The sequence below is a fragment of the Vibrio sp. LQ2 genome, from assembly GCF_023920125.1.
Taxonomy (GTDB): domain Bacteria; phylum Pseudomonadota; class Gammaproteobacteria; order Enterobacterales; family Vibrionaceae; genus Vibrio; species Vibrio fluvialis.
This window is the reverse complement of record NZ_CP085308.1, coordinates 229,407-285,208: the sequence shown is the minus strand read 5'-3', so window position 1 is coordinate 285,208 and position 55,802 is coordinate 229,407. Positions and strand designations below refer to the sequence as shown.

Here is a 55,802-nt window from a genome sequence, read left to right as displayed (position 1 = left end):
TTATACCTATCCGTGGTAACAATTGAACTAGGACACTGTCATTATGGACCAATTTCTGGCACAGATCTTTGCTGTCATTCACCAAATCCCACACGGGAAAGTTTCGACCTACGGCGAAATCGCACGTATGGCGGGTTATCCCGGTTATGCGCGCCACGTCGGCAAAGCGCTGGGAAATTTACCCAAAGACAGCAAACTGCCGTGGTTTCGGGTCATCAACAGTAAAGGGGAGATTTCGTTAACCGGCCCTGATTGGGACAGGCAGCGGGAACGATTAGTTGCGGAAGGGATAGCCGTGAGCAGTCAGGGAAAGATCTCACTCAGAATATATAAATGGCAGCCTTAGGCTGCCATTGCTTTTTATCGTCACTCTCAAAGCATTAGTTTGCGCTAACGCCAACCAGCTTCAAATCAACCTGGTTAGTGTTATTATCATCAGTAATCACACCGTAATGGGTATCGGTGATAAAGCGCAGTTTGCCGTTTAGCTCGATACGAGCGCTGACACTGTAGGTATGACGCGCGTCGATTTGGGCGCTGTCGTAAGCCAGTTCAAACGCAAACGGAACTTGCTTGCCTTTCGTCTCAAAAGTTTGAGTCGCGATCACTTTCGCTGGCGCATCCATCAGAGAAACGTCTTGCAGCGTTACTGTCACCACCGCATTTTCTGGCAGCGCAATGCGCTCACGATACGCGAGAGTACCCGTTACCGTCTTCATGGCTGCGGGTGTGGTTTGTGTCATGGTCGTTGAGTCCTCAGAAGTCTGGCAACCCACCAGTACCGAACCTAACAGAACCGATGACGCCAGAAGTAGTGCCTTTTTCATAGTGCCTCACTTGAATTAAGGTAATCGCAGCTATTATAAGATCCGTTTCATAAACTGCTATGACCCTCAGTTGGTCTTGACAGTTATTTGACGTAACTCACAAAATAACAACGAACATAACCAATCAGGTGAGGAGCCATGAGCAAACCATTAAAAGAGCTGCTGAGCTTGCTGCAGCTAGAAAAACTGGAAGAGGGTCTCTACCGCGGCGAAAGCGAAAACCTCGGTTTGCCGCAAGTGTATGGCGGCCAAGTGATCGGTCAGGCGCTGTCCGCAGCGCGCTACACGGTTGAATCTGACCGTACCGTGCACTCTTTTCACAGTTACTTCCTCTACCCTGGCGATCCTGAAAAACCGATCATCTACGATGTTGAAAACCTGCGCGATGGCCGCAGTTTCAGCACGCGCCGTGTGAAAGCGATTCAAAACGGCCGCCCTATTTTCTACCTCACCGCGTCTTACCACGGTGAAGCGCCGGGCTTTGAGCATCAGAAAACCATGCCGGATGTTCCGGGGCCGGAAAACTTTGCGTCAGAATCCGAACTGGCGGCGCAAATTGCTCACCTGCTGCCAGAAAAAGTGAAGAAAGTATTCTGCGGCGAAAAGCCGATTGAGATGCGTCCGGTGACCGTTATCAATCCGCTCAAACCACAAAAGGCCGAACCGAAACAGTACCTGTGGATCCGCGCCAACGGCGAGATGCCAGACAATCAGCTCATTCACCAATACCTGCTGGGTTACGCCTCAGACTGGGGATTTCTGGTAACGGCGCTGCACCCGCATGAAGTGACGCTGATGACGCCCAATTTTCAGGTCGCCACCATCGACCATTCGATTTGGTTCCACCGTCCTTTCAAAATGGACGAATGGTTGCTGTATGCGATTGAAAGCCCGACCGCCAGCAACACACGCGGCTTAGTGCGCGGGGAAATCTATAACCGTGAAGGCCACCTGGTCGCCACAGCGGTGCAAGAAGGCGTGATGCGGTTTAAAAACGCCTGAGTTTTTTCGCAGCGACGCTTTACCTTCACCCAAGGTCAGGCTTTACAGTGCTACCGACATTCACTCAGGAGGGGACATTATGGGATGCTGTAATCAACCACCCAATGGCGGCAGCACTGACATCAAACCGCTACTCAAAGCATTCGCGGTACTGCTGGCCGTGGTTTTGCTGCTCGCTTGGCTGTTCGGCTAAACACCAGCCATATCTTCAACGACCTGATATCGCTTAACCGCTGGTATCAGGTCGTTGAGCGTCAAAGCGGTAGCTCGGTGGTGTACTTGAGCGATTCCATCGCAAAGGTCGATGTGACGTTATTCAGCCCGCCAACGCTGTTCACCAGCTTTTTGTAAAACTGGTCAAAGTGCTTCATGTCTTTGACCAGCACTTTCATCATGTAATCGTACTCCCCCGCCATGCGGTAGAACTCCATCACTTCCGGGTATTCATCCACCGTCGCCACAAAACGGCGATACCACTCGTGCGAATGGTCGCTGGTTTTGACCATCACAAAGGCGATAAAGGACAAGTCGAGTTTTTCCGGATCAAGCAGCGCGACCCGTTTGCTGAGAATGCCGGATTCTTCCAGCTTTTTCAGTCGCTTCCAGCAAGGCGTGGTGGTGAGATTGACCGCTTCCGCCAAATCGTTGAGCGACACCGTGCTGTCCTTTTGCAAAATTGCCAAGATCTGACGATCAATTTTGTCGAGTTGCATTTTTTAACCCCATTCGGGAGAAAATTATTCTCCAAACCTACAAAACCACAGGCAAATTAGCAAAGTTTTTCTCTCCTCTTACAGCTAAATTATTCCCATACCGAATTCACTTTTCCCAAACGTTGTGCGACCTTTCGCTGGGTTTGGGATTCACGCTCATGGAGAGACCTATGTGCACCGACCATCAATGGATTAACAGCGCGATTCGCAAAATTGAAGCCGACTTTCAACGCTCTGCCGACACGCACCTGATCAAACTCGACCTGCCGTGCGTGGCTGGCATCGACATCTATCTGAAAGATGAAAGTACCCACCCGACCGGTTCGCTCAAACACCGTTTGGCGCGTTCACTGTTTCTCTACGCCATTTGTAACGGCTGGGTTGGTCCGGACACACCGATCATCGAATCGTCTTCCGGCAGCACCGCAGTGTCTGAAGCGTACTTTGCGCGCCTGCTCGGTCTGCCATTTATTGCCGTGATGCCTAAATGCACCGCGCGTAAGAAGATTGAGCAGATTGAGTTTTACGGCGGCAAAGCCCATTTGGTCGACCGCTCCGATCAGATTTATGACGAGTCGCGCCGTCTGGCCAAAGAGCTGAATGGTCATTACATGGACCAATTCACCTACGCCGAGCGCGCCACCGACTGGCGTGGTAACAGCAATATCGCCGACAGCATTTTTCATCAGATGAAGATGGAAGATCACCCGATCCCGAGCTGGATCGTAATGAGCCCGGGAACGGGCGGCACGTCAGCAACCATTGGCCGCTTTATTCGCTATCAGCAGCACAACACCAAGCTGTGTGTGGTCGATCCGGAGAATTCGGTGTTTTACGATTTTTACCAAACCCGCAATCCGAACCTGACGCTCAAGTGCGGAAGCAAAATTGAAGGCATTGGCCGCCCTCGTGTTGAGCCAAGCTTTATTCCGAATGTGGTGGATGAGATGCGTGTGGTGCCGGATGCAGCAAGCATTGCGACCATTCAATGGCTGGAAAAAATTCTCGGCCGTAAAGCAGGCGCCTCCACGGGCACCAACCTGTATGGCGCGCTGCAACTGGCGAGTGAGATGAAACGCCGCGGAGAAACCGGCTCTATTGTGACGCTGCTGTGCGACAGTGGTGAGCGTTATCTGGATACCTACTACAACCCAGCCTGGCTGGCGGAGAATATCGCCGATCTGTCACCGTATCTGGCCAAGCTGGAAACGTTTCAGGCCACCGGCGAACTGGCGTAAGCTCCCGTTCGCCGCCCCGTTCGAGTCACAATGCGCGCTTACGATGGCGCGCATTGAGGATATCTTCGATCTGCTTCTGCTCTTTGCGCGCGCGCTCAAAAGCCTGCTTTTTGCGCCAGCGCTCCAGCACCTGTTCCAACCCTTTGACCCGCGCGTGTTTGCTCTCCAGCACCTGTTGCACCGAATGACAACGCGCCTCCATCACCGCTTGTTCCTGCTCATGGTGACGCAGCAGTTTTTGCAGCATGTGGTCGACACGATTGAGGTTCATCAGCAGCGCACTGTTGAGCGTTGGCGCGTGCAGCGTTGAATCGCCAGCGCTGGATTTAAGACTCGCCAATTGATTGAGCTGCGCTTGCAGATATTGATGCCGCTGGCGCATCGAATCGAGCTGCTGCCCGATGCGGTCGCGGGTTTTCTCTTCGACCTGTTGCAGTTTGCCGACGGCGCGAATCTTCTCTTTCATGGCTTATCTCACGGCATTTGAAACAGCAGAGCCAGTTGGGTCAGGCTTGCGGTGTAATCGACACGTTCTTTGGCCGACTGTTGCAGAAATGCTTTGAGATGAGGATACATAGCGACGGCGCGATCCAGCTCCGCATCCTGCCCCGGCTGGTAACCGCCGAGCGGCAGCAGCTCTTTGACCTGCAAATAGTTGGCGTAAAGCTGACGAAACTGATTGGCGACCGTGACGTGCGCCTCCGGTGTCACCGCCGACATACAGCGGCTGATCGAGGCATTGACATCAATCGCCGGATAGTGCCCCTGCTCGGCCAACTGACGTGACAGCACCACGTGACCATCGAGAATCGCGCGCGCTGAATCGACGACCGGATCTTGCTGATCGTCGCCTTCGGCCAGTACCGTATAAATCGCGCTCAGGCTGCCATCCGGGTTATCGCTGTTGCCCGCGCGTTCAAGCAGTTGCGGCAACACGCTGAATACCGACGGCGGATACCCGCGCGATGCAGGCGGTTCGCCAAGCGACAAGGCAATTTCACGCTGCGCCATCGCATAGCGGGTCAGCGAGTCCATCAACAGCAAAACGTCTTTACCCTGATCGCGAAAATATTCCGCCACGCGGTGGCAAAGCAGCGTCGCGCGCAGTCGCATCAATGGCGACTCATCCGCCGGAGCGGCAATGATAATCGCTTTGCGGCGTGCTTGTTCAGTCAGGTTGCGCTCGATAAATTCACGCACCTCGCGGCCACGTTCCCCAATCAGCCCGACCACAATCACGTCCGCTTCCGTGTTCTGGGTGATCATCCCCATCAGCACACTTTTACCCACGCCGCTGCCGGCCATCAGGCCGATGCGCTGACCTTTGCCGACCGTCAGCAGGCCATTAATCGTGCGTACGCCGACATCGAGCGGCGTGTCCACCGGGCGGCGTTTGAGCGGGTTAATCGGCTTGGGTTCGAGCGACACGCGGTCGCCACCACGCAGCGGCGCGCCGTCATCAAGTGCTTCGCCTAACCCGTTCACTACCCGGCCGAGCCATTGACTGCTGAGCTGCACCGTGCTGTCGCCTTCCAGCGGCACCACTTTCGCCCCCGCAAACAGACCACCCAAGCGGCGAATGGGCATTAAATAAGCGACATTGTGGTCAAAACCGACCACTTGTGCTTCGATCATGTCGCCTTCAGCTGTTTCGACCAGACAGCGCTGTTCGAGTTTGAAGCGGCAGCCCACTGCTTGCAGCATCAGGCCGTTCACCTTCACCAGTCGCCCGGTCACCCGCGCCACCGGCACAGAATCGAGCGACGCGATGGCATCGTTGAGGCGGTCAGTCAGCATTCCGCCGCTGTGCGGATTACTCATCCGCCACCTCTTGCCCTGCGGTGACTTCATCCAGCAGATGCTGTTTCACATTGTCCATGCACGCTTGCAGGCGTGAGTCACAGCTGGCATCGGCTTCGGCATCGTCCGTGACCAGATGGCAACCACCCACGGGCAGCTCTTTGTTCGCCACCAGTTTCCAGTTCTTCGGCAGATCGGCATTGATGTCGCGAATGCGGTCCAGATCCTGCGGATTCAGATGCACAGTCACACTTTCCGCTTTGCCCGGCATCGCATCGAGAGTTTCACCCACCAGCGACAAAATCTGCTGCGGCATCAGCGTCAGTTCGGCACGAATGACCTGCTGCGCGACTTTCTGCACCAGCTCACAAATGATATGACGCTGCTGCTGCTCGCGTTCCGCCTGCCAGCGCGACAGGGTTTGATACAGTTCGTTGACCGGCTTGGCGGCTTCCAAAAAGTGCTGCTTACCGGACTGTTCGCCGGAGACAAAGCCTTTCTGAAAACCCTCTTTCTGGCCGTCAATAATGCCTTGTTGCTTGCCCTGTTCCAGCCCCTGACGCAAACCTTCGTCATAGCCCTGCTGCAACCCTTGCTGAAAACCTGCTTCGAGCTGCTGCTGAATATCCACCTGCGTGTCCTGCCACTCGTCATCGAGCAACCGGTCGTCCGGTGCCTTCACTGGCTGAGCCAGTGGCGGGAAACGGTGCAGACGATAACTGCCCGTAGGCAGACGCATAATTTTTTCTGCTGACATGGCTTACTCCACCGTCGGTTCCTGATAAAGCAGCAGTTCGATTTCGCCTGCTTCACTCAGTTCACGCACAATCTGCATGATGTCCTGACGCGCGCGCTCAACCCGGCTGAGCGCCACCGCACCACGCACCTGCATATCGTCTTCCAGCGCCTTGACCATACGTTGCGGCATCGAGCGTTTGATCGCCTGTTGCAACGTGATCTCCGCCCCTTTGAGTGCAATGCCCCACAGCTCCATCGGTACCTGTTGTACCAGACGGTCCATGGTCTCTTCGCGCTGACGGCCGAGCACCATAAAGTCAAACATGTTCTGTTCGATTTCGCTCACCACATCTTCATCATGCAGTTTGAGCATTTCCATCAGTGTGGCGCGGTCGCCTTCAAAGCGGTTGATGATATCCGCGACCTGCTTCACACCGGACAGCGGCGCGCTTTGCGTCACCGAGACCTGTTCGATGCAACGTTCAATCAGCTCATTGAGATCGTTGGCGACCTGATGGTCAATATCCTGCAGACGCGCGATACGGTACAGCAGCTCATCGTGATAATCCTGCGGCAGGCATTTCAGCACCGCAGACGAACTGTCAGGCGGCAGATAGGCGAGGAAAATCGCCTGCATCTGCGGGTGTTCGTTGCTGATAAAACGCGCCAGCATTTCCGCGTCCACCCATTGCAGACGCTGCATGTTGTTGCGAATCTCATCGCCATACAGATTGTTAAGCAGGCCTTTGGCCAGATCATTGCCCAGCGCTTTGCGCAGCGTGTTGGACAAGTACTCTTTTGACGCGCCACGAATGCCACTGTGCTGACGAAAATCATCAAAGAACTGCTGAATAATGTTTTTCGCGTTGTCGCTTTTAATACCGCTGAGGCGCGCCATCGCTTTGGTCACGCGCTGCGTTTCATCGCGGCTGAAATGGCGCAGCACTTTCGCCGCGGCATCTTCGCCCATTCCGAGCAGGACCAGTGCGGTCTGTTCGACATGATTAAGCTCTTGGTTCTGCGTTGACTGTGCTGTGTTCATTCACATTTACCCACTGTTTCAAGACTTCTGCGACGCGTTCTGGCTCTTCATTGGCAATCAGCTGCAGATGTTTCAGTTGAATTTCTAACGGCGATCCTGGCGGTGGCAACATGTCGCTGCTCACGTCCAGACCGCTGGATGCTTTGATGCCTTTCTCTTCCAAGCGGCGGTTAAGCGCCTCTTCACGTTCACGCTCTTCGCGGGTTTGAAGATTCTCGTAGTAAGGCTCTTCTGGCGGCAGCGCAAACTCCAGCTCTTGGCTGCGGCGATCCGCACCGGTGAGATGCATGATCAGCGGACGCAACACGAAGAAGATCATCGCCATGCCCAGCATGCCGCCAATCACGTAACGCAGAGGCTGCTGCACGGTCGGATCCTGCCACCATGGAATGCTTGGCGGCGCTTCAATCTCGATCGGCGTAAAGTTAAAGCTCATCAAGCTCAGGCTGTCACCGCGCGCGGCGCTGATGCCAACGGCATCCATCAGCATGGCGGAGATTTCTGTCTTCTCTTGGTCGCTCCACCCGGTGCCATTCGGCGCAGCCGCTGAGTTCAACAGCACAGAAACGTTGAGTTTTTTCACCTGACCTTGCTGGTACTGCGTGCGGCGCACACTGCTGCCCACGGCGTACTGGCGGTTGATTTCAGAACGCGCGTTCGAGTTCTGGCTGTCCTGAGTCGGCTTCTCACCAGTCACTGGCGGTTGGTTGCTCAGCGACCCCGGAATGCCGAGCGCAATCTGGTCAATCGAGTTGTTCTGAACGGTGTGCTCGTTTTGCACCACGGGCGTGTTGTCGAGGATTTCCTGCGTCTCTTCCACACGGCTGAAATCCATGTCGGCTGCCACCTGCACGCGGAAGTTGCTTGGACCGACAATCGGCGTCAGCATGTCTGCCGCGCGCTGAATCACCTGCTTCTCCAGGTTCTTCTGGTAATCAAGGTATTTGGCGTTCACTTTGCCCGAATCGCCCGACGCCACGTCGGCGCTCAGCAAGCGGCCATACTGGTCAATCACCGAGACGAATTCCGGCTTCATGCCCGTCACACTGCCCACCACCAGATTGATGATCGCTTCCACCTGCTCCGGTTTGAGGTCTTCACCCGCTTTGAGTTCCAGCATGACGGACGCCGACGGCGCTTCGCCGTTCTGGCGCACAAACAGCGTTTGACGAGGAATGGCCAAATGCACACGCGCGTTCGATACCGCATTAAGCGCGATGATAGTGCGCACTAACTCACCTTCCAAACCGTGGCGGTAACGGGCGGTTTCCATAAACTGGCTGGTGCCGAGAGAGCTGTCTTCTTGTAGTGAATCAAGCCCGGTCGGCAGCTTGGCTTTGATGCCTTTGGCGGCCAGCAGCATGCGTACGCGCGCCACTTCCCCTTCCGGCACCAGAACCTGGCCATTCTGTTCCTGCAGGCGATAGCTGATGCTTTCAGCTTCCAGCACCGAGACGATGTCGCCCACATCAAACTGCTCTTGCTGACCATACAGCGGACGGAAACTCTGCGAAGAACTCCACAGCGCGACCACAATCAGCGCCGCCACAATCGCCGCCAGCACCGCCGAGAGCACAAGATTGCGCTGACTGCTTGACCACAGCTGTTTCAATTTACGGCTGACATCGTCCATGCCCCTGACCGAAGAGCCATTCGGGCTGATGCCACTGGCACCCGCCACTTGAGTAGTAAGTTCAGACATGATTTACACCGGCATCTTCATAATGTCTTCAAACGACGCAACCACTTTGTTGCGCACCTGCATCAGCGCGTTAAACGACAGGCTGGCCTTCTGGCTAGCGATCATCGCCCCGACCAGATCGTCGCTCTTGCCGGTTTCCACCGCGGTCATTTTGCTGCTGGCGACCGCCTGATGCTGGTTCACCACATCCAGAACCTGCGTCATGGCCGATGAAAACGACAGAGGCGGATTGACCGCTTTGACGTCCAGCGGGTTCGCACTGACGACGAAATCCGGCGTCGCCTGTACGCGCATTGCGTCCATTTTGGTGAGCATTAACTGCTCGGCGGACATTGCATTACCGATAGGTTGATTTGCCATGTTTACCTCTCCTTTAGGCGGCTGAGCCTAGTACTGACTGAAGGTCGATGCCCTGTTCACGCATCGCCGCCAATTTGTAGCGCAGTGCGCGGGTCGATACGCCCAGAGCATTCGCCGTTTTCGTCCGGTTACCACCGAACTGACGAAGTTTGTCCAGAATGTATTGGTATTCCGCCTGTTTCTTCGCTTCGACGTGACCAAAGGCCGCATCAGATACCACAGGCTGTGAAGGTGACTGGAACTCCACCGGCAGCATCAGATCCTGCGCAGTGATGTAGTCGCCGTGACGCATCACCAGAGCACGCTGAATCACGTTCTCCAGCTCACGAATGTTGCCCGGCCAATGGTACTGGCTGAGCGCCACGCGCGCGTCCTGAGACAGATGGCATCTACTGCCATCCTGATATTTGGTGATAAAAAACTGACTGATCGGCAGGATGTCCTCTTTGCGCTCACGCAGCGGTGGCCAGTGCAAAGGCAACACATCCAGACGGTAATAGAGATCTTCACGGAACTGGCCTTTCTGCACCTCTTCGCGCAAGTCTTTGTTGGTGGCGGCAATCACACGAATATCCAGTTGAATCGCTTTGTGACTGCCCACCCGTTCCACTTCCCGCTCCTGCAAAACACGCAGCAACTTGGCCTGTACTGCCGGTGACATTTCGCCGATTTCATCGAGCAGAATGGTGCCGCCGTTGGCCTCTTCAAACTTACCGCTTTGCGACGCCAGTGCGCCGGTAAAGGCGCCTTTGACGTGGCCAAACAGCACCGCTTCCAGCATCGACTCCGGAATGGCGGCGCAGTTGACCGCCACAAACGGACCGTCTGCACGGTTAGATTGTTGGTGCACGTAACGCGCCAGCACTTCTTTACCTGTGCCGGACTCGCCGGTGATGAGTACGCTGGCGCTGGTGCAGGCGGCGCGATGCGCCAGTTGCAGCACCTGCTTACTGCGCCAGGATTCAGCGACGATGTTGGCCATCGGTTTACCAAGCGCTTCCACGCGGCGCAGCAGATTCAATAACTGGTTGGATTCAAACGGACGCAGCAGATAATCGGTCGCGCCCGCTTTCATGGTTTCTGCCGCCAGAATGCCCTGATCCTGATCGACAATCGCAATTGCCACCCCCGCGCCTGCTTGCTTCTGATGACACGCGACCCACTCACGCACGCCCATGTCCGGTAAGTTGGCACTCACCACCGTGATGGCGGCGGCCTCCTGTAATAACGCACTGCGGCCGGTACGTGCATGGCGCACGCGGTAGCCGGCTTCGATCAAAACATCGATGACGGGTTGAGCTAGAAGTTCGTTTGGCTCAACCAACAAAATATCTGACTTCGTCATTACTGAACCTTCATTGAGTCGTTGGTTGGAGGAGTGGCGGCCACCACGCTTTCGTCGTCACGGACTAAGCGGATCTCCACGCGGCGGTTTTGGGCACGGCCGGATTCGGTCTCGTTGCTGGCCACGGGATACCGCGAGCCGTGAGCGCGAATCTGAATTTTGTCAGCCGCGACCCCAAGCTTTTCCAGCACCGCGGCAACCTGATCGGCACGGCTGCGCGATACATTCAGGTTGGCTAAACGCGAACCGACATTGTCGGTGTGGCCGTCAATCAGCAGATGCGTCACCCGTTTGTCACGCTCAACATAAGAAATCAGGTCACGCAGTGTGCGTTGCTGAGCAGCGCTCAGCGACTGCTGACCCGAAGCAAAATGGAGAGAAGTATCGCGCGCCTCGGTAAAGGTGATCGCCGGCAGCTGTTGCTGACAAGCTTTGAACTGAGTGATGACGTTGTGCACGCGAATGGAAGGCAGCGTGACCCGCTGCGACTCGGAAGGGGTGCTTCCGCTCAGCGACAGTTGTAGCCACTGCCCTTGGTCTATCGCGTGCAGTAACGCATCAATATTGGTCGAAAAAGAGAAGCGGTTGCCTTGGTGGCGAATCCCCTCACTAATCGGGGTCGCCTGCTGCGGCACAATCCACGGCGGAGTAAGCAAAGACAGGTCTGCCTGCTGCCAAGTTACCGGGCTATTATTAAAGCGAAATTCAAAGGATATTTTATTATTTGTGACTGAGCGGAAATAAAACTTCCCATGCGGAACTTCCGTATGCATCAAATTGCAATTAAATACATCACCTTTATATATCCAAGATGACAAATCCATAGGAACTTTTATCTCTTGCTCAGCAAAAGATGGCATAGTTAGAAATAAACCTAAAGCGCAAGAAGTAATTGAACATATTTTTAACACTTGGTGATAGAAATATTTTTTACCTTCTATTGACACTTTCCTGTCATTTAAATATGCCACCGAATTATCATAACTGGCATACATTTTCATATTGATGTCCCAATCTGATTCAATGTCCACCACGTTACAAGCCTTTGTAAATCAAGCAGTAATCGCGCTGAGACTGATGAATAAACAACCAACTAATACAAAAAGTTATCTTCCGTGACGTCTTCTGCAGCGATTCATTCGCCGTCTTAAACACGAAAAAACAGCCTATAAATTAGGCTGATCATTTTTTATTCATTTATATCTATAATTATTTAGCGACCAACCTAACCGCTTTCGTATTTTTATTGAAGAACTAAATTGGCGGTTCAAATCAACATATGAACTAACGTCACAAAGTTATAATTAGGCACTAAAAATAAATAAAAAATTCTGTGTAGACTGTGCTCCACAAAGAAAACACTCTCTGTCAACGCACGGTAAAATATAAATGGAAAATCAAATCCAGACGCCTATTCCCGAGGTGAAGACCTTAAACGTGGAACTACTAGGAAAGCCGATTCATGTTATTCGGGAAAAACTGGACACCATTATCACCGACTCCTGTAACGGCCTGACCAGCGAGCTGCAGAACTGGCTGACCACGCACCATATCGATGTGGAGCTGGAATCGGTGGAACTGCACAGCCTCAAGCCTTCAGACATCGACAAGAGCTGTATGACCCAGTTTCGTCATCAGAACGGCGGCTCGCTGTTTGTGCGCCTTGAAAGCAGCATGCTGATCAAACTGGCCGATCGCTTTTACGGCGCCAACATTGAACGCAGCCAAAGTGTGCTGACCAGCAGCGACCGTCGTCTGCAAGAACGCATCGGCAAAGTGACCACTCAGTGGGTCGCGCCGCAAGAGATGTGGCAACTACACGACGGCGACATTGGCAGCGGCGTCGGCCTGAAAGCCGAACTGTCACTTCGTTATGCTGACCAGCGCGGAGTGTTGACGCTGATTTTTGAAAGCCAGTTGGTGCAAACCCTGATTGACCAACTGGATCTGCAACCCAATGCCGAACTGAGTGAGCAATTTCACCGTTCGCTGCAAGACGCCCCAGTACGTCTCAATGTACTGCTGAGCAAGAAAACCATGCCACTCAGCGATGTGCTGAATCTGGCACCCAATGACATTCTCCCCATCGACTTACTCTCCACTGTTCCGGTCAGTATCGGTAACGAGCGCCTGTTTTCAGGCCGGGTTGCCGAGCAGGAAGGACAACTGGTGTTGATTTTAAACCAAGATAAGGAATCCCTAAGATGAGTGACGCTCTAGACAATGCAAGCTTTGATGGCGAAGAGCTCAATTTCGATGATTTTCATCTGGAAGATTTGGAAACAGAAACCGTGGTTGAGGCAGCGCCAAAAGTGGAACGTGACCTGAGCTTCTTTCGCAATATTCCGGTCACCGTCACGCTGGAAGTCGCCAGCAAAGAGATCGCGCTCGGCGATCTGATGAAAGCGGGCGAAGGCAGCGTGATTGAACTGGATAAGCTCAACGGCGAGCCACTGGATGTGAAAGTGAACGGCTCGCTGCTGGGTCACGCCGAAGTGGTGGTGGTGAACGACAAGTACGGCCTGCGCCTGATTGACGTGCTCGACAGCGCCCTCACCGCTGTGGGCCAATAACAGGTTTTTGTCATGACTCAACCGCGTTCCCTGCGCTGGATTGGCGCGCTGGCGCTCGTGCTGATGCTGTTTGCATGGCCGTCGCTGGCGGCCGATAACGGCCTGACCCTTTTCACGGTGTCCGACGGCAGCACTCAGGAAGAGTACAGCGTCAAGCTGCAAATTCTGCTGCTGATGACGGCGCTGAGTTTTCTGCCGGCGTTCATTCTGATGGCCACCAGCTTTACCCGCATCATCGTGGTGCTGGCGATTTTGCGTCAGGCGCTAGGCCTGCAACAGAGCCCGCCCAACCGCGTCTTGGTCGGCATTGCGCTGGCGCTGTCGCTGCTCATCATGCGTCCGGTGTGGAGCGATGTGTATGAGCATGCGTTCAAACCGTATGACCAAGGCCAGATTACGCTGATGCAGGCGTTTTCCGTCGCGGAAAAACCGGTGCGCAATTTCATGCTGGCGCAGACACAGCAAAGCTCGCTGGAGCAGATGCTGCGTATTGCTAACGAACCGCTGGATCAGAACGTCGACGACATTTCGTTTGCCGTGGTACTGCCGGCGTTTGTCATCAGTGAGCTGAAAACCGCGTTTCAAATCGGCTTCATGCTGTTCATTCCGTTTCTCATCATCGATCTGGTGGTCGCCAGTGTGTTGATGGCGATGGGGATGATGATGCTCTCGCCACTGATCATCTCGCTGCCGTTCAAACTGGTGGTGTTTGTGCTGGTCGATGGCTGGGCGATGACGGTCGGCACCCTCTCGGCCAGCTTCGCGCAGTAGCGTGACTCGGCACATTTAAGGAACGCTGTATGACTCCAGAAACTGTCGTGACCCTGATTTCCAACGCCGTATGGATGGTGATCCTGATTGTCGGTGTGTTGGTGGTGCCGGGTCTGATTGTCGGCCTCGGCATTGCGATTTTTCAGGCCGCCACCCAGATCAACGAACAGACGCTGAGCTTTCTGCCACGCCTGATGGTGACGTTGCTGATGGTCATCTTTGCCGGTCACTGGATGCTACGCAAGTTCATGGAACTGTTTGATTTTCTGTTCCATAACATTCCGGGGATGATTGGCTGATGGAGCTGAGCTTTGCCGAGATTTCCAGCTGGTTAGGGCAACTGTGGTGGCCCTTTTTCCGTATCGGCGCCGTGTTTGTTTCGATGCCGTTTTTCGGTGACCTACTGATCCCGGTTTGGGTGCGCAGTCTGCTTGCCCTCTCCATCACCGTGATCACCGCGCCTTTGATGCCCGCGATGCCCGCAGTCGATTTGATGTCGATGACGTCGCTGTTTCTCGCGTTTGAGCAGGCGGTGTGGGGGCTGATGTTCGGCCTGATTCTGCACATGCTGTTCACCGTGTTTACCATGCTCGGCCAGATTGTTTCGCTGCAAATGGGTCTTGGCATGGCGATGATGAACGACCCGGTGAACGGCCTGTCCGTCGCCATTCTCGGCCGCATTTTTCTGGTGTTCACCACCCTGCTGTTTCTGGCATTGGAAGGTCACTTAGTGGTGATTGATGTACTGATCCAGAGCTTTACCGTGTGGCCGGTCGGCTCCGGGATCACCATGTTGTCGCTGCAAGGCATCGTCAACATTTTCAGTTGGATGTTCTCGGCGGCACTCGCGTTGGCGCTGCCTGCCATCGTCTCGATGCTGCTGGCCAACATCAGTTTTGGTGTCATGAACCGCGCCGCCCCCAGCCTGAACGTTTACGCACTCGGCTTTCCGATGACCATGTTACTCGGCCTGTTCAGTGTGCTGATTTCCGTCTCCGGTGTACCGGGACGCTACGGCTCGCTGGTGCATGACACGCTGCGCTTTCTCCATCAGTTTATGGCGGGGGGCGCATGAGCGATCAAGCTTCGTCTCAGGACAAAACCGAGAAGGCCTCGCCGCAAAAAGTCAAAAAAGCGCGCGAGCAAGGCCAGATTCCCCGCGCCAAAGAGTTCACCACCGCGGTGATTTTTCTCGCCGTGGCCATCTACTTCTACGCCCAGCTGCCCGCCGTCTGGCAATCCATCGCGGGCGTGTTTCGCTATAACCTATCGCTGACCCGCGCCGATCTCGACAACCCGATGCAGATGATTGAACAGTTGGGTCACAGCCTCGGTATGGTGATTGAGCTGTTGATGCCGATGTTTCTGGTCATCATCGTGGTGACTCTCGCCAGCAGCATGATTCTCGGTGGCTGGCTGTTCCGCCCGGCCAACCTGCTGCCAAAGCTGAGCAAACTCAATCCGATCAGCGGTATCAGCCGGATTTTTTCCACCCGCTCGCTGGTTGAACTGGTCAAATCAACGCTCAAAGTCAGCGTCATTTTCGCCGTGCTGTACGGCTATCTCGATAACCATCTGCAACCCATGCTGGGCATGCAGGGGCTGCCGCTCAATCAGGGCTTTATCCTGATCATGAAAATCCTGTTTGAAGGCTTACTGCTGATGGGCTTTGCCCTGTTGGTGTTTGGTGTGATTGACATTCCTTACCAGCGCTGGGAACACCTCAAAGAGCTCAAAATGACCAAGCAAGAGCTGAAAGAGGAATACAAAAACAACGAAGGTCGCCCGGAAATCAAACAGCGTATTCGCCAGATTCAGCAACAGTTCGCCCGTCGCCGCATCGACAAAATGGTGCCCAAAGCCGACGTGGTGATCGTCAACCCGACCCACTACGCCGTGGCGCTGAAATACGATCCGGCACTGTCAGACGCGCCGTTTGTGGTCGCCAAAGGGGTGGATGAAACCGCGCTGCACATTCAGCGCCTCGCGCGCGACAACCAGGTGGAAATTATCCACTCGCCGCCGCTCACGCGTTCGATTTACTACACCACTGCCATCGAGCAGGCTGTGCCCAGCCAGCTGTATGTGGCGGTGGCCCATATTCTGACCTACGTCCTGCAGCTGAAAGCGTTTCGCAGTGGCAGCGGTGAACAACCGTTGCCACTGCCACACTTTTCGATTCCGAAACATCTGCAGCACTGATTTGCATTGAATGAAGGACTGATAACCATGCTCAACCGGTTAAAACAATGGCAAAACTCCGGCAAGGGATACCTCGGTATTCCGATTGTGCTGCTGATGGTACTGGCGATGGTCATTCTGCCACTGCCACCGCTCCTGTTGGACGCGCTGTTTACCTTTAACATCGTCCTGGCGATTCTGGTGCTGCTGGTCAGCACCACTGCCAAACGCCCACTCGATTTCTCCATCTTCCCGACCATCCTGCTGGTCGCAACGTTGCTGCGCCTGACGCTCAACGTTGCATCTACCCGTATCGTGCTCTTGGAAGGTCACAACGGCGGCGATGCCGCCGGTAAAGTGATTCAGGCGTTCGGTGAAGTGGTGATCGGCGGCAACTACGTAGTCGGTATGGTGGTGTTCATCATCCTGATGATCATCAACTTCGTGGTGATCACCAAAGGTGGCGAACGGATCTCCGAAGTCTCGGCGCGCTTTACACTCGATGCCCTACCGGGCAAGCAGATGGCGATTGACGCCGACCTCAACGCCGGCCTGATTGACCAAGACACCGCGCGCGATCGTCGCCGCGAAGTGGCGAACGAAGCGGACTTCCACGGCTCGATGGACGGTGCGTCGAAATTTGTGCGCGGTGACGCGGTCGCCGGTTTGATGATTCTGTTCATTAACATCATCGGCGGGATCAGCATTGGCGTATTCGAACATGGCCTGCCTGCCTCAGAAGCGTTTAAAACCTACGCCCTGCTGACCATTGGTGATGGTCTGGTGGCGCAAATCCCATCCTTGCTGCTGGCAACGGCCGCGGCGATTATCGTGACGCGCATTAACGACAGCGACAACGACATGTCGCAGACCATGCACAAGCAACTGCTGGCCACGCCGGCCACGCTGTTTACCGTCGCGGGCATCATGGTGGTGATCGGTATTGTGCCGGGCATGCCACATCTGGCGTTTTTCACCTTTGCGGCGGCGCTGGCCTTTGCCGGTTGGCGGCAGGCCAAAAGCCCGGTGGTCGACACCTCGCTCGATGAAGTCGAAGCGATTTCGCAGGCGATGCAAAACGAAGGCGACGCACCACTCAGCTGGGAAGACATTCCTCACGTGCAGACCTTGTCGCTGGCGCTTGGCTATCGTCTGGTGCATCTGGTCAATAAAGATCACGGCGCGCCGCTGACGCAGCGCATTCGCGGTGTGCGGCGCAACCTTTCCGAGCAGGTTGGCTTTTTGCTGCCGGAAGTGGCGATTCGCGACAACCTGAGCCTCAAGCCCAACCAATACACCATTTCGCTCAATGGCGAACTGGTCGAACAGGGCTTTATCGAACCCGACCGCCTGATGGCGATCGCCGTGGGTGAAACCTATGGCGACATCGACGGCATTCTCGGCAGCGATCCGGCCTACAACCTGCCGGCGGTGTGGATTGAACACCCGCAGAAAGCGCGCGCACTGAACATGGGTTATCAGGTGGTGGATGATGCCACCGTAGTGGCGACCCACATCAGCAAAGTAATGAAAACGCATCTGGCGGAGCTGTTTAACCACGACGATGTCGATGCCATGAATCAGCGCCTGACTGCGCAAGCGCCGAAACTGGCGGAAGCGCTGGCCGCTGCGCTGCGCCCGGCGCAGCAGCTCAAAGTGTACCGTCAGCTGCTGCTCGATCAGGTGCCGCTGAAAGACATCCGCACCATCGCCAACACCATGCTTGAATCGTCGGAAAACACCAAAGACCCGATTCTGCTTGCCGCCGATGTACGCTGCGCCTTGCGCCGCACGCTGATTAACCTGCTGGCAGGGCAGAAGAACGAGATTCCGGTGTATGCCTTGTCCGACGAACTGGAGCAAATGCTGATGACCTCGCTGCATCAGGCACAGGCGAGCGGCAGCGTGATGCTGGACAGCTTCCCGGTCGAACCGAATATTCTCGGCCAGTTCCAGCAAAACCTGCCGCTGATTAAGCAGCAGCTCAAACAGCAAGGCATGGCACCGATTCTGTTGGTGATGCCGCAACTGCGACCGCTGATTGCCCGCTACGCGCGGACGTTCTCGCACGGACTGGCGGTGCTGTCGTACAACGAAATTCCTGAAAACAAACAGATCAACGTGGTAGGAAACCTTGGCTAATCTCTCATCTCATCAAGCGCTGTACCATTATCTGCGCGACCTTATTGAGCAGCACATCGTCACGGAGGACGACGCGCTGGTGTTTGACGCATTTCAGCGCAACGACATTCGCCACGCCTGTCAGGCGATTCGCGAGGCGCAAAGTGGCGAGGTGGAATATCAGCACCTCACGTTGCGTTTTGGCAGTCAGGGCGAACAGAGCGTGTATCAGTTTGAGCTGTCAGAGCCGATGGCGTTCTGTCTCGATCTCTACAGCCTGTATCTGGCGCTGCGTCAGTCGCGTTTTCAGATGGAAACATTTCATCCGGATCTCATCAGCAACGTGGTCGTGCCGATTCGTGCCGATGCGTTGCTGTGGCCAGCGGGCGCGCTGTTTCTCGACCAGATATTGCAATTTCATCGCGCCGCATTTGCCCACGTGGTGCCGTCGGTGCAGATCAACTTTGCCAACCCGCTGCACTCTGGGTTGGATGAGCTGGTTGAGCAGGTTCGCGAGAACGCGTACGCGCTGTGGTTTGAACTCTACACCGCGGCAGAAAACTTTGAGCAGATTGCGCGCTATAAGCCGGACATGCTCAAGCTCGCGGTGTCGCTGGAGAACAAAGAAGATCGCAGTGCCTTTCTGCCTATCGTGCGCTTTTTGCGTCAGCACCGCTTTAAATGGGTCGCCGGCCGCGTCGCCAGCCAGACCGAACTGAACCAGTACAAACTGCTCGGCGCGAGTTATTACTTCGGTTATTTCAGCGATATTCCGACGTCGTTGTCCTTCAAAACCTTCGATGAAGCGGATAACGACAGCTGGTAACGCCTTGCTTGCCCCTCAAAATAGGGTGATTTCTGGAATAGACTTCACCTTATTCCTCCCTTTTTCGCCCTTTTCTCAATTTTTTTAAATTTTTGATTAATTCTCGCCAGCAACCATCCGCCTCTAGTTAGTGAGCAGGGAATATCCCGAAGAGCCTGAAGATAGCGACAACCAAGGAGACTAAGATGGCTTTATCTATGCACACTAACTACGCATCGCTAGTTACGCAAAACACTCTGAACAGCACAAACAACCTGATGACTACTGCGATGGAACGTTTGAGCACTGGCCTTCGCATCAACTCTGCAGCGGATGACGCAGCGGGTCTGACTATCGCGAACAAACTGGAAGCACAAACTCGCGGTATGTCAGTAGCGATGCGTAACTCTCAGGACGCTATCTCTATGCTGCAAACAGCAGACGGCGCACTGGAAGAGCTGACTAACATCGCTTACCGCATGAAAGACCTTGCCACTCAAGGCGCGAACGGCACCAACGGTACCACTGAACTGGCAGCGCTGGATTCTGAATACCAAGAGCTGGAAGCAGAAGCAACACGTATCCTGACGCAAACCACTTACGGTGCAGGTCAGCAACTGCTACAAGGCGGCAAACTGGCTGCAGCAGTGGACTTCCAAATCGGTGCGTCAGCAGCAGAAACTCTGACTGTAGATATCTCAACTAACCTAGCGGCAGTTGACTTCACCACAACAGGTGCACTGACAACGAACGCGGCATCAAACGCTGAAATCACTGTGATTGACGGTCTGTTTGACACCATCAACACCGTACGTTCAACACTGGGTGCGAACATCAACCGTCTGGACCACACGATCAACAACCTGGCTAACGTGTCTGAAAACACCGCAGCAGCGAAAGGCCGTATCACTGATGCTGACTTCGCGGTTGAATCGTCAAACATGACGAAGAACCAGATGCTGATGCAAGCAGGTACAACAGTACTGTCTCAGACTAACCAGATTCCTGGCATGGCAATTTCACTGCTGCGCTAAGCACTTACGCCATACAATCTGTACGTTTGTATTTGCCTCCCGCTGGTCGGGAGGCTTTTTTCCGTTTACTTTTTCGTGGCGCCTGTCCTCTTCCTTCCGACAACATAGCCGGCGCCTTTTTTCTTGCCTTCCCTGACTTAATTTCCTCGCCCAAATGGTCGCATTACCCCTTTGAGAAACCCTTATTTCCAAGGAATTGATTTCTGAGGAAAAGCGGAACTGCCGATGAGGAAACACCGCTTCCGTTTTTCGCCCATTAATTAACTAACCTATTGTTTTATATACATTTAATCAATGGCACACATCTTGCGAACTTAGCGACAGGTTTATCAAACCCGAGCACGCTACCGCTACGTCAGGTGTGAGCGCAAAGGTAAGCAGACTGAGCAACAGGGAGCGCCCGAATGAGTTCATTAGATCCAATCACCATGGCAACACAGCTGGCTACATACGATGTGCAGCCATTTCAGCAGCGTTTGAACACGCAATCGTCCCAGTACCAGTCACAATTGACCGCACTGGGCAAAGTGGAAACCGCACTGCGCGCTTTCCGCACGGCGATCACTGAAATGAACAGTTCCACCAGCAGCATCGTGAAAAACAGCGCCACCGTATCGCAAGAAGGTTACTTCTCCGCGACGGCCGACGCCAACGCGCTGGCGGGCAGCTATCAGGTGTTTGTTGAACAGGTTGCGACCGCGCATCAGGTGTCGGCCAGTATGCCCGCTAACCTGGATTCCACCACGCAAGTACCAACCACCGGCACCATGGATTTCACCATCAATGGCACCACCATGACGCTGGATCTCTCGACCCTCGACAGCGATGGCGATGGAATTGCGACGGTGGCGGATTTGGTGTCGGCCATTAACAACGACAGCAACAACCCGGGCGTGAACGCGACGCTGGTGCGCTCGAACGGCCAAACCTATTTCATGCTGTCGAGCACCGAAACCGGTGTGGCCAACTCGGTCAACGTTTCCGTCTCCGGCACCGGCCAGACGTGGTTTGAAGATGCCTTTACCAACCTCAACGAGATCAGCGCGCCGCAAGATGCCGTGATTTGGCTTGGCGCCCAAGGCACCGGCCTGCAACTGACCAACAGCAGCAACACCTTTGAAGGCGTGATCAACGGCGTCGATCTGACCGTGACCAAAGCGCAAACCAGTGGCGAAGCGCCACTGAGCCTGTCCGTCGGTGCGGATCAGGAAGGCACCAAAGAGCAGATGAATAAGATCATCGAGGCCTACAACAGCCTGATGAAAACCATCGATTCTTACACCTCGATTGGCGGCGAAGATTCTCAACGCGGTGTGCTGGCGAGCGACCCGACAATTCGCTCAATTGAGAGCCAACTGAAAACGTTAGTCCGTGGCGAGTTTGAAGGCATGCGCCTGAGCGATCTCGGCATCGAAATCAGCCGCGACGGCACGATGAAAATCGACGCCGACAAGTTTGAAGAAGCACAAACCACCAATACCGCGGCGCTGGAATCTTTCTTCAACGGCGATGGCAATCTGCTCGACAGCCTGGATTCGCTGCTTGACCCGTACCTGCAATTTTCTAACGGCCTGTTTAAGTCACGTAAAGATGCGCTGCAACAGAACATCAGTCGCATTGAAGACAAACAGACGGCACTCGAGCGCAAATACGACATGGCGTATGACCGCTACCTGAAACAGTTCACTCAAATGAACCAATTAATTACCAAGATGAACCAGACAATGTCGATGTTCGGCTAAGTCTGGCGAGGAGAAGTTTTATGTTAATGGACTCGGGCTACGACTCTTATCAACAAGTCGATTTAGATGCACAAGCCGCCGCCGCGACCCCTCATCAGTTGGTGGTCATGCTCATTGACGGCCTGCTGAACGAGATTGAACGCATTCGCGGCCACATCAGCGTGGGGCGATTAGCAGAAAAAGGCGCGGGCATTAACAAGTGCATGAACATTCTGATCGGCCTCGACAGCGCGCTCGATATGGAGAGCGGTGGCGAGCTGGCGGCCAACCTGCACCAGTTGTATGACTTCTGCCAGGTTGAGCTGTATCAGGCCAGCGTGCAGAACGATGTGGAGCGCCTGAGCACCGTTGAAACAGTCATGGGCAACATAAAAGAAGGATGGATGAATTTTGGTCAATACGCATAAGGTTTCCCCTGAGCGATTCCGCCATCTTTCTCAGCGGATCACCATCGCGACAAAATTACAGGACTGGAGCGCGCTCGCCCGCTACGACAGCGAGCTGCGTGAACTGCTGCAATACCACAAGCCGTTTCTGCGCGACACTCAACTGGCGCCACAAATCGCCAAAGCAAAAGCGGCGCATCAGGCCGCTTTGGAAGCGCTGCAAGCCGCGACCTCTGAGCTGGAATCGGAAATGGCACAGGTCAGCGCGCAGCAAGAGCGCGCCCTTGCCTATCAGCTCGCCATGACCATGGAGGGTTAACATGCAAGCGATGACGTCTTCCTCTAATTACTCGGCAGCGAGCTATGCTTCACCCGGCAAAGCCTCACAGGCTGGTTCATCGTCGTCCAGCGGCAAATCGGATGCGGCGCCGGATATTCATCAGGCGCGTTCGTTTGGCGACGCGGACGCCAGCAGATCGGCCAGCTTTACGCTTGGCCAGCCTGCCCGGTCGTTGCCGTCATTCAGCGACGAGCAGCCAGAGCCGGAGCTGACGACTCAACACCAAGATGAACAAGACGAACTGACCGCGCTGGTCGCGCTGCTGAACGCCAATCAACCTATCCCAACGCAGGCTCAGTTGGTCAAAGGGTTTGCCGAGAGCCACAGCGTGAGCGGCGTAAACACCGCGAATACTGCCGCGGCGCAGAACCCAAGCGCAAACTCTGCGGCGCCATCGGCAACAGGACAACCGGCAGCGGGGCTACTTAACGCGCAATCTGCGCCGTCCATCACCGAGAGCCAGCCCGTTGCGGCCAAAGCGGCGGTCACTCTCGACAGCGCGTTAAACGCGGCGCTCAATCAGGTCATCAACCCGGCATCTGGTGCGGCCAGCAACGGTCAAGCGCAAACTCAGGTTAACGCGTCGAACACCGCGACCACGGTGGTCAATGCGCCGGAATGGGCCAGCGTGCGCATTGATACCCAAGCGGGCAAATGGGGCGAGCAGATGCTGCAAGTACTGCACGATCGCGTCACGCTGCAAGCGCAGCAAAATCTGCAGGAAGCCAAGATCCGCCTCGATCCGCCTGATCTCGGCAAGCTGGATTTGGTGGTACGCGTGGAAGGCGATCGCCTCAGCGTGCAGATCAACGCCAATGCCTCGGCGACCCGTGAAGCGCTGATGCAGGTGTCTGATCGCCTGCGCGCCGAACTGCAAAGCCAGAACTTTGTGCACGTCGATGTCAATGTCGGCTCCGATCAGGGCGGCCAGCGCCAATCATCGTCTCACGATGACGCCGCTGCCAGCACCATTTTCGCGGCGCGCGACTCTGCCGACGAGCCGTTTACCTCTTCTCTGTCTGAGCACTGGCTCAGCACTCACGCCTAAGGTTTCAACGAGGAATAAAGGTTATGACCAAACAGCAACTTATTACCGTGTTTATCATGATGATCATCACCAGCGCCCTCGTCTCTGCGGGAACCGTGTTTGGCGGCATCTGGTATCTCAAGCAGCAGAGCGCGCAGCAAGAGCAACCGTCCGGAGACTGGCTGGCAAACTCGCCGCTGGCGTTTTTAAGCGAAACCAACCAGTCACCGAAAGCGCCGAGCTTTCATTCGCTGGATAAAGTGGTGCTGAGCGTGAAAGGCAAAAATCAGAACCATTTTCTGATGCTGGAAATTGCGGTCGAAACCCGTCATCCGGAACGCATCGCCAACATCGGTGATTACATGCCGGTGGTGCGCAATTCGCTGATCAAACTGTTCAGCGACAAAACCTATGAAGATTTGCAGCAGGATGGCGCGATTGAGCACCTGCAAAACGAGGTCAAGCTGACCATTCTCAACGCCTTTGAGAAAACCGACATTCTGCGCGACATCGACGATGTGCTGCTGACCAAATACGTCGTGCAGTAAGGACGCGCTTATGTTGGATATGCAATACCAGGAAGGGTATGACGTGTCGGACGAGGTTGCCTCTCCGACACTGCCGATCGACGAAAACCGCCTGCTCAGCCAGTATCAACATCTGGTGAAGCGGGTTTCTAACCAATTGCGGGTGCACGCGACCACGCATTGCAGCATCGAAGATATGCAGCAAATTGGCCTGATTGGCCTGCTGGAAGCCGGGCGCCGTTACGGCAACATTGACGACCCGAACTTTCCCGCGTTTGCGGTGTGCCGTATTCGCGGTGCGATTCTCGATGAACTGCGCCGCCTGGACTGGCGGTCACGCAAAACCCGTCAGCAAGCGCACGAGCTCAACGACGTGACCCGCGACCTGACCCGTAAACTGGGCCGTCAGCCGAATGACAACGAAATCATCGCTGCCCTTGGCACCGATGAGCAGGACTACTACGCGCGCCTGAACGCGTCACTCGCCGGGGAAATGCAGAGCCTGGATCAGCTGATTGAAAATGGCGTCGAGCAATTTGCCGACGGCCATTACGACGGCATGACGCAGGAGCATATACGCCGCAGTTTAGAACAGGCGCTCGGCCAGCTGTCAAAACGTGACCAGTTGCTCCTGACCCTGTTCTATCAACACGAACTCAACTTACACGAAATCGCGCTCGTGCTCGATCTGACGCCGCCTCGCATCTGTCAGCTACACAAACAGGCGCTCAAACAACTCAACCAATATTTGTCCTCTTAGGAGCCACTTATGCAAAAGTTTCTTGGTGCCATCATTGTTCTGATGTGTGTATTCGGCGGTTACGTCTGGGCGGGCGGCAGCCTAACCGCAATCTGGCAACCGGCGGAGTTTCTCATTATCGCCGGGGCGGCGCTCGGCTCACTGATCATCGGTAACCCGCCGCAGGTGCTCAAAGAGATGCGCCGCCAACTACGCATGATTCTGTCACAACCGAAAAATGAACAGGCGTATTACATGGAGCTGATGGCGGTGCTGCAAGTGCTGCTGGAAACCGTACGCAGCGGCGGATTTAAGTCGCTCGATAAGCACATTGAAAACCCGGAACAGAGCCCGATTTTTGCCCGCTACCCGCTGGTTGCGCGTGATTATCGTCTGGTTTCGTTCATTACCGACAACCTGCGCTTAATGGCGATGGGCCAGATGTCGCCTCATGAACTTGAGGGACTGCTGGAACAAGAAATCGACGCCATTCAGACCGACCTGCTACTGCCATCGCGTTCGATGCAACGCACCGCAGAAGCACTGCCGGGCTTTGGTATTCTGGCGGCGGTAGGCGGCATCATCATCACCATGCAAGCCATCGATGGTTCCATCGCCCTCATCGGCTACCACGTTGCCGCGGCACTGGTGGGCACCTTTATCGGCATCTTTGGCTGTTACTGCTGTCTTGATCCGGCGAGTAACGCCATGGCTCAGCGCGTCAAACGCGACATGTCGGCTTTTGAATGCGTGCGTGCCACTCTGGTGGCCTACGTGGCGAAGAAACCGACACTGCTGGCAATTGACGCAGGGCGTAAGCATATTCAGCTAGACATTAAACCAACCTTCAACGACATGGAGAAATGGCTAGCGGAGCAGGAGGGATAATGCAAAAACAGGAGCATGTCGTATTCAAGCGCTCTACCCGCAGTCACGACGAGCCTCACCATGGCGGTGCCTGGAAAGTCGCCATGGCCGATTTTATGATTGCCCTGATGGCACTGTTTCTGGTGCTGTGGGTGATGCAGGTGGTGAATAAAGAAGAGCGTAAAGCGATTGTCGCGCATCTGCACAGCGCCAGCGTGTTCGATCGCAGCTACGGCAACCCGTTTGATACCTCGCAGAGCATCTCTCCTATCGATTTAGCCTCGGAATCGTCGGTACCGAGCAAGCACGATTCCAACCATACCGTGACTTCGTTCTATAACGGCAACGGCAATGGCCCGGAATCAGATGCGATCATTCCCGGTAACTTCGATACCCAGGAACAGCTGACTATTCTGGCCAAAGTGATTGAAGAGATGATGCGCCAGATCAGCGCGCAAGGGAACGTGCACGTTTCCGTGACACCGCAAGGGCTGCGCATTGTGCTGCAGGACGACTACAAACAGCACATGTTCAGTCGTGGCGGAACCGAGCTGACACCTTTTTTTGAAGATCTTCTGCTGGCTCTGGCCCCGGTCTTTCAGCGGGTGGAAAATCCGCTCATCATCAGCGGCCACACCGACTCCACCGCGTTTAAGCAGCGTTTCAGCAATCGGACGAACTGGGAGCTATCGGCCAACCGTGCCAACATTGCGCGCCAGACGTTGGTGGCCGGCGGCATGCCGGAACAGCGCGTGTTGCAGGTTACCGGCATGTCGGACCGAGCCTTGCTCAACCCGGAAGAGCCGGATGGTAGTGAAAACCGCCGCATTGAACTGTTTGTCCTGACCACGCCAGCTGCGCAGGTGCTGGAGACCTTCTTTGGCAATCAGCAGGACGGTGAGCTGGACAAAGCGCGCGATAAAGCGCAGTTCAATCAACCAGTGCTGCGTCAGGAAACCATTCAGTATTCAACCCCGGTCGAGACAAAAAAGCAGCCCGACCAACAGTTATAACGCGTACTCTGCCCGAAGCCTGAGCCTCGGGCAGCTTTCCCGGTTCCATGGACTTCTTTATTACCGAGCACGTTATGTATCAGCATCCCGGCGAACATGCCCACAAAGACGGACTGAAAAAAGCCTTTCTCTGGCTGATCGTCATTGATTACTGCCTGCTGGGGCTGTTTTTGCTGCAACTCACCAGCCTGACGCTGCACGCGGGCACCAGCATCAGTCTGCTGCTGATGGTGTACAACATTCTGCTCAGCTTTCTCTGCTTTCAGCGCACCAGCAAGCAGGAATCCTACATCATCTATCCGACGCTTTCGGCGACGCTGCTGGCGTTCATCTGCTTCCTGTATTTCTTTTTTCTGATTTAACCTACGGAGTTATAACCGCTTTCTGACAGCATCCCCCGAAAGTATGACGGCGGACTGACGTGTCTGACATTTCTCTGTTGAATAATACTCATCAACAACAACGTCCACACGAAAACTCGATAGATAAGGATAGATGATGAAAAAAGCGATGTTCGCCCTAAGTGCACTGACTTTCATTTTAGCGGGCTGTGACACGGCTGAGAAAGCGGCAACGCAAGCAGAATCTCAACCCGCCGTGGATACACTGCCAACCGCAGTCAGCAACGCAGTTTCAACCGTGACCGACACCGTATCTGCTGCCGCTGGCACAATTGCAGAAACGGTAGATGCTGGTCATAACGCCTTCAACAGCCTCGATTGGCAAGGTACCTACAAAGGCACGCTGCCTTGCGCTGATTGCGCAGGCATCGATTACACTCTGACGCTGAACGAAGATGAAACCTACACCCTGACTCAGGTGTATCAGGGTAAAGAAGACGGCGGTCAGTTCAGCTCTAACGGTAAATTCCACTGGGATACCAAAGGCAGCGTAATCACACTGGAAGATGGCTCAGAAACGCCTAACCAGTACTTCGTGGGTGAAAACATGCTGATGAAACTCGACATCAACGGCGAGAAAATCACTGGCGATATGGCCGCGCTGTATAACCTGCAAAAGCAGTAAGTCGTGACTGACTCACCTCCCCCTGAAACGACAACGCCAGCATGATGCTGGCGTTGCTTTTTTTCTGATTCATCGCGCTCAGCGCAGCTCGGCCAGATGATCGGCAATGTACTCATCCAGCGAACGTGGCGCTTTGCCGGTGAGAGTGACAACCGCATCGCTCACGCCAGCCGTCCAGCATTCGCGCACCGGATAGAAAATCGAGGTCAGAAATTCCGCGTAGTCGGCAGGGACACCCACCGATTTCAGCAGGTCACAGAACGCGCCCTCTTCCATCGCCTGATAAGCCACTGGCTTACCGAGCGCCGCACTGATTTTTTGCGCGGCTTGCGCATAGCTCAGCGCTTCTGGACCGGTCAGGTTGAACGCCTGATTGTCAAAACGATTTGTGGTTAATGCCGCCGCTGCGCTGCTGGCAATATCACGCACATCAATAAAGCTCGATTTGCCTTCCCCTGCCGGAACGCCAATCACACCTTGGTCGATGCCCGCTTTCCAATAGGTATGGAAGTTATCGGCAAACCAGTTCGGACGCAGGATCACATACGGTACACCGGAGTTTTCCAGCGCGATTTCCACTTGGCGGTAAGGAATGGAATCATCGGCATCCACACCGAGTACGCTTTGGAATACCACCTTCACATTGCGCTCAGCCGCAGCCTGAATCACGGGCTCGAGCAGAGCTTTTGATTCCACATAACCGCCTGGCAGCATCACATAAGCGCGGTCAACGCCGTCGAACGCGGCGTCAAAGGTTGTTGGGTCAGCAAAATCAAACACCACACCTTCAGCCGCACCAAACGCTTGACCACTGCGCGACGCAGCTTTGACCTGTTCCCCTTTTGCCAGCAACTCTGCCACCAGCGGTTGACCAACGTGACCAGAGGCACCCAATACCAATACTTTGTTCATTCTGTTCTCCTAGGTATATTTTGGAAACTATGTAGTTGATAGAAACTTTGTAAACAATCTATACTCCCGAGCTGACGTTGTGAAGAAGGCACTTTTGGGTAACAAGGTGTCCTTGAGGTAACCACCCTGTGGTTTGAGCATAGAGGAAGAATGATGGATTTTGCGTATGACGTTTATGAGAACCGCTGCCCAACCCGCGCGGTATTGGATCGCATTGCCGACAAGTGGGCCCTGCTGATTTTAGACAAACTGCGCGGCGAACCGGTGCGCTTTAACCACCTCAAACGCGACATCAAGGGCATTTCGCAAAAGGTCTTGTCTCAAACCCTGAAAAAGCTCGAACGCGATGGGTTGGTCAGCCGCACCGTTTTTCCCACCGTACCAGTGACCGTGGAATACGCGTTGACGCCACTCGGCACGACGTTGACTGACGCCGTGGCTGCCCTCGCGCACTGGGCGGAAAGTAATATGGACGCGGTACTGAAGGCACAAAAGAGCTACGATGACAAACTTGATGGCGAGTAGAATTTCGGCTGAATACAAACTCACACCAAACCGACGTTAACGCTTTCTGTGTAAAGGCTTAGAGTAAAGTTTATTTTGCTGTCAGTTGGTCAAACTTACTTTTCACCGCCTAGAATCAAAATGTGATCTCGATTAATAAACCACATAAAAAGTGGGAGTAATTTAACTTGGATTTACGTTTTTGGGGGAGTGACCATGACCGCATCGAAAATGTTTCTAAGAGATTTGCTTGGCCTGATTTTAATCGTTTCAACTGTATTGGCACTGCTGAGCGTATTGCTGGACTTGCTGGCACTGCTGGCTTACGTCAATCACGAGACACAAGTCGCCACCCTGCTGTTCGATGAATCGTTCTACCTGCTGGTGTTTTTTATCCCGCCCTACTTTATCGCCAAATACATTAACCGCACCGACGTGGTGAAAGCGGTGGATGAATATCAGCTGATGAAGAGTAAAAGTGAAATCATGTAAGTGATGATGCACGCGACAGCAATCACGTTGAACGCAAGGGTTTGATGGGTATTGTGTGTCGCGTTTGTGTTTCTATCGAATGCGTTTTGGTTGAATTTGAAAAGGGTGATTGAGGTTTGACGCGTTTTCGCATCATCGAATCACGAAGCTTGGTTTGTCACGCGCCAGTTACTCTTTGCTGGCACAAAGAGTAACCAGAAAATGCCTTTGGATTTTTGGTTGTGGCCCGGGACGGTTTTAGGCGTTCCCGACGCCGAAAACCTAAAAATTCATCCATGAATTTTTCCCTAGTGAAAAGGGATTCAATGACAAAGCTGATTTCATTGAGGAGACAAATACAGGACTAGTGACTGTACTGTAAAGAGAAATCCCTATGTGTAGTGAAAATGCCAAGAGTTGGGAATCACTCTTGAATAGTTTGTTATAAGAATTTATTCAAGCCACTCAACCAACTCCTGCACACCAATAAAATCAACACAAGCCTGCTCTAGGCCAACTTCGGGATTCTCAGCATTAGCCTTAAACCTAGCCCATTCATGCTCATTTTTTGCTCTCAGGCCAAGGTGGGCTTCAATAGCCCCTAACTTCCAAAGCCAGATATTCCTTGCTCGTAGTTTGTTGTGTAGAGAATTTATCGCATCATGACTTCGTATATCTTGAGCCATCACTGCACAATGCTTTGCATTGGGCAAGTCACCGCGCATCTCAATAACATTGTCATCACATAAGCTTTGCAACAGATCCCTCAAGACAACTAAGTCCTCATCATCTCTGTCAATATAGTTGTTATGTATTGCGCCTTTGAAAACATAATCTAAGTCAACAATAGCTTTCGAAGGAAGATCCATTTCATGCAATATGCTCATCGTTTTGCCGATATTATCTACAGAGCCCGTTTCGATGAGTGCTGCATTATTTTGACCGAGAGTTCTCCCTTTTAGCTGCTTGTACAAGAATGGGAGCAATCTTAGCTCTGTCTTTCCCTCCGTGAGAACAACTTCATTTGCAAACAAGATTTGTGTTGATTGACTTAAAGCGAACAGGTGACCTGCTTGTGCTTCTGCATTTGGAACCGCTCTTTCCAACGCATCTCTCAAAGGTGTTCTGATATGTGTTCCTTGAGCATGAGTTTTGCGAACGAATAAAGTATGCTGTGCGCGTTCAGCAGTAATCATTTGAGCTGAGTGAGTGCTAAAAAGTACTTGATATCCATTTTGCGACAACACATGTAGAGCTTCACGGACTTGTTCTATAGCAAAAGGGTGTAAATACAATTCTGGTTCATCTATCAACAACAGCGTTGTTGTTGGTGATTCAGCATTCTGCTTGATTTCAGCGAGGTGTTGTATGAGTGCCATCTGCACCGAACGTTGAGCACCATGACCATAAGAGGTAACGTCTCGTCCTTCAGCATCGTTTTCATACACCTTTACTGTACCTGCATTGAAAATTTCATTAAAGTCGGGAACATCAAAGTGAAGTTTTAAACTAATGCCAGGAAATAGGTTCTCTACCTTTTCGTTTATTGAATCATCAATTTCCGCTAATTCATCCAAGCGTCGATTTCCGTCCGCACCCATTCGGCGGCTAATTGCATTTAAGTGCCTGTTAACAACAGAAGCATGGCTTTCTGCTAATGAGGTACTAAGTTCTTTTAATAACTTACCAATAGTAGAAGTACTTTTTGCCTTTCCCGCATCTTCAGCGGCATTCTCCATAGCTCCAACCTTAATAGGCTCTGGAAACAATAATTTTATAGCATTCCAAATACCTCTTGGGTTTCGAGCATATCGCCCTTTTTCGAAATTGAAAATTTCGAGATTAATTTCTGTTTTTTTGGTTGCATTGGCCGGCTGAGTTCTTTTTATTCTAACCACATCATTTTCGATATATGGTCTAAGTGGTTCTCGATGCTCCTCATTTAGACGTTGCAGTACATCTTCGGTTACGCCAACAACTTCACCTTCAATAATAACGGGTAGATTGACATCATTGTAATCACTTTCAGCTAACAGTTTGTCTTTTACCAGCCACTCCACTGCACTAAGAATGTTCGATTTACCGACATTGTTGTAACCGACTAAAGGAGTGTATGGTGTCAAAACTACTGTCAATTCTTTACAAGATTTGTAATTCTGAATTTCTATATTTTTTATATAGTGAGACATATTATTACCTTACCAACTGAATTCTTATAACGCCCAATTAGGAGGTGAGCAACGCTACCACCCAATCTAAAGCATTGTGGCATAAACACTAAGTTTGAAGTAGAAGAAAATATGCCAAGCGTTGGGAATCCATCTTAAATTGTTTGTTAAGTATCGGTTTATAAGTATTTCTTAAATAATAGTTCGATTAACTCTCTGGATTTTTTAGATTCTAGATCTGTCTTTATCCCTTGATTCTCACTTATGCTTTGTAGTTCGTAAAACTTTAAATCGAAGTAATTATAATGAAACTCACCTTTTCCAGTTCTAATTTCATATCTATAGTAAATTCTATTGTCATTAGTAAAAACAGTTCTTTTAAGATGTGATAATATATTATCTAAGTTTGGATGCACAAAACGATATAAATTTTTATTATATACTGAATTACTCCATTGGCTTCTAAACTTACTTATATCTCTTGTGAGAAAGCTAATATCCGAATGTTTTCTATCAGAATTACATCTTACACAAGAAATTGCCAAATTAGTAAGGTCAAATGTATACACAGGAAACTCTGATTTAGGGAGTATGTGTTCTATATGTTTATTTCTTTCAGTTTCTCTTAGTAAATCTCTCAAACAATAGCAACAATAATTACCCTGCTTTATGTTAACTTTTTCTTTTATATACTTTTTAAATCCAGACGCATAATGTGAACTCCAAGGGTTTGAAGATAACATTGCCTTTTTTATGTCATTAAAGAATTTATCCGCCATCAATTAACCTATAATACCGTTTTCAATCATCAAAATAAGATCATTAATTACATTTACTTGTCGATCGTCAAGACATGCATTACGGATTTCATAAAGCTTATCTTTCGCTCCTTGAGAACTTATTATGCGATCTTTATATTGATCTAAAATATTTGATAGATACCTAGTTAAAAATTCATTTTCTGGAGTTACAATGTCAAAATACTGCCAAAGAACTTTTTCAATCCCACCTTCAGTACTAGGTTTTTTATGCAGTTTAAAGTTACTGACCTCATATACATTGGAATTATTATTAATCATTAGAGGAGAGTGTGTGGATATGAATAACTTATATTCATATAGATAAAATAAACTATCTATATTATTTATATATTCTCTTTGCCATTTAGGATGAAGGCTATTTTCAGGTTCATCAACTAATATTACTGAATTTTTCTTTAAGTTGGAGGCAATAAAAGCTAACGTAGATATCTGACTTGCTTCTCCTGAACTTATTTGATTAAAGTTAACAACGTGACTTTCTTTTTTAAGGAAAAAACTCACTGACAACACAATACTATTTTTAATTAGATAATGAATATTTGAAAAGAATTCTTTAATGATAGTCATAACTTTATAATTAGGAAGTGTACTATCTATTGGAATCCAAATTAGCGTTTCATTTTTTGAAATGTCAAATAAGGTTCTGACATAATTATCCTTGCCGATTGAAGCCTCAACACCCCAAGATATCTCAACTCCAATTTGTTCAGTATAACCACAATAATCTAATACTCTTGATAACGAGCGAGAGATATTTTCATCGATTTTTGAAAGACAGTCATACATGAATTCTTTGTGAATGCTTTCACCTTGCTTAGCTGACATATAATTAACATTGCGTGAAGCAATGTCTAACTTATCATTAATACAATTTGAGATAGCAATTATACTTCTACCTTGACTATTGAAGTATTCGAGTAACTGTCGCAGTACTGTACTTTTACCTCCTCCATTTTCACCAATGAATACGGTAGAAGGTTTATCTATTTCTAACGACTCTAAAGATATTCTTCTCATTTAAACTCCGATTATGAATCAACAACTACAGAAGCCGCAGCATACCACTTTAAACACTAAAACCAACGCATAGTGAAAATGCCACGCGTTGCGAATCCCTCTTGAACAGTTTGTTAACTCAATTTTTTCGTTAGCAGTGACATAAAACTTGCAAGCCTATGAAATAAATACTCAATATGGTCACTGTCAGAAAGCTTGACCTGACTCATTTCTGAGTGACGGATGAAAAACGTATTTCCTATGCTTGTTAGTTTTCTAGCTTCTTCTTCAAGTTCAGCCCGAAACTCTGTATCAGACGAGCAACTGTCTAGCAAAATAGTCATTGATTGCTTTTTATTCTCTGGATTAGAGACCGTTTTTATACGTTCAAACGCATCCCAGAGCTCTTTCAAAGCTTCATATCTAACCTGCACATCAGGGTTGCAAATTTTTTTATTTGCATGATCAAGTAGATCATTCAGTGCTTGCTCTGACGTTTTTTGATTCCTCTGAATAACTGAAGTAAGTGAGCTGCTCACAACTCTGACAATTTGACCATCCCCAAGTAACTCATAAGCCAAACCGTTTCGAGTAAAAATGGTATTTATCTTTTTTAAGAATTCATCTTGTGCAGTTTGAATGTCAAATGAAGCAATATGATGATGACCGTAAAACTGATGATATTGACCCATCACTGGCTTACTGACGTTGATATAACAGAACTGAATAAGATCAAGTACATCTAGATAGCTAGGTGTGAATGGTACTTTTTTAGAAACCCAACTATCTGGGTTTTCTTCTTGCTCTGTTACAAAAGGATATTCAATCTCTAGAATTTCCGCTTGAAGTGCTGATGAAAACATTTTTTCATTAGTTCCATAACAACCTTGACCATCAGGGCAAAGTTCAGGAAACCTCTCACCAAAACACCCAGTGTCAATTAGACCTTGAATATAAGCGGTCAGTCCAAGCCACACATTGTGCGGAATTTCATTTTTTGTTTGAGGCAAAGCGCCTCTTTCTGAATCACTAAAGTACTTCATAGTTACCTAAATTGGGTTAACAGCCGCTATTAAACAGACCATATCTGTATAACCCTCAAAAAACACAGAATCAGTCTATTTAACATCGGACAAAACGACGTACATCATCAACCACTAATGCAAACTAATCAAAACCCTACATTCAAAAACGTGCCGAAGGTATCAAACACGTTGCAACACCAAAGAAACTACCGACTCGCCTATCAACAGGGAAAAATTCATGGATGAATTTTTAGGTTTTCGGCGTCGGGAACGCCTAAAACCATCCCGGCCTACGACAACAAACCCAAGGCACTTTCTGGTTACTCTTTGTGCCAGCAAAGAGTGACTGGCGCGTCACACCGCAAGCCTCATATATCCCCTAAAGCTAAAACGCGACAAACCACTCAATAAACCCCAAATCACCAACCATTACCAACAAATCCCCTTTTCCAAAAACAAAAAAAGACCATCAAACGATGGCCTTCTCCCTTAAACATCCACAAAAAATCAGCAACTCACCGCAATAACGCCACCACCGTATGACGACGCACATTCGCCTGCGCGTTCAGCGCCTGATAAGTCGACGAAAACTTATCCGCTGCCGCATGAAACTGCGTCAGTTTCTCCGTGGTTTGCTCGCTCGACAGCAAACGCGTCTGGCTGCGCAGTGTCTGCATTTGGGTATTGAGTTCGCTGTGGTATTGGCGCGCCTGCTCCAGGCTGGTTTGCGCCTGCGCCAAATGCTGGTTGACCTTGGCAATGCCCTGCTTGATGCCATCACGCGAGCTTAAATCAAAACGCAGCTCGGCAATGCCGTCCGGTTCGGATTTGAGGTTGAGTGTGTTGGCTTGCCCGGCCGGGAAACGGTGGCCTTGCCCTGTCACCATCACCTTTTGCTTCATCTGTTTGTACGCCGACTCTTTGGCTTCAAACACAATGTTGCCATCTTGCGTCACGCTGGCGCGCATTCCGAGCGGGATCAGGCTGCGATCCAACATTTTGACCGTTTTACTGCCATCCGACTGACCATCGAACTGAATCATCACCGAATTGCCTTGCGGGAAATCGAGACGAATCTGCTCGGCTTTCTCTTTGAGGCGGTTGACGTTCAGCCCCGGGATCGAAAAGCGACGAATATCAGCGCGGTCGAGTTTCAGATTCAGCTCGTTATCCACCACGCGTTGACCATCAAACCGCGCCTGATCCAGCACCGCTTCAATGGTCATTTTGGAACGGGTTAATGTCTCTTTCAGGTTCGGCACGTTGTCGGCGCCTTGCGTCATCGCCTGCGTCAGACCCCGTTTGATGGTGGTGAGTTCTTTGCCGACAAATTGCAGCGATTTAGAAGCGATTTGCACCGAAGTGGCTTGTTGTTGCCCTTGAGTCAGCAGGATGCCAGAAACAGAATAGGCTGACGTGGTGTCAGCCTGAAGCGCACGGGTTTGTCTGGCCGGTAAACGGGCCGAATCGGAGGAACGCGACGGCGTAATGCTGGCCTGCTCCTGTCCGGTCAATCGAATGCCGTGTGGACGAACTTCCACTGTGCTCATTGCCATACTGAAAATTCCTAAATTCGGTCAAACAGCGACAGGTCGTCGATTTTCACATAGCTCGCCTGCGTCGCTTGCAGCGCGGCCATGTAATTGCTTAAACGTACCGAGGCTTCGCCGTAATCCAGCGCCGACAGATCGCTGGTGACTTTGTCGACAAACAGTTTGTTGTCGCCGTGTGCGCTGTCGAGCAGGTCGAGGTTGTTGTGACGGCCACCGATTTCGGTCATCGCCGCCAACACGTTGTTGAGTGTGCTGTCGACGGCGGCTAACGTATTGTCGACTTCGGTACGAAAATTCGCGGTCGGAGCCTCAAACTCACTGATCAACGCATCCAGCGTGTTGAGCACATTGCTGCCGCCGCCCAAATCAAGAATGTCCTGCGCGGTCATGTTCGATTCCATGGTCACGCCTTTGGCCACCGTTACCACGCGCTTGTCGCTGTTGCCTTGCAGCACGTAGCTGCCGCCGGAGTTATCCAGCGCGGCGGTGCTGGTTGCAGTGCCGGAAAACAGAAAGTGGCCTTCTTCGTCCTGCGCATTGAATGATGACGCAATCGAATCGCGCAGGCTTTTCAGCTCCGTCACGATGCCTTCGCGATCGTCGGTGGTCATGGTGCCGTTGGCGCCCCACAACACCCGTTCACGAATGCTTTTCAGGCTTTCGTTGACGGAATCCAAATACACTTCCTGACTCGACAATGTGGTTTTCACGTTGGCGATGTTGGCCTGATACTGCTCAATCGCGCTGCCTTCACGGTCAAGGTTCAGCAGTTTGATCGACGCCATCGGATCGTCCGAAAGCTTGGTCAGGCGATCGCCCGTCGACATCTGCTGCATCACTTTGCCAAGGCCGGCGTTGTTGAGCTGCAAGCTTTGCAGCATCATCTGGCTAAATTGGGTATCGCTGATTCTCATGGCCTTTCCTTAGAATAATTGCAGTACGGAATCGAACAGCTGATTCGCGGTGCTGATTACTTTCATGTTGGCGTTGTGTGCGTTGGCAAACGTCATCAGGTTGGCCGCTTCTTCATCGCTGTTGACCGCGCTGATGTTGTCACGCGCAGCGACCGCCTGTTCGTTCATGCTGTTTTTGGCCTGATAATCAGAATCGGCCTGACGCGCTTTGATAGCCACTTCACCGACCATGCCGGTAAACGCATCGTTGAGCGACAGCGACCCAAAACCGCTGATCGAGAATGCCTGATTACTGATCGCGATCAGCGCCGTCAGGTTGTCGCTGTTACCCGGATTGCCGTCGCCCGACAGTGCCAGTTCGTTCGGCGTGATATCGGTGATGGTCAGGCTCGATGACGGGTTGGCCGGATCGTAGCTAAACAGTGCCTTACCCGGCAGGCCATTGAGGTCCAAACCCAGCGCCAGTTCGGTATTGAACGAATCGGCCATGGATTGCGCCATGTCGTTGAGCGCCGTCATGTACGGTTTGAGCACGTCGGTTTGATATTCGTTAATCGCGCCCAGCTCACCACCGAGATCGCCAGGAATAGCAAAGCTCTGCTTGCCAAATTCGACTTGCATGGTCGCGAGATAGGCATCGCTCGGATCGGGAATCGCTTTCAGCGTGCCGTGTTCACTGCCCATCACCAGCGGCTGGCCGGATGTCAGGGTCACTTGCATGCTGCCGTCGGCTTGATCGGTGGTTTTCACTTCGACGATTTTCGCCAGTTCGCCCACCAGCGCGTCACGAGTGTCCATCAATTGCGCCGGGTTACCGCCGGTGCCTTTCAGCTCGACGATCTGTTTGTTCACTTCGGCGATGTTGGCCATCACGCTGTTCGCCTGCGCGACGGCGGCCGTGCGCTGATCGTTCATGTCTTTGTGTTGGTTATACATCGACTCGGTCAGCGTATTGAAACGGCGCGACAGCGCTTCCGCTTCATTGATGATTTGTTGGCGCAGCGGCACCGATTCCGGTTTGGACGTTGCATCGTGCAGCGCTGCAAACAGGTTATCCAGCCCGGCAGAGAGGCTAAAGCCATCGGCGCCGAGCGTGTTTTCCAGATAACTCATGCTGCTGGTGTAACGCGACGCGTAAGACGCAACGCTGCCGGTCGACCAGGTTTGCTTCACCAGAAACTGATCGGTGACTCGGCGAATACTGGTCACTTCTACCCCCATGCCTGCACTCAGATTGTCGTATTTCGCACCACCGACTGAGGCCATCAGCGCCTGTTGGCGGCTGTATCCCGGCGTATTGATGTTGGCGACGTTCTGCGCCGTCACATCGAGTGCGACACGGTTAGCGTTGAGTCCGCTTAAGGCAATGTTGACGAGGTTCATGTCCGTTATCGCTCCAAAGGTCTAATCAGTGGCTGACTAAAAGCATTCGTCACCGCCACTTTGGTGGTTTCCTGAGAAAGAGAGGCGACCGCATTGGCGGTATTGTTAACTGGATTGGGGGCGGCGCTGCGATTGTGTGATGCCCGTTCCGCCGCCGCGGCCAGTTCAACCACATTGGAGCCCGCACCATCGACCACCGGACTGAGCTGTTTGACCAGCATATCGGCAATGCCGGAGCGCTGCTTTTTTGCCATCTCAATCGCTAACTGGCCGTCGTACATGTCGCGGAATACGCCCTGCTGCTTGCTGTTAAACGGGCTGTCTTCATCGGCCATCACATCGCTGGAACTGCGCATCTGGCGCAGCACCAGTTGGAGAAACATTGCCTCGAACTGACCGGCCACGGTTTCCAGCGCGGCGTGTTTGTCGGCGGCGTTCTTGATGTTCGCCAGCGCGTTGTTGTCGTGATACAGCACTGAATTTACTGAACTGCTGTCGCTTCCCGTATCAATCTTCATCTCAGCTCCTTAGATGACCACTAACTCTGCGTTGAGCGCCCCTGCTTCATGCAAGGCTTGTAAAATCGACATCAAATCGGTCGGTGTTGCCCCGAGGCTGTTGACCGCATTCACGATGGTGTTGAGTTCCGTGCCTTCCGGCCAGATCACCATCTGCGCGTTGTCTTCATTGATGTCGATTTGGGATTGATCGACCACTTGGGTATCACCGCTGGCGAACGCGTTCGGCTGGCTGACCTGTTGCGATTCGGTGATACTCACCGTCAGGTTGCCGTGGCTGACCGCCGCCTGGCCGACTTTGACGTTCTTGCCAATCACCACCGTACCGGTGCGCGAGTTGAACACGATGCGGGCTGGCTTGCGGCCTTCCATCACGCTCATCTCTTCCAGCATCGACATCATGGTTACGCGTTGCTGAGTATCTTTCGGCGCGCGCATTTCGACGCGGCCTTTGTTGATGGCAACCGCCACTTCCGGGCCAAAGGTGTCGTTGATTTCACGCGCGATGTTTTTCGCGGTGGTAAAGCTTGGCTCGCGCAGGTTGAGCGTCACGGTGTCGCGATCGTTAAAGTCGGTCGGGATTTCACGCTCCAGCGTCGCACCATTCGGAATGCGGCCGGATGTCGGTGTATTGACCGCAATTTTTGAGCCGCTGCGACCTTCGGCCGACACGCCGCCGACCACCACATTACCCTGCGCCACGGCGTACACTTCCCCGTCGATGCCGCGCAGTGGCGTCAGCAGCAGTGTGCCGCCGCGCAGGCTTTTGGCGTCACCGATTGAGGAGACCACGATGTTGAGCGTCTGACCCGGACCGGCCATCGGATCGACGGTCGCGGTCACGCTGACCGAGGCCACGTTACGCAGTTTCGGGTCGGTGGATTCATCAATCTGCACCCCGAACTGGCGCAGCATGTTGGTGATGGATTGCGCGGTGAATTTGACCTGATTGCGATCGCCCTGACCGTCAAGGCCCACCACCAAACCGTAACCCACCAGTTGGTTTTCACGAATCCCCTGCACATCGACCAAATCCATGATCGGAATTTCCACTTCCGCCTTGGCGGTGGTTGCAAGCCCCAGCGTCAGCGCCAGCAAAACCGTGGTGAAGAAGGTGTTGCGTTGTTTCATCAAAATGGCATCCATGGACTGTTGAAGAATTGAGTGAGCCAGCCGGACGCATTGCTGTCTGCCAGTGCGCCGCGGCCTGAATAGGTAATGCGCGCATCGCCGATGCGCTGCGAAGAGACCTGATTGTTGCGGCTGATGTCGTCCACCCGCACAATGCCGGTCAGGCGGATGAACTCATCGCCCTGATTGAGGCGAATCCATTTTTCGCCGCGAATACGAATCACGCCGTTGGGCAGCACTTCGCTGACCGTCACAGTGATCGCCCCCTCCAGCTTGTTGCCTTGTGAGCTGGACGCGCTGCCGTCAAAGCTGCGGTCGCCGTCAATCGAGGCCGCCAGTTTGTCGAAGGTTTTCCCACCGACCACCGGCGCGCTCAGGCCGACACTGGACGTTTTGCCGTACTGGGTATCGGCGCTTTTCTTCGACTGGGTTTCTTCCGCTAACAACACCGTCAGAACATCGCCCACGCGGTAAGCGCGGCGATCCTGAAATAGGGTCATCGCGTATTGATGGCGATAAAGGCTGCCCGACTGGGCAGCAGGCAGAGAGTAGTCCAGCGTTGGCGGGCCGTATTTTTCTTCGTCCGGAGACGGCGGCGTGAATTCGTCCCGTCCGGCACATCCGGCCAGAATCAGCACGCTCAGAAGCCCGACTTTGCTCAACTTTGCCATCACTCTTTCCTTCATCGCTTGATTCATCCTTACACCGACTGCGCTACAAACTTGAGCATGTCATCGGCGGCCGAGACCACTTTGGCGTTCATTTCGTAGGCGCGCTGCGTGGTGATCATGTCGACCATCTCTTCCACCACCTGCACGTTGGAGCCTTCCAGCACACCTTGTTTGATGCTGCCGACGCCATCTTCACCGGCAATCAGCTCATCGGCTGCGCCACTGGCTTCGGTTTCACGGAACAAGTTACCGCCCAGCGCTTCCAGACCGGCCGGGTTGATGAACTTCGCCAGCGTGATCTGACCGAGTTCCTGCGGTGTGGAGTCAGCGGCCGTGGTAATCGTCACTGTGCCATCAACGCCGACTGACAGCGAAATCGCATCGTCCGGTACCTGAATCTGCGGTTGCAGCGGCAGGCCCTGGCTGTTCACCATCAAGCCTTCCGAGTTGACGTGGAACTGGCCGTTGCGGCTGTACATGATTTGGCCGTCTGAGTTTTCAATCTGGAAAAAGCCTTGCCCCATCACCGCCAGATCCAAGTCCTGACCGGTATTTTGCGTGTTGCCCTGAGTGAAAACTTTCTGGGTGCCGACCACGCGTACACCGCTCCCCAACTGAACACCGGTTGGCAGCTCGTTGACCTGATCGACCTGCGCGCCCGGCTGACGCTGAATGCTGTAGAACAGGTCTTCAAACACCACGCGGTCACGCTTAAAGCCGACCGTATTGACGTTCGCCAGGTTGTTGGAAATGGCGGTCATTTTGGTGTCTTGTGCCGCCATCCCGGTTTTGCTTACCCATAATGCTGAATGCATCGGAGTCTCTCCTTATTGGTCGAGCGCTTAACGCGCGCTCATTAATTTGTTTCCGGCTTGCGCCAACGTTTCTGCGGTTTTCATCATGCGGATCTGCATTTCGAAGTTACGTGTCAATGACATCACATTCAGCAGTTCATCAATCGCGGAAACGTTACTGCCTTCGATGTGTTCCGGTGCCAGTTGCACGCTGTTGTCCGCCGCGAGTGGCACGCCATCGACCGTATGCAGCAGGCTGTCGCTCTCTTTTTGCAGCTGGTTGTCGTTGGCTTTCACCAGCTTGAGCGTACCGACTTCAATTTCCGCACCGCCGCCCGGCGGAATCACCGAAATGCGGCCGCGTTCACTCACTTCCACTTTCTGAAAATCCGGCAGAACTAACGCGCCGTTCTCGCCAATGACCGCAAAGCCGTTGATGCTCAGCGCGCCGTTCACATCCACCGCGATGTTGCCCGCGCGGGTGTAGGCTTCGCCGCCTTCCGGGGTTTGCACCGTCAGGTAACCGTCGCCCATCACGGCCACATCGAGCGGACGTCCGGTTTTCACCACATCACCGCTGTCGAAACGGGTTGCGGCCGAGTTGGTGACCACCATGGTGCGGCCATCGAACCCCGAACCTTGCAGTGGCACGCTGCGCACGCGTTCCATATCCGCACGAAAACCCGCAGTATCGGCGTTCGATAAGTTGTTCGAACGCACATGCTGCGCTTTGAGAACCCGGCTCGCGCCGGAGGTGGCGGTAAACAGCAAACTATCCATCGTCGGCTCCGTTAGATCGCGTTAAACAGCGCTTGAGTCAGCTTGTCTTCGGTCGAGATGGTTTTGGCGTTGGCCTGATAGTTACGCTGCGCGGTCATCAGGCTCACCAGTTCGCTGGTCAGGTCAACGTTCGATCCTTCCAGTGCCCCCGGCGTCAAATCGCCCAGTGTGCCGGTACCCGGTACGCCGACCGTCGGCGAACCAGAGCTGAAGCTTTGCGTCCACGCGGTGCCGCTCACTTTGGCCAGACCTTGTGGGTTGGCGAAGTTCGCCAGCACCACCTGACCTTGCAACTGTGATTCACCGTTGGTGTAGGTGGCGTAAACCATGCCGTTGCCTTCCACACGCACGCCTGCCAGCTCACCAGAGGTGTAACCGTTCGGGTTGTTGGTGCTGACGCCAAAATCGGCACCAAACTGGGTGCTGCCGGTCAGGCTGACATCAATGCTCATCGCATTGGCGCCTGCGGCCGGAAACGCGACGTTAAAACTGCCGGTAGGTGAGCTCAGTGTGCCGTCGGTATTGAACGTCACTGGCACTGTTGCGCTTGCCGTCGCCGCGCCGTCCACCTGCACGTTCACTTCCCAGGTGTTGTCCGCGGTTTTGGTGAAGTACTGCGTCACCGTGTGGCTGTTGCCCAGCGAGTCGTACGCTTTGGAGGTGTAAGAGGAGTTGAATGAATTCGGATCGGCCGGATCAAACGGGTACACCGTCTGGTCAATCGCGTCCGCGCTGGCGTTAAAGTTGGCAACAAACTCCAGCGAGTCGGTCGCTTTGGCGGACAGCGATGAAGTGCTGATCTTGATGTCGCCCACCGAACCGCTCAACAGATTGTTGTTGCCATCCACGCTGTAACCTTGCAGCTTGGCGCCGGTGTTGCCGACCACGTAGTTGTCTTTATCCGTGCCAAACACGCCCGAACGGGTATACAGCGTTTGGCCCATGCTGTCTTTGGTGACGAAAAAGCCGCTGCCGTTGATCGCCAAATCCATGGCACGGCCTGTACCGGTTACGGAGCCATTCTTATCAAAGTTCTGCGAAATCGACGCCACTTCCACGCCGCCCGGCTGCATGCCGTTGTACACCGCAGAGAATTCGGTACGCGCGCCTTTAAAACCGTAAGTCGATGCGTTGGCAATGTTATGGCTGATGGTGTTCAGTTCGGTGTTGGTTGCATCCAAGCCGCTGAGAGCAATATTAAAACTCATAAATTAACCTCTGTTTCCTTGTTTGGGTTTAGGCGCCAAATTGGGTGATTTGATAGAAAGGCACGCTGCCGACACCGGCAATGTTCACCATGGCCGAACCGCCAGTGCTTGGAATGCGCACTTGTTCAACCGTGCCGGCCAGCAATACATTCGGTGACGACTGACCGTCCTGCACTTCGACGCTGACGCTATAGTTGCCGGGTTTCAGGCCCAGCGCTTCTGGATCGATGGTGAAATCGACATCGCCCGCCGGATGGGCGCCCAGTGGCAGCTTGGTGGTTTGACCGAACTCATCCGCAATGACCAGATTGACCTGGCTGGACGCATAATCGAGTTCCACTTTGCCGCTTTGCGGCGCGTCGGTGAGTTCAAATTCGTTCCCGGAGACGTAGACCGTTTGACCGACCAGACCCGCGGTCGACAGCACTTGCATGTTGTCAAGCAGCACCATGCTGTTTTGCATCAGGCTCGACATGTTCTCCATGCTCTGCACCTGAGAAAACTGCGCGAGCTGACCCACGTATTCGGTGCCATCCAGCGGGTTCAGCGGATCCTGATTTTGAATCTGCGCCACCATCAACGAGATGAATTCGTTTTGCAGCGAGGTCGAATCGTTGGCATCTAAACCATTGCTGCTGATGCCCGTATTGGTGGTGGTTGCGCTGCCGGACGTATCACCCGACAAGGCGGTGTATTGTGCAATGCTCATCAGCTACCCTGCCCAAGTTTGAGCAGCCCTTGCTGCATGCTTTTCACGTTGCTCAGCACTTCAACGTTGGTTTCAAAACTGCGCGTCGCGGACATCATGTCGGCCATTTCCGCCACCACGTCGATATCCGGGTAGTACACGTAGCCATCGCCATCGGCCAGCGGGTTGTGCGGCTCAAAACGCTTTTCCGCCTGACCCGCGCTCTGCACCACGTCGACGATGCGCACTTCTGCACTTGGATACACGTTATCGCCGGTTGCCAGTTGGCTTTTGTTGTACACCGTGGCGAAGACCGGTTTCAGCGCGCGGTAGGCGTCGTCCGGATTGGCCGACACGGCATCGGCGTTCGCCAGGTTACTCGCGACCGTGTTCAGACGAACGGTCTGCGCGGTCATCGCCGAACCGGCAATCGAATAAATATCAGTAAAAGGCATGATTAACGTCCCTCAATCGCTTTCGCTAAGCCGTTGAATTTCATATTGAGAAATGTCAGGCTGGTTTGAAAATCCATGTTGTTCTGCGTGAACTTGGCTTGCTCGACACCCAGCTCAACGGTGTTGCCGTTTTTGCTGTTCTGGTAAGGAATCGAATATTGAGATTCCACCTGCCATTCCGGAATGCCCGGATTGACGCCACGGTTACCAGCCGTACTCATGACGGTTTTAAATGTCAGGTCTTTGGCCAGGTATCCCGGGGTGTCAACATTTGCTAGGTTGCTCGCGAGGACTTTGGTACGCTGAACGCGAAAATTCAGTGCCTCCGGGTGAACGCCTAACGCGGTTTCAAATGAAATGGCCATGTCTGTTCCTTACAAGTCGGCTCAAGGTGCGTTTAGACGAAACAAGATGCATGCCATAAAATTATTCAATTAAAAACAATGACTTATAAATCAGAAAGGAAACACAACTTCCGCCTATCGGAAGCGCGATTACGCCAAGGGGAAACGATTTTTTCCTCTGCGCGGAGGAACGTGGTGCTGATGCTGGCGCTGCTGTTGGCACTGCCAGTCGCAGCGCAGGAAAATCGCTCAGAAATGCAGATTCGACACGCAGTGCAAGCTTCGCTCGACGAGGAAATCGCTCAGCTTGCCACGCAGCGCGAATGGCCGCCGTACCAAGCGCAGTGGCAACTCTGGATTCCGGGCGCTGCCAGTCACCTGCCGGAATGTCAGGCGCCGCTGCTCGTCACCGGACGCGATAACCAACTGCTGCCCGTCGGCCATCTCAAACGCATGGTACGTTGCGAGGAAGGCGATACCGCATGGCGCATTAACGTCACCATCAAAGCGTCGCTCACCCTGCCAGTGGTCGTCACACAAACGGCGCTGGCACGCGGCGGGCGCATAGAGCCCTCCATGCTGACACTGGAAGACCGCACCCTCACCCGTCAGGATGATTTTTTCACCCGCATCGATGAAGCGAGCGGATTGGAAGTCAACCGCCGCCTGCGCGCCGGACAAATTCTCGATCCGACGTTGGTCAGCAAGCCACCGTTGGTCATCAAGGGCAATCAGGTGGTGATCATCGCCGCGAAAGACGGGGTGAATGCCAGCACCAAAGGCGTCGCTTTGGAAGATGGCGGGCGCGGGGATCAAATCGAAGTGCAAAACAGCGCCTCGCAAAGCGTGGTGCACGCCGTGGTGACCGGGCTGAATCAGGTGCACACTCAGTTCTGATTCAGGCTGCAAATTTTGACTGAAGGTAACACTTTTTCATTGTGGCGCTCGAAATCCGCCCCGGATTTCGAGTACAAACTTTCAGTCATTCATTTTTTTGCACAAATTCGCTTTGTGCATTTAACTCTGCCCTGCTCTTGGTCGCCTGTTACCAGTGACGACGAAGATTGAGGACATCAAGCTTATGAAAATTGATAAGGTCTCGGGCGGCCACGTCCCACACACCACATTCCAGCAAGCAAGCAAAAAAACCGTTGCGCCAAGCCAAGCCACGTCTGTGAGCGAGCCCGCGCTGAATGCCAATACCGTGGCACTGGAAAAAGCACAGGCCGAACTGGCGGCACTGCCGGATGTCGATATGGCAAAAGTGGAACAAGTGCGCTCTGCACTGGCGCGCGGCGAGTTAAGCCTCGACAGTAAAGCGCTGTCTCAGGCGCTGATGCAATTCCACACCGGACACGAATAAACCGGCACGCAAGGAGCAGATCATGGCCTCGAACCGCGGACAACTGATGCAAAGTTTTATGTTCACCATTAGTGAAGACCTGAAGCTTTATCGCCAGTTGCATACGCTGCTGACCGAGCAAAAAGCGCTGTATCTGCAATTTAACGGCGATGCGCTGGGCAAAAACATTCGCCAGCAAGTGCCGGTACTGAACCAACTGCACCGCAATGCGTCGCACCGAACGCAATGCTTACAACGCTTAGCGCTGCCCAACAGCGACAAAGGCGTGTTACGCCTGTTCAGTGCACTGCCCGCCAGCTTACGAACACGAATTGAAAAACAATGGCAGGTGCTGAATGTATTGATTCAGCAATGTCAGCGCCTCAATCAGGATAACGGTCTGAGCTCCGCCACGTTCCATGAACTGCTGGGCGAGCTGACCCAACCGTCACCGACCTACGAAGAACGCATCGCCGACGCGATATGAAATTACGCTCCCTGTTACGCCATCAATCCCACTCCAAGTTGTACCGGCTGACAGGGAGCTTCCTTATACTGCTGTTTAGCGCCCACACTACCGCGCTCTCGTTGGATGACGCGATTGCCTCGCAGCGCGCCCTGCTGTCGCCCTATCAGCATCAGATTGAGTCGCGTCTGGAGACCTATCAGCCGCTGCTGGCGCATATTTTCAATCAGTTAGACCATAAAAAGCTGCCACAGCAACTGGCGCTGCTGCCGATGCTGGAATCGTCGTTTGACCCGAATGCGATTTCTCACGCCGGCGCGCGCGGATTGTGGCAATTGATGCCGGCCACCGCCCAGCGTTACGGTTTGCAAACCGCCCCGAACGATCAGCGTTTGGATGTGTTCGCCAGCACTGACGCCGCGCTGAACTATCTGGCGTTTTTGCATCGCAAATTCGGCGGCGACCTAGCGTTAACCCTGGCGGCTTACAATGCTGGCGAAGGACGGGTCGCGCGCGCCATTCAACGCGCAGGTAGTCGTGAGTTTCATCGTCTGTCACTGCCCCAAGAAACCCGCCAGTATGTGCATCGCTTTTACGCGCTCACCCAGTTGATTGATGTCACGGCGCTCAACCAGTCCTCGTTCCAACCATTGATGCTGTTTAGCCGCCAACCGGCCATCACCCGTCAGGCACTGATCAATTTGCAACCGCTGCCGCCACTGGTTAAGTTGTAAGGCTTCAAGCAAGCTTGGCGCAAAGTGCGCAATTTCGGTCAGGATCTTCACAGCCCTGAATGCGACCATGGCTTTGTTTTCTCAAACAGGATTAGAAATGTGATGACCCATTCGCTGCATTCGCGCATACAAGGCGTGTGTGACTACATCGATCGCCATCTGGATGACGAGTTGTCGCTTGAACAACTGAGCGCGCTGGCGCACTGTTCCAAGTACCACTTTCACCGCATGTTCAAAGCGCAGATCGGCGTCGGCACCGCCAAGTATCTCACCTTGGCGCGACTCAAGCGGGCGTCTTACCGACTGGCGTTTGAACCCGGCATCAGCGTACTGAATATCGCGCTGGAAGCTCAGTTCGACAGCCCTGAAGCGTTCGCCCGAGCCTTTGCACGCACGTTTGGTCAGTCTCCGTCCGGTTTTAGAAATCAGCCTGAGTGGCAGCAATGGCACTCGCAATTTCAATTTGAAATCCCCGCAAAAGGAGTCAACCTTGTGGACGTGAACATTATTCATTTTGCCGAAACCCGCATCGCCTACATCGAACATTGTGGTGCCCCCGAGCAGGTGCTCGATACCGCCGCGCAGTTTATTGCCTGGCGACGCGCCAGTGGTGAATCGCCGGTGACCACCAGCGCCACATACGGCATTCCCTACAGTGATCCCAATGAAACCGAGCCAGCGCTGTTTCGCTTTGATATCGCAGGCAGCGTCAGCCAACCCATCAAAGACAATGACTACGGCGTGAAAAATGGCGCTATTCCGGCTGGACGCTGCGCAGTGCTGCGCCATCACGGCAGCCATGATGCGATCAGTCAGAGTGTGTACGCGCTGTATCGCGACTGGTTACCGCAAAGCGGTGAAGAGCTACGTGATTACCCATGCTTCTTCCACTATCTGAATCTGATCCACGAAGTGGATGAGTGTGACTTGCAAACCGACATCTATCTGCCGTTGAAATAACTTACATTGAAGCGGCTGACGTTGAAGTGACTGATATTGAAACGAATGGTCAGTTGCTGCTGGATAGAAAAGAAAAAGCCGCCAGAAATGGCGGCTTTCGAATTACTTCTTCTGACGCGCTTCAAACGCAGCCAGTTGCTCGGGTGTCGCTTTCGGCTGATGGTTGGTTTTCCACTCATCGTACGTCATGCCGTACACACGCTCGCGTGCATCGTCGATGTTCAGCTCCAGCCCCATATCTTTTGCTTCTGACTCATACCATTTGCAGAAACAGTTACGGCAGAAGCCCGCCAGTATCATCAGGTCGATGTTCTGCACATCTTTGTTGTCATCCAGATGCGCCAGCAGACGACGAAATACCGCCGCATCGATTTTGTCCTGTTCTTCCTGAGTCAGATTTTTGTATTTGAATTCGGCCACGTGACTTTCCTTTCGTTTTTGCCCGGAAGCCCTGAATCAGCGCTGCCGGAGGATTAATATGTCGTTGAGTGCCTCTGTTATATCACGCAGATAGCAAAACGCCCAAGACAGGCTTGGGCGTTTTTGTTCAAGTGAGTGGCCATTTAGCCTTGGATACCGACGATCAACCACGGTGCATTTGGTGTGGTCAGGTCGCGTTCCAGATGCCAGATATCTTCGATGTTCTCTTCGATACCTTCGCCTGCATCACGGTAACGACCGCTGAATTGCAGGCTCAGCTGAGCTTTGCTTGCGTCGTAGTCGGCACGCACAATCTCTGCATCGACGTACATCACGTCTGTTTGCGGATCGGTGTCGATCTTCGCGCGCTCGGCTTGCAGATCTTCAAACAAACTTGGTGACACATACTCTTCAATGGTCTCCAGTTGGTTGTGGTTCCACGCACCTTGCAGAATACGGTAGTGCTCACGCGCACCGTTGACAAACGCCACGCGGTCGAAACCGGCTGGGTAGTTGTGCGGAATGTCGCTCTGCATCTGACTGCCGAAACCGCCGCTGTTTTGTGGCTGTTCGAAGTTATGCACGTTCGGCTGCTCAAACGCGTTGCGGTTCATGCCGCCAAACGCCGGCTGCTGCTGTTGATGCTGATTCATGCTGCCCTGCTTGGCGCCAAGCAGGCCGCGCATCAGTTTGAAGATCACAAACGCAATCAAACCGATGATCAGAATATCCATGAACTGGATGCCTTCAAAGGCGCCGCCGAAGAAGGCTGCCAACAGGCCACCCGCCAGCAGACCGCCAAGCAGGCCGCCCATCAATCCTTTTTTGGTCGAGCTTTGCGCTGTTTTCGAAGTGTCTTGTTGTTTCAGTGTATTGGTGTTTTGGTTTTGCTGTGTTGGTGCTGGCGCTGTTTTGTAGCTTTTACCAAACGACTTACCACCACCAAATTTTTTGGCAGCGTCCGCCATCGGGGTAAACGCAACAGAAACCATGACCAGAGCAACAAGAGAAAACAGACGTTTCATACTTATCCTTAGCTACTTTACTTATTTGGGCCACACGGCCTACTTTAATACGGGGTCATCATAGCGGCTTCAATTTGACAATCAAACACTTTGCATTTGTCGACATGTATCAGAATATTGCAGGGTTCTGAGTTGACGCTCAATAGCCGGATAACTAGAATATCGAACATCGTTCATTAAGCACACATCATCATGGCAAGACGAAATGACCATACCCGCGAAGAATTGGTCTCTTTAACGCTGAAAACCGTGAAGGAATTCCTGGGTAGCCATTCCTACCACGAACTGAGTCTGCGTAAGATCGCAACTATGATTGGTTATGTTCCTAGCACTCTGGTCAACGTATTCGGCAATTACAATTTGTTACTACTTCATGTGGTCGCACAGACGCTCGACGAGCTTTCCAGCGAAGCCAAAGCGGTCGTCAGCCAGTGTAAAGATCCGGAGCAAGCGTTGTATCAGCTCGCTTACTGCTATCACGATTTCGCTCAGAAGAACCCATACCGTTGGCAACTGATTTTCGAACACAACATGAACGGTGAAGTGCTGCCGGAATGGCAGGCCGAGCGTATCGACACGATGACCAGCATGCTGGAAGGATTGTTGAAAGTGATTGCGCCGCAACGTTCCGACAGTGAAATCCTGCGCACCAGCCGCGTGTTGTGGTCAGGCGTACACGGCATCACTCTGCTGAGTGTGGACGACAAGTTCTTTGCCGCCGAACCGATTGATGGCAAAGCGCTGATTGAGGACCTACTCTCTAACTATCTGGCCAACTGGTAATTATTAAGGAAAGGCGATGCCGCAGTCTCAGACGTCGTTGTTAACTCAGCGCCGTTTTCTTCCCTATTTCATCACGCAGTTCTTCGGCGCCTTTAACGACAATATCTTCAAAAATGTATTGCTGCTGCTGGTCGCCTTTGCTGGCAGCGGCGCGCTGCCGGTATCAAGCGATCTGTTCATTAACCTGGCGGCGGGCCTGTTCATTCTTCCGTTTTTCCTGTTTTCCGCTTCCGCTGGTGTTTTGGCCGACAAATACGAAAAGTCGTGGTTTATTCGCCGCGTCAAGTTGCTCGAAATCGCCATTATGTGTATTGGCGCGATCGGTTTTATTACCGAAAGTTACAGCGTGTTACTGCTGATCCTGTTTTTGATGGGTACCCAATCGGCATTTTTCGGCCCGGTGAAATACGCCCTGCTGCCACAGCAACTCAAATCCAATGAATTGGTTCCCGGCAACGCGCTGGTGGAAACCGGTACGTTTCTGGCAATTTTGCTTGGCACGTTAGGCGCGGGCGTGATTGCCTCTGCTGACAACGCCCGCCACATCGCTGCTGCCGCAGTGATTATTTTTGCCCTGTGCGGTTACTGGGCAAGCCGTTCGATTCCTGAAGCACCAGCCAGCGCACCGAATCTGCTCTTTCGCTGGCGTCCAGTCAGCCAAACTCGTCACACGCTCGCGATTGCGCGCAGCGACCGCATCATTTTTCAGTCGATGATGGCGATCAGTTGGTTCTGGTTCCTTGGCGCGGCGTACCTGACACAGTTTCCCAACTTCACCAAAGTCTTTCTTAACGGCACCGAAAGTTCGGTCTCGTTCCTGCTGGCGCTGTTTTCCATCGGGATTGCGATCGGTTCGCTTGCATGTGACAAGCTCTCCAATCACCGCATCGATGTCGGAATTGTACCAATCGGCAGTTTTGGTATCAGCCTGTTTGGTTACCTGATGGCAACCAGCATTCCTGACAATTTGCCAATTTTCGGTCAGTTCTCAGAGTTCGTCGTTTACCAGCCGTTGTGGCCGCTGTTCGCTTACCTGCTATTACTCGGCGCCTCAGGCGGTGTGTTCATCGTGCCGTTGTATGCGTTGATGCAGCAACGTGCAAAAGTCACCGAACGCGCGCAGGTGATTGCCGCGCTGAACATCTACAACTCGCTGTTTATGGTGTGCAGCGCGATTTTGGGCATCATCTGCCTGACGCTGCTCGACCTGACCATTCCTCAGTTGTTTGTGTTGCTCTCGGTCATGAACCTGTTGTTGGCGGCATATCTGTTCTTGCAGGTGCCGATTTTTGTGGTGCGTTTTGTGGTGTGGGCCCTGACTCATACGCTCTATCGCGTACGACATAAAAACCTCAACAAGCTGCCAGAACATGGCGGTGCGCTGATAGTGTGCAACCACGTCAGTTATATGGACGCCCTGCTGCTGAGCGGTGCTTGCCCGCGCTTGATTCGCTTTGTGATGGAAGAAGATTACGCCAACCTGCCAGTCTTGCGCCGTTTCCTGAAACGCGCCGGAGTGATCCCCATTTCCGCCAGCAACCGTACTTCGATTCGCCGGGCGTTTGCGGAGGTTGAGCAAGCGCTGCAGGAAGGTCATTTGGTGTGCATTTTCCCGGAAGGCCGCCTGACCGCCGACGGTGAAATGAATGAATTTATGCGCGGGATCGATATCATTCTGCGCCGCAGTCCGGTTCCGGTGATCCCGATGGCGATTAAAGGCTTGTGGGGCAGTTTCTTCAGCCGCTACAACGGCCGAGCCTGTAAAGGCTTGCCACGCCGCTTCTGGTCTCAGATTGAGATAGAAGCCGGTGAAGCGGTCGCCGCTCGCGAAGCCAACACCGAACTAATGTTTGAGAAAGTCGCAGCGCTGCGCGGTGACTGGAAGTAGCCATCATTTAAGCAGTTTGAACAAGCGTTCAGTTTTCCTGAACGCTTGTTCAAAACATTAAGACTTTCTGACCTCACACCTTAGGCTACAATGACTGTCCCCGACTCCGAATAACGATCAAACCGCCACAACATCATGAATTTTCAAGCCAAACACATTCCGTTTGCTCTGGCTCTCGGTGCTTGCCTGACGCCTTTTATTTCTTCACCGACCGCACTGGTACTGGGCTTTTTCCTCGCCACATTAGGTTGGGTGCCAACGCAGTTACCGATTGGCAAAATCACCAAGAAGTTGTTGGCGTATTCCATTGTCGGTTTAGGTTTTGGCATTCCGCTACAGGAAGCGCTGGCAGTAACGGGCCAGGGTATCGGCTTGATTCTGGCAACCATCACAGGCACTTTGATTTTCGGCACGTTGATCGCTAAAGCGATGGGTCTCAACCGCACCGCCGGGCACCTGATTGCATCCGGCACTGCAATTTGCGGCGGTAGCGCCATCGCTGCGGTTGCTCCGGCCATCAATGCCGATGACGATCAGACTGCGTTGGCTCTTGGTACGGTGTTTGTGCTCAATTCGGTGGCGCTGTTTCTGTTTCCGCTGATCGGCCATGCGCTCAATCTGGATCAACATACCTTCGGTACCTGGGCAGCGATTGCGATCCACGATACCTCATCGGTGGTGGGTGCGGCTTCGGCTTACGGTGAGGAAGCGCTGAAAACCGCAACCACGCTCAAACTGGCGCGTGCATTATGGATAGTGCCGGTGGCGCTGGTCAGTGCATGGATGTTTCGCAGCCACTCCAAGAAAATCACGATTCCCTACTTCATTGTGTTTTATTGTGCCGCAATTGGTTTTAGCGATGCGCTGCCGCAGTTTGATACGCTGTATCAGTTGATCTTCAGCGTCGCCAAGCAGGCATTGGTGGTGTGTCTGTTTCTGATTGGTTGCAGCATTTCGGTGGCGCGTCTGAAAGCGTCCGGTCCAAAACCGCTGCTGTTTGGGGTGGTATTGTGGATACTTATATCGACGACGTCTCTGAGTTGGTTACTGACCCGCTAGGCTGTTTAGCATTCCAGGCAAACGCGATAACCAGCAGAAACGCACTCAGCTCAGCAACATTACGCGGCCAACCTGTCAGCGTCAGCGCAAGCACAAGTTGCAGCACAATCGTGGCAATAAGCAGTCCTTTCTTCATCATCGATAGTCCTAAGCGGTTTAAATCTTAGGACTATTATGCCAAGCAGTTATAAGAAGCAAAATTCTGTTTTGGACTAACTCATAACCCGAAAGCGTGTTTGATGGTTCGCCAGCCACTGTTTGAGAGCCTGGCGCGACACTTTGATACCGCTTTCCGTCAGCGCATCGGGCATATCAAAATACGCCACCGGCCACTTAAACTTTTCCAGTTGCCCTTCGCACCATTCATTGCCTAGCTCATCGCTAAACGACGCGCTGCTTTGCACCACTGCCACTGGACGAGCGCCAAACTCATCATCTTCGACCGGCACGACCATCGCTAGCTGCACATGCGGATGACGATTGAGCACACTCTCAATCTCTTCACAGTGAATGTTCTCGCCACCGGAGATAAACAGGTTATCGGCACGGCCAATGATCACCAATTGGTTCTGGTCAAAGTAGCCGAGATCTTTACTGTCAAACCAGCCTTGAGCGTCAATAAACGGATGTAAGAGACCCTGACGATAGTAACCGCTGGCAAGGGTATCGCCGCCAATGTAAATGCGCTGGTCTTCAACACGTACCGCGCGATGCGCGAGAACGTGCCCGGCGCCCGCTTGACCATCGACCTGTTTGGCGGTCACCGTTGATGCCGCCTCGGTCATGCCATAGCCGAGCCAGGTTTCAATGCCGAGTGCGGCGGCTTGCTGCGCGAGCGTCAGGGGGATATGGCTACCACCGAGCAACACGTGTGTCAGCGTCAGCTTCTGCCCGCTATCGAGTAATCGTTTCAGTTGAGTGGGCACCAGCGACGCGTGCGTGACACCTTCAATATCCTGCGCCAATTGGCCACCACCAATTTTGAGGCACGCCCCCGCAGCCAGCCAGCGATAAATAATCGCCAGCCCCGAGACATGATAGAGCGGCAAGCTGAGCAGCCAGGTGTCATCGGATTGAAATTTAAATTCGGCCAGTAGCCCCTGTGCGGAAGCTAAATGCTGCGCATGAGTATGCGCGACCGCTTTAGGTATGCCAGTGGAACCGGAGGTAAAAATCAGCGTCGCGAGATTATCCCTGTGGTAGGCACTCTCGGCATGGGTTGACGGGCTGGAAGGCAGTGACAACGCATTCACCTCACCCAACTCATCCAACGTCAGCCCCGCGCTTGGCGCGAGCCAAACATTGGCACGTTGCTCATCACGATACAGCGCCGACAATTTACTGCGCAGCTGCGCCGCCGGTTGTGGCATGGTCAGCGCGCACACCACGCCAAGCTGCATTGCACCCAGCAGCCAAAACAGCGTTTGCGGATGATTTTTTCCCACCAGCGTCAGCACATCGGAGTGCTTAAGACCACTCTCGACAATCGCATTGGCGTATTGCTGCACATGGTGGTTGAGTTCACGCCAAGTGAGCGTGCCCTCTTCAAGACAAAGCGCCACCCGCTCTGGGTGGCGCTGCTGCCAGTGTTGCCACGGGGTCATGCTGACTCCGATTGCCACAACAGGCTTTGTTCGCTCAAGGTTTGCAGCGGCAATTCGCACTGCGGCCACGGCGTTTCCAGCTGCGCTTTAAACAGACCGATGGTATCCAGACCCGGAATCTCATTCGGCAGTTGCCAGTGTGAGAAACGCGCCAGTTGAGTCAGACCGAGGCTCGATTCAATACTGGAGCTGATGATCGCTTGCAGGCCAAGCGCTTTGGCTTTCTCAATCAATTTCAGACAGCGCGACACTGAGCCTATCAGAGT

At 52.9% G+C, this 55,802-nt stretch carries 64 protein-coding genes (1 of these 64 only partly in view); 32 read left to right on the top strand and 32 right to left on the bottom strand.

Annotated elements, in window-relative coordinates:
• Positions 1-43: 43 nt before the first annotated feature.
• Positions 44-346: a DNA base-flipping protein gene (locus LGV68_RS01500; RefSeq protein WP_020329981.1), complete on the top strand. Its 303-nt coding sequence runs from the start codon at positions 44-46 to the stop codon at positions 344-346.
• Between the two features lie 34 nt (positions 347-380).
• On the opposite strand, the gene LGV68_RS01495 is transcribed toward LGV68_RS01500, so the two are convergent.
• Positions 381-827: a YbaY family lipoprotein gene (locus tag LGV68_RS01495; protein WP_020329980.1), complete on the bottom strand. Its 447-nt coding sequence runs from the start codon at positions 825-827 to the stop codon at positions 381-383.
• A 138-nt stretch (positions 828-965) separates the two neighbouring features.
• Between LGV68_RS01495 and tesB the strand changes: the two genes are divergently transcribed.
• Complete coding sequence (gene tesB / locus LGV68_RS01490) at positions 966-1,829, top strand: acyl-CoA thioesterase II (protein ID WP_020432078.1); 864 nt, start codon at positions 966-968, stop codon at positions 1,827-1,829.
• Between the two features lie 254 nt (positions 1,830-2,083).
• Here tesB and LGV68_RS01485 read toward each other — a convergent pair whose 3' ends face one another.
• Complete coding sequence (locus LGV68_RS01485; protein WP_020329977.1) at positions 2,084-2,542, bottom strand: Lrp/AsnC family transcriptional regulator; 459 nt, start codon at positions 2,540-2,542, stop codon at positions 2,084-2,086.
• A 170-nt stretch (positions 2,543-2,712) separates the two neighbouring features.
• Between LGV68_RS01485 and LGV68_RS01480 the strand changes: the two genes are divergently transcribed.
• Positions 2,713-3,780: a PLP-dependent cysteine synthase family protein gene (locus LGV68_RS01480; RefSeq protein WP_004725120.1), complete on the top strand. Its 1,068-nt coding sequence runs from the start codon at positions 2,713-2,715 to the stop codon at positions 3,778-3,780.
• 25 nt (positions 3,781-3,805) lie between these two features.
• Here the strand turns inward: LGV68_RS01480 and fliJ are convergent, their stop codons facing one another.
• The 8 genes from fliJ to LGV68_RS01440 are packed head-to-tail and all read right to left on the bottom strand — an operon-like array spanning position 3,806 to position 11,591.
• Entirely contained in the window at positions 3,806-4,246 is a 441-nt protein-coding gene (gene fliJ / locus LGV68_RS01475) for a flagellar export protein FliJ (RefSeq protein ID WP_252536070.1), read from the bottom strand.
• Between the two features lie 8 nt (positions 4,247-4,254).
• Positions 4,255-5,601, bottom strand: a complete 1,347-nt coding sequence (gene fliI, locus LGV68_RS01470) for a flagellar protein export ATPase FliI (protein WP_202659851.1) — start codon at positions 5,599-5,601, stop codon at positions 4,255-4,257.
• A complete protein-coding gene (gene fliH, locus LGV68_RS01465) occupies positions 5,594-6,337 on the bottom strand; it encodes a flagellar assembly protein FliH (protein WP_024373212.1) in 744 nt (247 codons plus the stop codon). Before fliH ends, fliI begins: the two co-directional genes overlap by 8 nt.
• 3 nt (positions 6,338-6,340) lie before the next feature.
• Positions 6,341-7,360, bottom strand: coding sequence for a flagellar motor switch protein FliG (locus LGV68_RS01460; protein WP_020329974.1), 1,020 nt, complete (start codon positions 7,358-7,360; stop codon positions 6,341-6,343).
• A complete protein-coding gene (fliF, locus tag LGV68_RS01455; protein ID WP_252536069.1) occupies positions 7,323-9,062 on the bottom strand; it encodes a flagellar basal-body MS-ring/collar protein FliF in 1,740 nt (579 codons plus the stop codon). The genes LGV68_RS01460 and fliF overlap by 38 nt, the downstream gene beginning before the upstream one ends.
• A gap of 3 nt (positions 9,063-9,065) precedes the next feature.
• Positions 9,066-9,422 (bottom strand): flagellar hook-basal body complex protein FliE, encoded by a 357-nt coding sequence (gene fliE, locus LGV68_RS01450; protein ID WP_020329972.1) that lies wholly within the window; start codon positions 9,420-9,422, stop codon positions 9,066-9,068.
• A 13-nt stretch (positions 9,423-9,435) separates the two neighbouring features.
• On the bottom strand, positions 9,436-10,767 hold the full coding sequence (locus tag LGV68_RS01445) for a sigma-54 dependent transcriptional regulator (protein WP_020329971.1): 1,332 nt from the start codon (positions 10,765-10,767) through the stop codon (positions 9,436-9,438).
• Positions 10,767-11,591, bottom strand: coding sequence for an OmpA family protein (locus tag LGV68_RS01440; protein WP_289781581.1), 825 nt, complete (start codon positions 11,589-11,591; stop codon positions 10,767-10,769). Before LGV68_RS01440 ends, LGV68_RS01445 begins: the two co-directional genes overlap by 1 nt.
• A 565-nt stretch (positions 11,592-12,156) precedes the next feature.
• On the opposite strand from LGV68_RS01440, the gene LGV68_RS01435 reads away from it, so the two are divergent.
• The 19 genes from LGV68_RS01435 (at position 12,157) to LGV68_RS01345 (ending at position 27,919) form a co-directional block, all read left to right on the top strand.
• Positions 12,157-12,975 carry a FliM/FliN family flagellar motor switch protein gene (locus tag LGV68_RS01435; RefSeq protein WP_252536067.1) on the top strand — a complete coding sequence of 273 codons (819 nt, stop codon included), beginning with the start codon at positions 12,157-12,159 and terminating at the stop codon, positions 12,973-12,975.
• Positions 12,972-13,340 (top strand): flagellar motor switch protein FliN, encoded by a 369-nt coding sequence (gene fliN / locus LGV68_RS01430; protein ID WP_020329968.1) that lies wholly within the window; start codon positions 12,972-12,974, stop codon positions 13,338-13,340. The genes LGV68_RS01435 and fliN overlap by 4 nt, the downstream gene beginning before the upstream one ends.
• Before the next feature lie 12 nt (positions 13,341-13,352).
• Positions 13,353-14,111 (top strand): flagellar type III secretion system pore protein FliP, encoded by a 759-nt coding sequence (gene fliP, locus LGV68_RS01425; protein WP_020329967.1) that lies wholly within the window; start codon positions 13,353-13,355, stop codon positions 14,109-14,111.
• Between the two features lie 29 nt (positions 14,112-14,140).
• Entirely contained in the window at positions 14,141-14,410 is a 270-nt protein-coding gene (gene fliQ, locus LGV68_RS01420) for a flagellar biosynthesis protein FliQ (protein ID WP_004725108.1), read from the top strand.
• Positions 14,410-15,186 carry a flagellar biosynthetic protein FliR gene (fliR, locus tag LGV68_RS01415; RefSeq protein ID WP_047460234.1) on the top strand — a complete coding sequence of 259 codons (777 nt, stop codon included), beginning with the start codon at positions 14,410-14,412 and terminating at the stop codon, positions 15,184-15,186. The genes fliQ and fliR overlap by 1 nt, the downstream gene beginning before the upstream one ends.
• Complete coding sequence (gene flhB / locus LGV68_RS01410; RefSeq protein ID WP_047460237.1) at positions 15,183-16,313, top strand: flagellar biosynthesis protein FlhB; 1,131 nt, start codon at positions 15,183-15,185, stop codon at positions 16,311-16,313. Before fliR ends, flhB begins: the two co-directional genes overlap by 4 nt.
• Before the next feature lie 27 nt (positions 16,314-16,340).
• Complete coding sequence (locus tag LGV68_RS01405) at positions 16,341-18,434, top strand: flagellar biosynthesis protein FlhA (protein WP_075988366.1); 2,094 nt, start codon at positions 16,341-16,343, stop codon at positions 18,432-18,434.
• Complete coding sequence (locus LGV68_RS01400) at positions 18,427-19,239, top strand: EAL domain-containing protein (protein WP_020329963.1); 813 nt, start codon at positions 18,427-18,429, stop codon at positions 19,237-19,239. Before LGV68_RS01405 ends, LGV68_RS01400 begins: the two co-directional genes overlap by 8 nt.
• Positions 19,240-19,424: 185 nt before the next feature.
• Positions 19,425-20,252, top strand: coding sequence for a lateral flagellin LafA (lafA, locus tag LGV68_RS01395; RefSeq protein ID WP_020432054.1), 828 nt, complete (start codon positions 19,425-19,427; stop codon positions 20,250-20,252).
• Positions 20,253-20,656: 404 nt separating this feature from the next.
• Complete coding sequence (gene fliD / locus LGV68_RS01390; protein ID WP_024373220.1) at positions 20,657-21,994, top strand: flagellar filament capping protein FliD; 1,338 nt, start codon at positions 20,657-20,659, stop codon at positions 21,992-21,994.
• 20 nt (positions 21,995-22,014) lie between these two features.
• The gene (gene fliS, locus LGV68_RS01385) at positions 22,015-22,401 is read left to right on the top strand and encodes a flagellar export chaperone FliS (protein WP_020329958.1); all 387 of its coding nucleotides are present in this window, start codon (positions 22,015-22,017) and stop codon (positions 22,399-22,401) included.
• On the top strand, positions 22,385-22,699 hold the full coding sequence (locus LGV68_RS01380; RefSeq protein ID WP_020329957.1) for a hypothetical protein: 315 nt from the start codon (positions 22,385-22,387) through the stop codon (positions 22,697-22,699). The genes fliS and LGV68_RS01380 overlap by 17 nt, the downstream gene beginning before the upstream one ends.
• 1 nt (position 22,700) lies before the next feature.
• Positions 22,701-23,768, top strand: coding sequence for a flagellar hook-length control protein FliK (locus tag LGV68_RS01375; protein ID WP_252536066.1), 1,068 nt, complete (start codon positions 22,701-22,703; stop codon positions 23,766-23,768).
• A 23-nt stretch (positions 23,769-23,791) separates the two neighbouring features.
• Positions 23,792-24,295 carry a flagellar basal body-associated FliL family protein gene (locus LGV68_RS01370; RefSeq protein WP_020329955.1) on the top strand — a complete coding sequence of 168 codons (504 nt, stop codon included), beginning with the start codon at positions 23,792-23,794 and terminating at the stop codon, positions 24,293-24,295.
• Positions 24,296-24,305: 10 nt separating this feature from the next.
• Entirely contained in the window at positions 24,306-25,034 is a 729-nt protein-coding gene (locus LGV68_RS01365; protein WP_020329954.1) for a FliA/WhiG family RNA polymerase sigma factor, read from the top strand.
• Between the two features lie 9 nt (positions 25,035-25,043).
• Complete coding sequence (gene motA / locus LGV68_RS01360) at positions 25,044-25,901, top strand: flagellar motor stator protein MotA (RefSeq protein ID WP_020329951.1); 858 nt, start codon at positions 25,044-25,046, stop codon at positions 25,899-25,901.
• On the top strand, positions 25,901-26,893 hold the full coding sequence (locus LGV68_RS01355; protein ID WP_020329950.1) for a flagellar motor protein MotB: 993 nt from the start codon (positions 25,901-25,903) through the stop codon (positions 26,891-26,893). Before motA ends, LGV68_RS01355 begins: the two co-directional genes overlap by 1 nt.
• Positions 26,894-26,967: 74 nt before the next feature.
• Complete coding sequence (locus tag LGV68_RS01350; RefSeq protein WP_024373222.1) at positions 26,968-27,255, top strand: hypothetical protein; 288 nt, start codon at positions 26,968-26,970, stop codon at positions 27,253-27,255.
• 136 nt (positions 27,256-27,391) lie between these two features.
• Entirely contained in the window at positions 27,392-27,919 is a 528-nt protein-coding gene (locus LGV68_RS01345) for a copper resistance protein NlpE (RefSeq protein ID WP_222734716.1), read from the top strand.
• A gap of 78 nt (positions 27,920-27,997) precedes the next feature.
• On the opposite strand, the gene LGV68_RS01340 is transcribed toward LGV68_RS01345, so the two are convergent.
• Entirely contained in the window at positions 27,998-28,831 is an 834-nt protein-coding gene (locus tag LGV68_RS01340) for an SDR family oxidoreductase (protein ID WP_252536065.1), read from the bottom strand.
• Positions 28,832-28,981: 150 nt separating this feature from the next.
• Between LGV68_RS01340 and LGV68_RS01335 the strand changes: the two genes are divergently transcribed.
• Positions 28,982-29,356 carry a helix-turn-helix domain-containing protein gene (locus LGV68_RS01335; RefSeq protein WP_252536064.1) on the top strand — a complete coding sequence of 125 codons (375 nt, stop codon included), beginning with the start codon at positions 28,982-28,984 and terminating at the stop codon, positions 29,354-29,356.
• A 195-nt stretch (positions 29,357-29,551) separates the two neighbouring features.
• The gene (locus LGV68_RS01330; protein ID WP_252536063.1) at positions 29,552-29,827 is read left to right on the top strand and encodes a D-fructose-6-phosphate amidotransferase; all 276 of its coding nucleotides are present in this window, start codon (positions 29,552-29,554) and stop codon (positions 29,825-29,827) included.
• Between the two features lie 431 nt (positions 29,828-30,258).
• On the opposite strand, the gene LGV68_RS01325 is transcribed toward LGV68_RS01330, so the two are convergent.
• The 16 genes from LGV68_RS01325 to flgB all read right to left on the bottom strand — a co-directional run bounded on the left by LGV68_RS01325 (position 30,259) and on the right by flgB (position 45,276).
• Complete coding sequence (locus tag LGV68_RS01325) at positions 30,259-31,995, bottom strand: AAA family ATPase (protein WP_252536062.1); 1,737 nt, start codon at positions 31,993-31,995, stop codon at positions 30,259-30,261.
• Positions 31,996-32,153: 158 nt separating this feature from the next.
• Positions 32,154-32,753: an HNH endonuclease gene (locus LGV68_RS01320; RefSeq protein WP_252536061.1), complete on the bottom strand. Its 600-nt coding sequence runs from the start codon at positions 32,751-32,753 to the stop codon at positions 32,154-32,156.
• A 3-nt stretch (positions 32,754-32,756) separates the two neighbouring features.
• On the bottom strand, positions 32,757-33,812 hold the full coding sequence (locus LGV68_RS01315; protein ID WP_252536060.1) for an AAA family ATPase: 1,056 nt from the start codon (positions 33,810-33,812) through the stop codon (positions 32,757-32,759).
• Between the two features lie 113 nt (positions 33,813-33,925).
• The gene (locus LGV68_RS01305; RefSeq protein ID WP_252536059.1) at positions 33,926-34,834 is read right to left on the bottom strand and encodes an AbiJ-NTD4 domain-containing protein; all 909 of its coding nucleotides are present in this window, start codon (positions 34,832-34,834) and stop codon (positions 33,926-33,928) included.
• A 497-nt stretch (positions 34,835-35,331) separates the two neighbouring features.
• Positions 35,332-36,372 (bottom strand): flagellin, encoded by a 1,041-nt coding sequence (locus tag LGV68_RS01300; RefSeq protein WP_252536058.1) that lies wholly within the window; start codon positions 36,370-36,372, stop codon positions 35,332-35,334.
• 11 nt (positions 36,373-36,383) lie between these two features.
• Positions 36,384-37,283: a flagellar hook-associated protein FlgL gene (gene flgL / locus LGV68_RS01295; protein ID WP_004725079.1), complete on the bottom strand. Its 900-nt coding sequence runs from the start codon at positions 37,281-37,283 to the stop codon at positions 36,384-36,386.
• Positions 37,284-37,292: 9 nt separating this feature from the next.
• Positions 37,293-38,666, bottom strand: coding sequence for a flagellar hook-associated protein FlgK (flgK, locus tag LGV68_RS01290; protein WP_004725078.1), 1,374 nt, complete (start codon positions 38,664-38,666; stop codon positions 37,293-37,295).
• A gap of 5 nt (positions 38,667-38,671) precedes the next feature.
• Positions 38,672-39,184 (bottom strand): rod-binding protein, encoded by a 513-nt coding sequence (locus tag LGV68_RS01285; RefSeq protein ID WP_024373233.1) that lies wholly within the window; start codon positions 39,182-39,184, stop codon positions 38,672-38,674.
• Positions 39,185-39,193: 9 nt separating this feature from the next.
• The gene (locus LGV68_RS01280) at positions 39,194-40,315 is read right to left on the bottom strand and encodes a flagellar basal body P-ring protein FlgI (RefSeq protein ID WP_020329936.1); all 1,122 of its coding nucleotides are present in this window, start codon (positions 40,313-40,315) and stop codon (positions 39,194-39,196) included.
• Positions 40,315-40,986 (bottom strand): flagellar basal body L-ring protein FlgH, encoded by a 672-nt coding sequence (gene flgH / locus LGV68_RS01275; protein ID WP_020329935.1) that lies wholly within the window; start codon positions 40,984-40,986, stop codon positions 40,315-40,317. The genes LGV68_RS01280 and flgH overlap by 1 nt, the downstream gene beginning before the upstream one ends.
• Positions 40,987-41,015: 29 nt before the next feature.
• A complete protein-coding gene (gene flgG, locus LGV68_RS01270; protein ID WP_004725074.1) occupies positions 41,016-41,801 on the bottom strand; it encodes a flagellar basal-body rod protein FlgG in 786 nt (261 codons plus the stop codon).
• Between the two features lie 27 nt (positions 41,802-41,828).
• Complete coding sequence (locus tag LGV68_RS01265) at positions 41,829-42,560, bottom strand: flagellar basal body rod protein FlgF (protein ID WP_252536057.1); 732 nt, start codon at positions 42,558-42,560, stop codon at positions 41,829-41,831.
• Positions 42,561-42,571: 11 nt separating this feature from the next.
• On the bottom strand, positions 42,572-43,768 hold the full coding sequence (gene flgE / locus LGV68_RS01260) for a flagellar hook protein FlgE (protein ID WP_014204707.1): 1,197 nt from the start codon (positions 43,766-43,768) through the stop codon (positions 42,572-42,574).
• Positions 43,769-43,796: 28 nt separating this feature from the next.
• Positions 43,797-44,477, bottom strand: a complete 681-nt coding sequence (flgD, locus tag LGV68_RS01255; RefSeq protein ID WP_222724903.1) for a flagellar hook assembly protein FlgD — start codon at positions 44,475-44,477, stop codon at positions 43,797-43,799.
• The gene (gene flgC, locus LGV68_RS01250; RefSeq protein ID WP_004725070.1) at positions 44,477-44,911 is read right to left on the bottom strand and encodes a flagellar basal body rod protein FlgC; all 435 of its coding nucleotides are present in this window, start codon (positions 44,909-44,911) and stop codon (positions 44,477-44,479) included. The genes flgD and flgC overlap by 1 nt, the downstream gene beginning before the upstream one ends.
• A 2-nt stretch (positions 44,912-44,913) precedes the next feature.
• Positions 44,914-45,276 (bottom strand): flagellar basal body rod protein FlgB, encoded by a 363-nt coding sequence (flgB, locus tag LGV68_RS01245; RefSeq protein ID WP_004725069.1) that lies wholly within the window; start codon positions 45,274-45,276, stop codon positions 44,914-44,916.
• A gap of 174 nt (positions 45,277-45,450) precedes the next feature.
• On the opposite strand from flgB, the gene flgA reads away from it, so the two are divergent.
• From flgA to LGV68_RS01220, 5 genes are all read left to right on the top strand, one after another.
• The gene (gene flgA, locus LGV68_RS01240) at positions 45,451-46,152 is read left to right on the top strand and encodes a flagellar basal body P-ring formation chaperone FlgA (protein ID WP_252536804.1); all 702 of its coding nucleotides are present in this window, start codon (positions 45,451-45,453) and stop codon (positions 46,150-46,152) included.
• 184 nt (positions 46,153-46,336) lie between these two features.
• Positions 46,337-46,618, top strand: coding sequence for a flagellar biosynthesis anti-sigma factor FlgM (gene flgM, locus LGV68_RS01235; RefSeq protein WP_020329928.1), 282 nt, complete (start codon positions 46,337-46,339; stop codon positions 46,616-46,618).
• A 22-nt stretch (positions 46,619-46,640) separates the two neighbouring features.
• Positions 46,641-47,084, top strand: coding sequence for a flagellar export chaperone FlgN (gene flgN / locus LGV68_RS01230; RefSeq protein ID WP_252536056.1), 444 nt, complete (start codon positions 46,641-46,643; stop codon positions 47,082-47,084).
• 68 nt (positions 47,085-47,152) lie between these two features.
• Positions 47,153-47,797, top strand: a complete 645-nt coding sequence (locus LGV68_RS01225) for a lytic transglycosylase domain-containing protein (RefSeq protein ID WP_165880049.1) — start codon at positions 47,153-47,155, stop codon at positions 47,795-47,797.
• A 102-nt stretch (positions 47,798-47,899) separates the two neighbouring features.
• Positions 47,900-48,757 (top strand): AraC family transcriptional regulator, encoded by an 858-nt coding sequence (locus LGV68_RS01220; RefSeq protein ID WP_020329926.1) that lies wholly within the window; start codon positions 47,900-47,902, stop codon positions 48,755-48,757.
• Between the two features lie 102 nt (positions 48,758-48,859).
• Here the strand turns inward: LGV68_RS01220 and LGV68_RS01215 are convergent, their stop codons facing one another.
• Both LGV68_RS01215 and LGV68_RS01210 read right to left on the bottom strand, forming a co-directional pair.
• Positions 48,860-49,177 (bottom strand): DUF1244 domain-containing protein, encoded by a 318-nt coding sequence (locus LGV68_RS01215; RefSeq protein ID WP_158125216.1) that lies wholly within the window; start codon positions 49,175-49,177, stop codon positions 48,860-48,862.
• A 143-nt stretch (positions 49,178-49,320) separates the two neighbouring features.
• Positions 49,321-50,202: a Tim44 domain-containing protein gene (locus tag LGV68_RS01210; RefSeq protein ID WP_020432021.1), complete on the bottom strand. Its 882-nt coding sequence runs from the start codon at positions 50,200-50,202 to the stop codon at positions 49,321-49,323.
• 192 nt (positions 50,203-50,394) lie between these two features.
• On the opposite strand from LGV68_RS01210, the gene LGV68_RS01205 reads away from it, so the two are divergent.
• The 3 genes from LGV68_RS01205 to LGV68_RS01195 all read left to right on the top strand — a co-directional run bounded on the left by LGV68_RS01205 (position 50,395) and on the right by LGV68_RS01195 (position 53,932).
• Positions 50,395-50,985 (top strand): TetR-like C-terminal domain-containing protein, encoded by a 591-nt coding sequence (locus tag LGV68_RS01205; RefSeq protein WP_020329923.1) that lies wholly within the window; start codon positions 50,395-50,397, stop codon positions 50,983-50,985.
• Positions 50,986-51,001: 16 nt separating this feature from the next.
• Entirely contained in the window at positions 51,002-52,873 is a 1,872-nt protein-coding gene (locus LGV68_RS01200) for an MFS transporter (protein ID WP_158125217.1), read from the top strand.
• 135 nt (positions 52,874-53,008) lie between these two features.
• The gene (locus LGV68_RS01195) at positions 53,009-53,932 is read left to right on the top strand and encodes a putative sulfate exporter family transporter (RefSeq protein ID WP_172570615.1); all 924 of its coding nucleotides are present in this window, start codon (positions 53,009-53,011) and stop codon (positions 53,930-53,932) included.
• Here LGV68_RS01195 and LGV68_RS01190 read toward each other — a convergent pair.
• From LGV68_RS01190 to menC, 3 genes are all read right to left on the bottom strand, one after another.
• The gene (locus tag LGV68_RS01190; RefSeq protein WP_158125219.1) at positions 53,892-54,071 is read right to left on the bottom strand and encodes a hypothetical protein; all 180 of its coding nucleotides are present in this window, start codon (positions 54,069-54,071) and stop codon (positions 53,892-53,894) included. The genes LGV68_RS01195 and LGV68_RS01190 overlap by 41 nt on opposite strands.
• Before the next feature lie 73 nt (positions 54,072-54,144).
• Positions 54,145-55,536 (bottom strand): o-succinylbenzoate--CoA ligase, encoded by a 1,392-nt coding sequence (gene menE, locus LGV68_RS01185; protein WP_252536055.1) that lies wholly within the window; start codon positions 55,534-55,536, stop codon positions 54,145-54,147.
• On the bottom strand, positions 55,533-55,802 hold the end of the coding sequence (gene menC, locus LGV68_RS01180) for an o-succinylbenzoate synthase (protein ID WP_024373245.1). It continues 726 nt past the right edge of the window; the window shows 270 of its 996 coding nt (coding positions 727-996); its start codon lies beyond the right edge, outside the window — the gene reads right to left on this strand; its stop codon occupies positions 55,533-55,535. Before menC ends, menE begins: the two co-directional genes overlap by 4 nt.

Coding starts and splice junctions, on each gene's coding strand:
- menE (WP_252536055.1), bottom strand. CDS start 55,536: ATGACCCCGTGGCAACACTGGCAGCAGCGCCACCCAGAGCGGGTGGCG.
- fliJ (WP_252536070.1), bottom strand. CDS start 4,246: ATGAAAGAGAAGATTCGCGCCGTCGGCAAACTGCAACAGGTCGAAGAG.
- fliE (WP_020329972.1), bottom strand. CDS start 9,422: ATGGCAAATCAACCTATCGGTAATGCAATGTCCGCCGAGCAGTTAATG.
- fliH (WP_024373212.1), bottom strand. CDS start 6,337: ATGTCAGCAGAAAAAATTATGCGTCTGCCTACGGGCAGTTATCGTCTG.
- LGV68_RS01330 (WP_252536063.1), top strand. CDS start 29,552: ATGACCGCATCGAAAATGTTTCTAAGAGATTTGCTTGGCCTGATTTTA.
- flgG (WP_004725074.1), bottom strand. CDS start 41,801: ATGCATTCAGCATTATGGGTAAGCAAAACCGGGATGGCGGCACAAGAC.
- fliN (WP_020329968.1), top strand. CDS start 12,972: ATGAGTGACGCTCTAGACAATGCAAGCTTTGATGGCGAAGAGCTCAAT.
- LGV68_RS01460 (WP_020329974.1), bottom strand. CDS start 7,360: ATGAACACAGCACAGTCAACGCAGAACCAAGAGCTTAATCATGTCGAA.
- flgB (WP_004725069.1), bottom strand. CDS start 45,276: ATGGCCATTTCATTTGAAACCGCGTTAGGCGTTCACCCGGAGGCACTG.
- LGV68_RS01315 (WP_252536060.1), bottom strand. CDS start 33,812: ATGAGAAGAATATCTTTAGAGTCGTTAGAAATAGATAAACCTTCTACC.
- flgE (WP_014204707.1), bottom strand. CDS start 43,768: ATGAGTTTTAATATTGCTCTCAGCGGCTTGGATGCAACCAACACCGAA.
- motA (WP_020329951.1), top strand. CDS start 25,044: ATGCAAAAGTTTCTTGGTGCCATCATTGTTCTGATGTGTGTATTCGGC.
- LGV68_RS01500 (WP_020329981.1), top strand. CDS start 44: ATGGACCAATTTCTGGCACAGATCTTTGCTGTCATTCACCAAATCCCA.
- LGV68_RS01265 (WP_252536057.1), bottom strand. CDS start 42,560: ATGGATAGTTTGCTGTTTACCGCCACCTCCGGCGCGAGCCGGGTTCTC.
- LGV68_RS01200 (WP_158125217.1), top strand. CDS start 51,002: ATGCCGCAGTCTCAGACGTCGTTGTTAACTCAGCGCCGTTTTCTTCCC.
- fliS (WP_020329958.1), top strand. CDS start 22,015: ATGTTAATGGACTCGGGCTACGACTCTTATCAACAAGTCGATTTAGAT.
- fliD (WP_024373220.1), top strand. CDS start 20,657: ATGAGTTCATTAGATCCAATCACCATGGCAACACAGCTGGCTACATAC.
- LGV68_RS01365 (WP_020329954.1), top strand. CDS start 24,306: ATGTTGGATATGCAATACCAGGAAGGGTATGACGTGTCGGACGAGGTT.
- LGV68_RS01345 (WP_222734716.1), top strand. CDS start 27,392: ATGAAAAAAGCGATGTTCGCCCTAAGTGCACTGACTTTCATTTTAGCG.
- LGV68_RS01190 (WP_158125219.1), bottom strand. CDS start 54,071: ATGATGAAGAAAGGACTGCTTATTGCCACGATTGTGCTGCAACTTGTG.
- flgC (WP_004725070.1), bottom strand. CDS start 44,911: ATGCCTTTTACTGATATTTATTCGATTGCCGGTTCGGCGATGACCGCG.
- fliI (WP_202659851.1), bottom strand. CDS start 5,601: ATGAGTAATCCGCACAGCGGCGGAATGCTGACTGACCGCCTCAACGAT.
- LGV68_RS01335 (WP_252536064.1), top strand. CDS start 28,982: ATGATGGATTTTGCGTATGACGTTTATGAGAACCGCTGCCCAACCCGC.
- LGV68_RS01480 (WP_004725120.1), top strand. CDS start 2,713: ATGTGCACCGACCATCAATGGATTAACAGCGCGATTCGCAAAATTGAA.
- flgM (WP_020329928.1), top strand. CDS start 46,337: ATGAAAATTGATAAGGTCTCGGGCGGCCACGTCCCACACACCACATTC.
- LGV68_RS01445 (WP_020329971.1), bottom strand. CDS start 10,767: ATGACGAAGTCAGATATTTTGTTGGTTGAGCCAAACGAACTTCTAGCT.
- fliQ (WP_004725108.1), top strand. CDS start 14,141: ATGACTCCAGAAACTGTCGTGACCCTGATTTCCAACGCCGTATGGATG.
- flgK (WP_004725078.1), bottom strand. CDS start 38,666: ATGAACCTCGTCAACATTGCCTTAAGCGGACTCAACGCTAACCGTGTC.
- LGV68_RS01305 (WP_252536059.1), bottom strand. CDS start 34,834: ATGAAGTACTTTAGTGATTCAGAAAGAGGCGCTTTGCCTCAAACAAAA.
- LGV68_RS01375 (WP_252536066.1), top strand. CDS start 22,701: ATGCAAGCGATGACGTCTTCCTCTAATTACTCGGCAGCGAGCTATGCT.
- lafA (WP_020432054.1), top strand. CDS start 19,425: ATGGCTTTATCTATGCACACTAACTACGCATCGCTAGTTACGCAAAAC.
- fliR (WP_047460234.1), top strand. CDS start 14,410: ATGGAGCTGAGCTTTGCCGAGATTTCCAGCTGGTTAGGGCAACTGTGG.
- LGV68_RS01370 (WP_020329955.1), top strand. CDS start 23,792: ATGACCAAACAGCAACTTATTACCGTGTTTATCATGATGATCATCACC.
- LGV68_RS01340 (WP_252536065.1), bottom strand. CDS start 28,831: ATGAACAAAGTATTGGTATTGGGTGCCTCTGGTCACGTTGGTCAACCG.
- LGV68_RS01320 (WP_252536061.1), bottom strand. CDS start 32,753: ATGGCGGATAAATTCTTTAATGACATAAAAAAGGCAATGTTATCTTCA.
- LGV68_RS01205 (WP_020329923.1), top strand. CDS start 50,395: ATGGCAAGACGAAATGACCATACCCGCGAAGAATTGGTCTCTTTAACG.
- LGV68_RS01325 (WP_252536062.1), bottom strand. CDS start 31,995: ATGTCTCACTATATAAAAAATATAGAAATTCAGAATTACAAATCTTGT.
- LGV68_RS01440 (WP_289781581.1), bottom strand. CDS start 11,591: ATGGATTTGTCATCTTGGATATATAAAGGTGATGTATTTAATTGCAAT.
- LGV68_RS01485 (WP_020329977.1), bottom strand. CDS start 2,542: ATGCAACTCGACAAAATTGATCGTCAGATCTTGGCAATTTTGCAAAAG.
- tesB (WP_020432078.1), top strand. CDS start 966: ATGAGCAAACCATTAAAAGAGCTGCTGAGCTTGCTGCAGCTAGAAAAA.
- LGV68_RS01495 (WP_020329980.1), bottom strand. CDS start 827: ATGAAAAAGGCACTACTTCTGGCGTCATCGGTTCTGTTAGGTTCGGTA.
- flgL (WP_004725079.1), bottom strand. CDS start 37,283: ATGAGAATCAGCGATACCCAATTTAGCCAGATGATGCTGCAAAGCTTG.
- LGV68_RS01195 (WP_172570615.1), top strand. CDS start 53,009: ATGAATTTTCAAGCCAAACACATTCCGTTTGCTCTGGCTCTCGGTGCT.
- LGV68_RS01220 (WP_020329926.1), top strand. CDS start 47,900: ATGACCCATTCGCTGCATTCGCGCATACAAGGCGTGTGTGACTACATC.
- LGV68_RS01405 (WP_075988366.1), top strand. CDS start 16,341: ATGCTCAACCGGTTAAAACAATGGCAAAACTCCGGCAAGGGATACCTC.
- LGV68_RS01350 (WP_024373222.1), top strand. CDS start 26,968: ATGTATCAGCATCCCGGCGAACATGCCCACAAAGACGGACTGAAAAAA.
- flhB (WP_047460237.1), top strand. CDS start 15,183: ATGAGCGATCAAGCTTCGTCTCAGGACAAAACCGAGAAGGCCTCGCCG.
- fliF (WP_252536069.1), bottom strand. CDS start 9,062: ATGTCTGAACTTACTACTCAAGTGGCGGGTGCCAGTGGCATCAGCCCG.
- LGV68_RS01355 (WP_020329950.1), top strand. CDS start 25,901: ATGCAAAAACAGGAGCATGTCGTATTCAAGCGCTCTACCCGCAGTCAC.
- fliP (WP_020329967.1), top strand. CDS start 13,353: ATGACTCAACCGCGTTCCCTGCGCTGGATTGGCGCGCTGGCGCTCGTG.
- flgD (WP_222724903.1), bottom strand. CDS start 44,477: ATGAGCATTGCACAATACACCGCCTTGTCGGGTGATACGTCCGGCAGC.
- flgN (WP_252536056.1), top strand. CDS start 46,641: ATGGCCTCGAACCGCGGACAACTGATGCAAAGTTTTATGTTCACCATT.
- LGV68_RS01210 (WP_020432021.1), bottom strand. CDS start 50,202: ATGAAACGTCTGTTTTCTCTTGTTGCTCTGGTCATGGTTTCTGTTGCG.
- LGV68_RS01435 (WP_252536067.1), top strand. CDS start 12,157: ATGGAAAATCAAATCCAGACGCCTATTCCCGAGGTGAAGACCTTAAAC.
- LGV68_RS01280 (WP_020329936.1), bottom strand. CDS start 40,315: ATGAAACAACGCAACACCTTCTTCACCACGGTTTTGCTGGCGCTGACG.
- flgH (WP_020329935.1), bottom strand. CDS start 40,986: ATGGCAAAGTTGAGCAAAGTCGGGCTTCTGAGCGTGCTGATTCTGGCC.
- LGV68_RS01285 (WP_024373233.1), bottom strand. CDS start 39,184: ATGAAGATTGATACGGGAAGCGACAGCAGTTCAGTAAATTCAGTGCTG.
- LGV68_RS01300 (WP_252536058.1), bottom strand. CDS start 36,372: ATGGCAATGAGCACAGTGGAAGTTCGTCCACACGGCATTCGATTGACC.